Below are 55,468 nucleotides of genomic sequence, written 5' to 3'. Positions count from 1 at the left end.
GGGTCGGATCGTCTCGCTGGAGCACTTCGGCGCGTCCGCGGACTACAAGAAGCTGTTCGCCGAGTTCGGGCTGACCCACGAGGCCGTCGTTTCGGCCGCTCGGGAATCCCTGGCGCACGCCGGTAGCTGAAGATCATGTGACCCGGTGGGCGGTGTCGGGTGGGAACACCCGCCCGACACCGCCCACGCCGGGCGTCGATCCGCCGCCCACGACGCGGCCGGATCCGGCCGCCCACTCGATAAGGAGCAAAGTGTCATGACGGAACCCCTGCGCCGCCTGTCCGCCGAGGGCGTGGCCGTGTGGCTCGACGACCTGAGCCGGGCGCGGCTGGAGTCCGGCAACCTCCAGGAACTGGTCCGCGACCGCGAGGTCGTGGGTGTCACCACGAACCCGGCGATCTTCCAGAAGGCGATCTCCGGCAACGACGTCTACGACCCGCAGTTGCGCGAGCTCGCCAAGCGTGGTGTGACGGTCGAAGAGGCCGTGCGCATGATCACCACGGCCGACGTGCGTCACGCGTGCGACGTGCTGCGACCGGTCTACGACGCCACCGACGGCCTCGACGGCCGGGTGTCCATCGAGGTGGACCCGCGCCTCGCGCACGACACCGAGACCACCAGCGCCGAGGCGCGCCAGCTGTGGTGGCTCGTGGACCGGCCGAACCTGTTCATCAAGATCCCCGCCACCAAGGCCGGGCTGCCCGCGATCTCGCAGGCGTTGGCCGAGGGCATCAGCGTCAACGTCACGCTGATCTTCTCGCTGGCCCGCTACCGCGAGGTGATGGAGGCCTACATCGAGGGCATCGAGCGCGCCCGCGCCGCCGGTCTCGACATCTCCAAGATCGAGTCGGTCGCGTCGTTCTTCGTCTCCCGCGTGGACACCGAGATCGACAAGCGGCTGGCCGCGCTCGGCACCGACGAGGCCAAGGCCGCGGCGGGCAAGGCCGCGGTGGCCAACGCGCGACTGGCCTACCAGGCGTACGAAGAGGTCTTCGGCACCGAGCGCTGGCAGGCCCTCGCCGCCGCCGGGGCCCGGCCGCAGCGCCCGCTGTGGGCCTCGACCGGCGTCAAGGACCCGGCGTACCGCGACACGATGTACGTGGACGACCTGGTCGTCAAGGGCGTGGTGAACACCATGCCCGAGGCCACCTTGAACGCGGTCGCCGACCACGGCTCCATCACCGGCGACACCGTGCACGGCACCTACGAGTCGGCGCAGGCCGACCTCGACACGATCGCCAAGCTCGGCATCTCCTACGACGAGGTCGTCGACCTGCTGGAGGAGGAGGGCGTCGAGAAGTTCGAGACCTCCTGGAACGAGCTGCTCGCCTCCGTACAGGGCGAGCTGGACCGGCTCGCCAAGGGCTGACGCCCACCTCGTCGAACGGCCGTTGCACCCGGTCGGCCTCCCTCGCCGACCGGCGCAGTACCCGCTCGTCCCGCCACCGCCGCACGTGACCCGTTCGGCGGCGGCGGGACGGGTAATCCACGCAATCAGGGCATGATTTCAGCACACTCCCACCCCATTAATAGGAGGGCTGACCGCCCGTGGTACACGCAAACGACGAACGCGTGACCGCAGGCGGCGTGGACGTCACCGTTTCCGGTGACCTCGTTCACTCCGCCGCAGTCGCCGAAGTCATCACCGCCTGCGTCGTGGACAAGGTGCCCGCGCGCCTGGCCGCCTCCGACGCCACCCTGTGGGGCCCGGACGCCGAGTCGCTGGCCGCGATCCGCCTGGGATGGGTGGACCTGCCCGCCTCCTCGCGCGCGCTGCTGCCGCAACTCGCCGAACTGCGCGAGCGGCTGGCCGCCGAGGGCCTGGACCACGTGGTCCTGGCCGGCATGGGCGGCTCCTCGCTGGCCCCCGAGGTGATCACCGCCACCTACGGCAAGCCGCTCACCGTGCTCGACACCACCGACCCCGCCCAGGTCCGCCGCGCGCTCGGCGACGACCTGGAGCGCACCGTCGTGGTCGTCTCCAGCAAGAGCGGCGGCACCGTGGAGACCGACAGCCACCGCCGCGCGTTCGAACAGGCCTTCCTCGACGAGGGGTTGACCAACGACCAGCTCGCGGGGCGGATCGTGGTGGTGACCGACCCCGGCTCGCCGCTGGAGAACACCGCGCGCAACGCCGGCTACACCATCGTGCTCGCCGACCCCAACGTCGGCGGCCGCTACTCCGCGCTCACCGCGTTCGGCCTGGTGCCCAGCGCGCTGGCCGGCGTGGATGTGGAACGCCTGCTCGACGAGGCCGCGGCGCTGGCCCCGACGCTGGCCGGCGATCGGGACAACCCCGGCCTGCTGCTCGGCGCGGTGCTCGGGGCCGCCGCCAACCACGGCCGGGACAAGCTGGTCCTGGCCAACAGCGGCGACATCGTCGGATTCGGCGACTGGGCCGAGCAGTTGATCGCCGAATCCACCGGCAAGCAGGGTCGGGGCATCCTGCCCGTCGTGGTCGAGGGCCCGACCGCGCCCGGGTTCGACCACGCGAGCGGCCCCGACGCGGTGCGCGTGGTCATCGGCGCCGAGGACATCGAGCGCCTCGCCGCCGACCTGCGCGTGTCCGGCCCGCTGGGCGCGCAGTTGCTGCTGTGGGAGTACGCGACCGCGGTGGCCGGCCGGGTGCTCGGCATCGACCCGTTCGACCAGCCCAATGTGCAGGAGTCCAAGGACAACACCGGCGCGCTGCTCGAGCGCGCGGGCGACGACGGACCGCTGCCGGTGGGCACACCAGCCTTCGTCGACGGCGCGGTCGAAGTACACGGCGACGCCGAGCTGTTGGCCGGCGCGAGCGATGTGACCGGGGCGCTGCGCGCGCTGCTGGCCGCGGTGCCCGACAACGGCTACCTCGCGGTGATGGCCTACCTGGACCGGCTCGGCGACACCGACGCGCCCAAGCTGCGCCCGCTGCTCGCCGAGGCGCTGGACGGGCAGCAGGTCACCTTCGGCTGGGCACCTCGATTCCTGCACTCCACCGGCCAGTTCCACAAGGGGGGCCCCGCCGTCGGCGCCTTCCTCCAGATCACCGGCGCCAACACCGAGGACCTGGACGTCCCGGCCAAGCCGTACAGCTTCGGCCGCCTGCAACTGGCCCAGGCCCTCGGCGACCTCGGCGCGATCACCTCGCGCGAGCGCCCGGTCCTGCGCCTGCACCTGACCGACCGCGCGGCCGGACTCGGGCAACTGCTCGACGCCGCCCGCGCCCTCGCGGACGGAGCGGCTCGATGAGCCCCAAAGCCGGCAAGAGCAAGCCGGCCGTCTGGCCGGAGAACCCGCTGCGCGACCCCCAGGACCGCCGACTCCCGCGCATCGCGGGCCCGTCGGGCCTGGTCATCTTCGGCGTCACCGGCGACCTGTCCCGCAAGAAGCTGATGCCGGCGATCTACGACCTGGCCAACCGCGGCCTGTTGCCGCCGGGCTTCGCGCTGACCGGGTTCGCCCGGCGCGACTGGGAGAACCAGGACTTCGCGCAGGTGGTCTACGAGGCGGTCAAGGAACACGCCCGGACCCCCTTCCGGGAAGAGGTCTGGCAGCAGCTGTCCGAGGGATTCCGGTTCGTCCAGGGCGAGTTCGACGACGGCAAGGCGTTCGACCAGCTGCGCCAGACGATCGACGAGCTGGACGAGCAGCAGGGCACCCAGGGCAACCACGCGTTCTACCTGTCGGTGCCGCCGAAGGCCTTCCCCGAGGTGGTCCGCCAGCTCAAGGAGCACGGACTCGCCGACCCCAGGGCCGACTCGTGGCGCCGCGTGGTGATCGAGAAGCCGTTCGGGCACGACCTCAAGAGCGCGCGCGAGCTGAACAAGGTCGTCGACGAGGTCTTCCCGCCCGAGTCGGTCTTCCGCATCGACCACTACCTGGGCAAGGAGACCGTCCAGAACATTTTGGCGTTGCGCTTCGCCAACACCATGTTCGAGCCGCTGTGGAACCGCTCCTACGTGGACCACGTACAGATCACCATGGCCGAGGACATCGGCATCGGCGGCCGGGCCGGCTACTACGACGGCATCGGCGCCGCGCGCGACGTGATCCAGAACCACCTGCTGCAACTGCTCGCGCTGACCGCGATGGAGGAGCCGGTGTCCTTCGACGCCGACGCGCTGGTGGCCGAGAAGCTGAAGGTGCTCGGCTCGGTCAAGCTGCCCGACGACCTCTCCCGCGGCACGGTGCGGGCCCAGTACACCCGCGGCTGGCAGGGCGGCGAGCTGGCCAAGGGCTACCTCGAAGAGGACGGCATCCCGCCGGACTCGCGCACCGACACCTACGCCGCGATCAAGTTGGAGATCGCCAACCGCCGCTGGGCGGGCGTGCCGTTCTACCTGCGCGCGGGCAAGCGCCTCGGCCGTCGGGTCACCGAGATCGCCGTGGTCTTCCAGCGCGCTCCGCACCTGCCGTTCGACGCCACCGCGACCGAGGAGCTGGGGCAGAACGCCCTGGTCATCCGGGTGCAGCCGGACGAGGGCATGACGGTGCGCTTCGGCTCCAAGGTGCCGGGCACCGCGATGGAGGTGCGCGACGTCAACATGGACTTCGCGTACGGCGAGTCGTTCACCGAGTCGAGCCCGGAGGCGTACGAGCGCCTGCTGCTCGACGTGCTGCTCGGCGACGCCCCGTTGTTCCCCCGGCACGAGGAGGTCGAGCTGTCCTGGAAGATCCTCGACCCGATCGAGGAGCACTGGGCACAGCACGGCAAGCCCGAGCCCTACGTGTCCGGGACCTGGGGTCCGGACGCGGCCGACGAGATGCTCGCACGTGACGGACGGAGCTGGCGCCGCCCATGATGATCGATCTGACGGACACCAAATCGAGCAAGATCAATGCCGCGCTGGTCGAGGCTCGCCGAGGAATGGGCAGCCCCACCCTCGGCATGGTGCTCACCCTGGTCATCGTCACCGACGAGGCCAACCAGTACGACGCGATGAAGGCCGCGAGCACCGCCGCCCGTGAGCACCCCTCGCGGATCCTGGTGGTGATCGGCCGTCCGGGAGCGGAGATCGCGCCGCGCCTGGACGCCGAGGTCCGGGTCGGCGACTCGGGCGTGGGCGAGACCGTACTGCTGCGCATGCATGGCGAGTTGGCCAACCACGCCGAGTCGGTCGTGCTGCCGCTGCTGCTGCCGGACGCGCCGGTCGTGGTGTGGTGGCCGGGGCGTGCGCCGGAGGTGCCGAGCAAGGACCTGCTCGGCGCGCTGGCCACCCGCCGGGTGACCGACGCCGCCGCGCCGCCGCGCCGGGCCGATGTACTGCGGTTGCGGGCGAGCGCGTACACGCCGGGGGACACCGACCTGGCCTGGACCCGCACCACGCCGTGGCGCAGCCTGCTGGCCGCGGCGCTCGACCAGAAGTACAGCCGGATCCTGAGCGCGAAGGTCGGCGCCAAGGCGGGCAACCCGAGCGCGGAACTGCTCGCGCTGTGGTTGACCGACCGCCTGGAGGTCGACGTGGAGCGGGTGGAGACCAACGGCCCCGGGATCACCGCGGTCACGCTGGTGACCGAGGACGGCGAGATCGTGATCGACCGCCCCGACGGGATGATGGCGTCGCTGTCCTCGCCCGGTCAGCCGGACCGGGTGGTCGCGCTCAAGCGGCGCGAGGCCTCCGACCTGGTCGCCGAGGAGCTGCGCCGGCTGGACCCGGACGACGTGTACGCGGCGACGTTGGCGCGGGCCGCGTTGGAGGCGGCGCGGGAGCCGTCGGCGGCGTCGTTCACCGAGTCGCCCGTGTCGCAGACGCCGGTGAGCGACGTGGAGAAGGCCGAGGAGGGCGAGGCGCCGCTCCGGAAGGCGAAGAAGGAGGTCGGTACGGCTCCGCCGGTCAAGCGCACGTCGAGCGCGGCGGGGGCGAAGCGGCCCTCCGCGCGGGGGCGGGTGGCGGACGAGGGCGCGCCCGCCGCCGCGCCGAAGAACACGGCCGATCGGGCGCCTCGGAAGAAGAAGGGCGACGGCGCGTGAGCCCGCACGGCCCGGTTCGGGTGCACGCCGACACGGCGCTGCTCGCCAAGGCGGCGGCGACCGGGTTGATCCAGCGAGTCGCCGACGCGCAGGCCGAGTTCGACGTGGCGCACATCGTGCTCACCGGTGGCCGCAACGGCAACGCGTTGTTGCACGAGTTGTCGCTCACGCCCACGCTGGGCGCGATCGACTTCGACCGGCTGCACGTGTGGTGGGGCGACGAGCGGTTCCTGCCGGCGGGCCACGCCGACCGGAACGAGACGCAGGCGCGTGAGGCGTTGTTGGACACCGTCCCGGTGCTGCCGGAGCTGGTGCACCCGATGCCGGCCAGTGACGGTCCGGACGGGGACGACGTGGAGGCGGCGGCGGCGCGGTACGCCGCCGAACTGGCCGCCGCCGCGCCCGAGGGTGCGCCGGTGCCGGCGTTCACCCTGGCCATGTTCGGGGTGGGCCCCGACACACACGTCGCGTCGCTGTTCCCGGGCTTCGCGGCGACGGAGGAGACGGGGCGCACGGTGGTCGCGGTCCGCGAGGCCCCCAAGCCTCCGCCGACCCGGATCACCCTGACCTTCCCGGCGATCCGAGCCGCCCACGAGGTGTGGCTGCTCGCGGCGGGCGAGGACAAGGCCGACGCGGTGGCGGCGGCGCGGACCTCCACCGACCCCACGAAGACCCCGGCGGCCGGCGCCTACGGCACCGGCGCGACGCTGTGGCTGCTCGACCGGGCCGCGGCGGCGCGACTGCCGGAGCACTAGCCGTACCCGAAGGGCGGGGTGGAGGCCGGGATCGGCTTCCGCCCCGCCCTTTCGCATGCCGCCGGCCCGGTGCGCGGACGGCCGTCGACGGCGGCCCGTTTCCTGCCACACCGTTACATTTCGCGCACCATAATCGGGCGAATGCGGCAACCCGACGGTCTCGCTCCCGGAGGTACGGGTGTTCGGGTCGCGATTGCCGGGTACAGCAGACCGGGAAGTGATGGGAGGGCCACACTGGGGGCCACGAGTGGGCCCGGAAGCGGGACCACGCGAGGGATCGAAGGAGTGCGTGCGCGATGGCTGCCACTCTGCGGGAGGACGACGCACAGGCCCATGTACACGGGGTGTGCTTCAAGACCGGCCCGCCCGCGCGGGTCGGGATCGAACTGGAATGGATCGTGCGCGACGGCGCCGACGCCCACCGGGAGGTGGCGCCAAAGCGCTTGGACGAGGCCCTGGCCCCTTTGGAGGCGCAGGGGCTGCCGTTCGGCAGCAGATTGACCCGCGAGCCGGGTGGGCAGGTCGAACTGAGTTCACCGCCCGCCGACACGCTCGCCGGATGCGCCCGAGACCTCCGCGCCGACATGACGGCCCTGGAGCAGGCGCTGGCCACCCGCGGACTCGTACTCGCGGGCCACGGCCTGGAGCCGTATCGAAACCCGGCACGCGTGCTGGACCATCCGCGCTATCGGGCGATGGAGGCGTACTTCGACCGGGACGGCTCCTGGGGCCGGATGATGATGCGCGGCACCGCGTCCGTGCAGGTCAACCTGGACGCGGGCGACGAGAGCGCGGGGCTTCGCGGCTATCGATCGCGCTGGGAGTTGACCCACCGGCTGGGCCCGGTACTGGTCGCCGCGTTCGCCAACTCACCGCTGTGGCAGGGCAAGCCGACCGGTTGGCGGTCCACCCGGCAACTGGTCTGGGCCCGGATGGACCCCGGCCGTACCCGGCCGCCCGGCCCGCCGCCGGGCATCGACGGCGACCCGCGCGCCGCGTGGGCGCGCTACGCGCTGGACGCGCCGCTGTTGTGCCTGCGCGGCGCCACGGCTGACGGCTGGAACGCCCCGGAGGGGTTGACCTTCCGCTCCTGGCTGCGCGGTGTACCCGGGATGCGGCCACCCACCCTCGACGACCTCGACTACCACCTGACCACCCTCTTCCCGCCGGTGCGCCCTCGTGGCTGGCTGGAGTTGCGGATGATCGACGCGCAGTGCGGCCGGGACTGGATTGTGCCCGCCGCGATGGCCGCCACCCTGCTGGACGACCCGGTCGCGGCCGAGGCGGCCTGGGCGGCGACCGAGCCGCTGTGCGCCGACGGCGAGACCGTACCGACCGAGGCGGTCTGGCGGCGCGCCGCCCGGATCGGACCCGCCGACCCGGTGCTCGGCAAGGTGATCCTCGCCTGTTTCGCCGCCACCGAGAATGCGCTGGCCGACGCCGACGCGCCCGGCCCGGTCCGTGCGGCCGTCGCCGAATTCACCCGGCGCTACGCCGAACGGGGCCGATGTCCCGCCGACGATCTGCTCGAAAGGACCTGTCGATGACGTCGCTGAAGCAGTCGGAAACCTCGACGTCCGCGAAATCGATAGCCGAGGCCGCGCTGGCGCGGGCCCGGCGCCGGACGCTGGCCCTGACCGAGTGTCTGACCGACGAGGAACTGACCGCCCAGCACTCCCCGTTGATGTCGCCGCTGGTCTGGGACCTGGCGCACATCGGAAACCAGGAGGAGTTGTGGCTGGTCCGCCGGGCCGGCGGGCGCCCGGCGCTGCGCCCGGATCTGGACGCGCTGTACGACGCGTTCCGCCACCCTCGCGCGAACCGGCCGGCCCTGCCGCTGCTCGCGCCCGATCCGGCCCGGGACTACGTCCGCGAGGTGCGGGTCCGGGCGCTGGAGGTGCTGGAGGGCGCCGACTTCGACCCCGACGGTGATCCGCTCCTGGCGCACGGGTTCGTGTTCGGCATGCTCGCCCAGCACGAGCAGCAGCACGACGAGACCATGCTCGCCACCCACCAGCTGCGCGCCGGACCGGCCGTCCTGGACGCCCCCGAACCGCCCGCGGCGCCGCCGGACGCGGCCGGGTTGCCGCGTGAAGTGCTGGTCGCGGCCGGGCCGTTCGAGATGGGCACCGACACCGACGGGTGGGCCCTGGACAACGAGCGGCCCGCGCATACCGTCGAGGTGGCGGCGTATTGGCTGGACACCGTGCCGGTGACGAACGCGGCCTATCTGGAGTTCATCGCCGACGGCGGATACGACCGGGACGAGTGCTGGACCCCGGAGGGGCGCCGGCATCGGGACGAAGCCGGGCTGCGCGCACCGCTGTTCTGGTGGCGCGACGGTGACACGTGGCTGCGCCGGCGGTTCGGCCGGACCGAGCCGGTGCCGCCGGACGAGCCGGTCGTGCACGTGTGCTGGTACGAGGCCGACGCCTACGCGCGCTGGGCCGGGCGGCGGTTGCCGAGCGAGGCCGAGTGGGAGAAGGCGGCGCGGCACGATCCGGCCGAGGGGCGGTCGCGGCGGTATCCATGGGGCGACGCCGAACCCACGCCCGAGCACGCCAACCTCGGCCAGCGGCATCTGCGGCCGGCGCCGGCCGGGGCGTATCCGGCGGGCGCCGCGCCTTCCGGGGCACGGCAGTTGCTCGGCGACGTCTGGGAGTGGACCGACTCCGACTTCACCGCCTACCCCGGGTTCGCGGCGTTTCCCTATCGGGAGTATTCCGAGGTGTTCTTCGGGCCCGGGCACAAGGTGCTGCGCGGCGGCGCGTTCGGGGTGGACGAGGTGGTTGCCCGGGGCACGTTCCGCAACTGGGACCTGCCGATCCGGCGGCAGATCTTCGCCGGATTCCGCACCGCGCGCGACGCGGCGCCCGGGGAGGCGGGCTGATGTGCCGTCACCTGGCCTATCTGGGGCCGGAGATCCCGCTGGCGTCGGTGCTGCTGGAGCCGACGCGCGGGTTGTACGAGCAGTCCTGGGCGCCGCGCCGGCAGCGGTACGGGACGGTCAACGTCGACGGGTTCGGCTTCGGCTGGTATCCCGACGCGGGCCCGGACGCGGATCCGGCGGACGTCGAACCCGCCCGCTATCGGCGCGCGTTGCCGATCTGGGCCGATCCGAACCTGCCCGACCTGGCCCGGACCGTGCGCAGCGGGGCGTTCCTGGCCGCCGTGCGCAGCGCCACCGCCGGCACCAGTCAGGAGGAGGCGGCGGCCGCGCCGTACCGGGACGGCGCGTGGTTGTTCAGCCACAACGGCGCCGTCCCGGACTGGACCCGGCTGCCGGTCGGGCCCGCGCTCGATCAGGCCGCCCTGCTGGAGATGGAGGCGCGCTGCGACTCGGCGCTGATCTGGGCCCTGCTCGCGCGCCGGCTGCGGCAGCGCGAGCCGGTCGGCGGCGCGCTGGTCGACGTGGTCCGGCGGATCGCCGAAGTGCGTCCGACGGCCCGGCTCAACCTCTTGCTCACCGACGGCCGGACCGTGTTCGCCACCCGCTACGCGGACACCCTCTGGTACCGCACCGGCCCCGGCCGGGTCCTGGTCGCCTCCGAGCCCGACGAGCACCCGGACGCGACCTGGGGCCCGTGGCAGGAGGTACCCGACCACTCCCTCCTCGTCGCCACCCGCGACGGCGTCCGCATCGCCCCGATCCGTCCCGTGCGACCCGTCGCCGCACGTCCGTCATCCGCACCACAGGAACGGCGTCCCATGAACAGCCGATTCACCCTCGACCACCGGCTGCCGGCCGACTACTTCGACACCACCCTGCGCGCCGACGTGCGCCACGGACTGACCGCGCCGAGCAAGTCGTTGCCGCCCAAGTGGTTTTACGACGCGCGCGGCAGCGAGTTGTTCGAGGAGATCACCCGGCTGCCCGAGTACTACCCGACCCGCGCCGAGCAGGAGATCCTGACCCGGCGCGCCCCCGAGATCGCCGCGGCGACGCGGGCCCACTCGCTGATCGAATTGGGCTCGGGCTCGTCCCGCAAGACCCGGCTGCTCTTGGACGCGCTCACCGCGGCGGGCACGCTGGAGCGCTATGTGCCGCTGGACGTGAGCGATTCGGCGCTGGTCCAGGCCGGTGAGGCGCTGTGCCGCGACTACCCGGCACTGCGGGTCGCGGCCACGGTCACCGACTTCGAACATGAACTCGCCCTGGCGGACGAGCCGGGTCCACGCCTGCTCAGCTTCCTGGGCAGCACGCTCGGCAACCTCGACCCCGCCCAGCGCACGGCCTTCTACCGCATCCTGCGCCGCGCGCTGAGCGCCGACGACACCCTGCTGCTCGGGGTCGACCTGGTCAAGGACCCGGCCGTGCTGGTCGCCGCCTACGACGACGCCCAGGGTGTCACGGCCGAGTTCAACAAGAACGTCCTGCACGTGCTCAACCGCGAACTCGACGCCGACTTCGACCCCGACGCCTACGACCACGTGGCGCTGTGGAACGCGGCCGAGGAGCGCATCGAGATGCACCTGCGCTCCAGGATCGACCAGACGGTCAAGATCCCGCCCCTGGACCTGTCCGTCGACTTCGCCCGGGGTGAACACCTGCGCACCGAGATCTCCACCAAATTCCGCCGCGAGCCACTGGAAGCCGAACTCGCCGGGGCCGGCTTCACGATCCGCCAGTGGTGGACCGACGCCCAACTCCGCTTCGCCCTCCTCCTGGCCGTCCCGAGCAGCTGACCCGGGCGACGCCGCCCGAGAACACCGAGACGGACCGGACCCGCCGGGGTCCGGTCCGTCTCCACGGGTGCGGCGCTCAGTAGCTGGTGGCGACCGGTTCGCGGGCTTCGGTTTCGGGCTCGGCGGCGGCCTCCCGGGGCTCGTCGCCTCGGGTGCGGAGGGCGAAGAGGGTTCTTGTTGCGGTGACCGCGGTGAGGGCGGCGCCGAGCATGTGGGTGAGGACCATCCACTCGGGGAGGCCGTTGAAGTATTGGATGTAGCCGATCAGGCCCTGGGGGATCAGGACGGCGAGCAGCCACCACACGCGCGTTTGGGCGGCCTGGGGGGCGTCGGTGACGCGCAGGGCCAGGGCCAGGGCGACGGCCGCGCCCAGGAGGAGGAAGGCCAGGTCGGCGTGCAGCCACGCGATCTGGTCGATGTCCACGTCGAAACGCTTGGCCTTGAGGTCGCCCGCGTGCGGGCCGGAGCCGGTGACCACGGTGCCGATCACGATCAGGGCACCCGCCAGGCCGAGGGTGCCGTAGCCGAACCAGCGGATCTCGGGGCGGACCAGGAATCGGGCCGGCGCGTCGCCCTCGCCGGAGCGTTCGTACAGCGCCACCGCCGACGCGATCAGCAACATCGACAGGAGCAGGTGGCTCGCCACCGCCATCGGGTGCAGGTCGGTGAGCACGGTGATGCCGCCGAGCAGCGCCTGGCCGACCACCGTGCCGATCTGGATCCAGGCCAGCGTGGTGATGTCCTTGCGGCGCGCGGTCATCCGGTACGCCGCCACCACGCACGCCACCGCGATCGCGCCGACCACGTAGGTCAGCATGCGGTTGCCGAACTCGATGTACGCGTGGTGGCCGACCGCCTCGTGCGGCGTCCAGTTGCTCGTGTCGCTGTCGCATCGGGGCCAGGTGTCGCACCCCAGGCCCGAGTCGGTGAGTCGGACGAGACCGCCCGTGACGACGATGCCGATCTGCGCCACCAGGTTCGCGAGGAACACGCGGCGCGCGACGAGTGGGGAGACGGCCTGCAGACTCATGCGCGACATGCTACGTCGTGAACGAATTCACAAGCGCACCAGGGGTGTCGGTCTGCGCCCGCCCCGACCCCGCTCCGGCCTCACTCCCAGCGGAAGAAGCGCGCCGCCGCGCCGAGGCCCAAAACCGCCCAGACCGCCAGGATGGCCAGATCGCCCAGCGGCAGACCCGATCCGTCCCGGAGCACGTCGCGCAGCCCGTCCGACAGCGCCGAGATGGGCAGCAGCGCTAGCGTGTGCTCGACCCCGGAGGGGAACTTGTCCAGCGGCACGATCACCCCGCCGCCGAGCAGCAGCAGGATGAACACCAGATTCGCGCCCGCCAGGGTCGCCTCCGCCCGCAGCGTGCCGGCCATCAGCAGGCCGAGCCCGGAGAACGCCGCCGTGCCCAGGAGCAGCAGCAGGATCACCCACACGGGGTTCCCGTGCGGCGACCATCCCAGTCCGAACGCGATCGCCGTGAGCAGCGCCACCTGGAGGATCTCCACCACCAGGACACACGCGGTCTTGGCCACCATCAGCCCCCACCGGGGCAGCGGGGTCGAGCCCAGCAGCTTGAGCACGCCGTAGCGCCGTTCGAACCCGGTCGCGATCGCCTGCCCGGTGAACGCGGTCGACAACACCGCCAGCGCGAGCAGCCCCGGTGCCAGAAAGTCGACCCGGTCGCCGTCCCCGGTGTCCACGAGGTCGGCCGAGCTGAACACCACCAGCAGCAGCGTCGGAATGATCACCGTCAGCAACAGCTGCTCGCCGTTGCGCAGCAACATCCGGGTCTCCAGGGCGCTCTGCGCCAGGATCATCCGCCCCAGTGGCGCCGCCCCCGGCGCGGGCGTGAACGTACCGCGCGTCTCGTCCTGCGTCGTCGCAGCCTTCGCCACCGCGCTCAACTCCGCAGCTCCCGTCCGGTCAGCTCCATGAACACGTCCTCCAAGCTGCGCCGCTCCACCGTCAGCCGCTCCGGCATCACCCCGTGCTGCGCGCACCAGGAGGTGACCGTGGCGAGCAGTTGCGGGTCTATCTCGCCCTCGATCCGGTACGCGCCGCGCGAGACCTCGAACGCCTTGGCGCCTTCGGGCAGCGCGTTCAGCAGCGAGCCCATGTCCAGATTGGGCGGGCCGGAAAAGCGCAACGAGTTCTCCGCGCCGTCGTGGCACAGCGCCTCGGGCGAGCCGGACGCGATCACCCGGCCGCGGTCCACGATCGCCACCTCGTCGGCCAGCTTCTCGGCCTCGTCCATCAGGTGTGTGGTGAGCACCACGCTCACCCCGTCGGCGCGCAGCTCGCGCACCAGGTCCCAGGTGGCGTGCCGGGCGTGCGGGTCCAGGCCGGCGGTCGGCTCGTCCAGGAACACCAGTTCGGGGCGGCCGACCACGGCGAGCGCGAGCGCCAGGCGCTGCTGCTGGCCGCCGGACAGCCGGCGGTAGGTGGTGCGCCCGCACGAGCCCAGGCCCAGGCGTTCGATCAGCATCGCCACGTCCAGGGGGTGTGCGTGCAGTTTGGCGACGTGGCGCAACATCTCCTCGGCGCGCGCTCCCGAGTACACGCCCCCCGACTGCAACATCACCCCGATCCGGGGCCGCAGCGCGGCGGCGTCGCGCACCGGGTCCAGGTCGAGTACCCGGACCTCGCCCGCGTCGGCACGCCGGTAGCCCTCGCAGATCTCGATCGTGCTGGTCTTGCCGGCGCCGTTGGGGCCGAGCACGGCGGTGACCCGGCCGCGTTCGACGGTGAGCGAGAGCCCGTCCACGGCGGTCTTGTCGCCGTAGCGCTTGACCAGGCCCGTGAGCGCGACTGCCGGCGACGAGGAGTCCATGACGAGTCAGTCTAGAAAGCCCCGGGCACCCCTCGTGCCGGGGCCGGCGAGAACGGCCGGAACACCTCGGGACTGACGGGGCGTCAGATGAATCCGCAGGTCGAACGCCATGCCGAGAGGAGTGTGATGTTAGGTACACCTAAGTGATGGACTCCACGCGGACGCCGTTTGGCCTGGCGCACTATTAACGCAACAATGGTGTTGTGGAAAACGCGCGGACGAGCGAGGAGGCACCGAGGCGGGCGACCGTCCCGGGTGCCGGCACGCCCGAACACGACGGCCACGAGGGCACCCGGCACCGGGTCACCCGGTCGATCGTCGAACACGGCCCGTCCACCGCGGCGGACCTGGCCGAGCGGCTGGAGCTGACCCCGGCGGGGGTGCGTCGCCACCTCGACGCACTGCTCGCCGAAGGTGTGCTGGTGGCCGGCGAGCAGCGCGTCTACGGGCGCCGGGGCCGGGGTCGTCCGGCCAAGCTGTTCGCGCTGACCGACGCCGGCCGCTCCGGTTTCCACCAGGAATACGACGAGCTTGCGGCCGAGGCGCTGAGCTTCGTGGCCGAACGGCTCGGCACCGAGGCGGTGGCAACTTTTGCCCGCGAGCGGCTTACCGCCCGCGAGGAGAGGTATCGTCCCTCGGTCGAGTCCGCGCCCACCGGGGAGCGGGCCCGAGCGCTGGCCGAGGCGCTGTCCGCCGACGGGTATGCCGCGAGTGCGCGGCCCGCACCCGGCGGAGAGCAGCTTTGCCAGCACCACTGTCCGGTGGCGCACGTCGCCGAGCGGTTCCCACAGCTCTGCGAGGCCGAGGCCGAGGTGTTCGCACGCCTTCTCGGCACGCACGTGCAACGGCTGGCGACCATCGCCCACGGCGACGGCGTCTGCACCACGCACGTTCCTGCTGTACAGGCTGAAACGGCCGGTCCGACCGGTCGCAGGACCGGCTCGTCCGGTCCGCCGGCCGCACCCCCCGTTTCGAAAACCAGCGAAGACCAGAATCCGCCGCGCCGGGGCCCCTCCCGTTCGCGGGAATCGACCGCCGCCGACCCGGCTTCCGGGAGGACTACTTCATGACCACCGACGCTCGCCCCGAGCTCGAGGGCCTGGGCACCTACGAGTACGGCTGGGCCGACTCGGACACCGCCGGCGCCTCCGCGCGCCGGGGCATCTCCGAGGAGGTCGTCGCCGACATCTCGGCGAAGAAGTCCGAGCCCGAGTGGATGTTGAAGCAGCGCATGAAGGGCCTTCGGCTCTTCGGCAAGAAGCCCATGCCGACCTGGGGCTCCGACCTCTCCGGCATCGACTTCGACAACATCAAGTACTTCGTCCGCTCCACGGAGAAGCAGGCCGCCTCGTGGGAGGACCTGCCCGAGGACATCAAGAACACCTACGACCGGCTCGGCATCCCGGAGGCGGAGAAGCAGCGCCTGGTCGCGGGCGTCGCCGCCCAGTACGAGTCCGAGGTCGTCTACCACCAGATCCGCGAGGACCTGGAGGAGCAGGGCGTCATCTTCCTGGACACCGACACCGGGCTGCGCGAGCACCCGGAGCTGTTCAAGGAATACTTCGGCTCGGTCATCCCGACCGGCGACAACAAGTTCTCCGCGCTGAACACCGCGGTGTGGTCGGGCGGCTCGTTCATCTACGTCCCGCCGGGCGTGCACGTGGAGATCCCGCTCCAGGCCTACTTCCGGATCAACACCGAGAACATGGGCCAGTTCGAGCGCACGCTGATCATCGCCGACGAGGGCTCCTACGTGCACTACGTCGAGGGCTGTACGGCGCCGATCTACAAGTCGGACTCGCTGCACTCGGCCGTGGTCGAGATCGTGGTCAAGAAGAACGCCCGGGTGCGCTACACGACCATCCAGAACTGGTCGAACAACGTGTACAACCTGGTGACCAAGCGCGCGGTGGCCCACGAGGGCGCCACGATGGAGTGGATCGACGGCAACATCGGTTCCAAGGTCACCATGAAGTACCCGGCCGTGTGGCTGCTCGGCGAGCACGCCAAGGGCGAGACGTTGTCGATCGCCTTCGCGGGCGAGGGCCAGCACCAGGACGCGGGTTCGAAGATGGTGCACTGCGCCCCGAACACCTCGTCCAACATCGTGTCCAAGTCGGTGGCGCGCGGCGGTGGCCGCACCTCCTACCGCGGCCTCGTGCAGATCGAGGAGGGCGCGCACGGCTCGACCTCGTCGGTCAAGTGCGACGCGCTGCTCGTGGACACGATCAGCCGCTCGGACACCTACCCGTACGTCGACGTCCGCGAGGACGACGTGTCGATGGGTCACGAGGCGACCGTCTCGAAGATCTCCGACGACCAGCTGTTCTACCTCATGAGCCGCGGCATGACCGAGGACGAGGCCATGGCGATGATCGTGCGCGGGTTCGTCGAGCCCATCGCGCGCGAACTGCCCATGGAGTACGCCCTCGAGTTGAACCGCCTGATCGAGCTTCAGATGGAAGGGGCTGTGGGCTAGTCCATGGCTGCGAACACCAACACTCCCGGTAGCACCACCGCCGGATCGATCGCCGTGCGCGAGGCCGGGGCCGAGAACGTGCTCGCCGGCCCCGGCACCGGCCGCTCGGTCGCCCAGCCCGCCGACGCCCGCCAGGTCGCCGCCGCCTCCTACGATGTGGCCGACTTCGCCGTGCCGACCGGCCGCGAGGAGGACTGGCGGTTCACCCCGCTGGCCCGCCTGCGTGGTCTGCACGACGGCACCGCGGCCGCGGCCGAGCGCGGCGAGGTCACCGTCTCGGTGACCGCACCCGAGGGCGTCACCGTCGAGACCGTCGACCGCTCCGACGCGCGCATCGGTCGGGCCGGCAAACCCGTCGACCGGGTCGCGGCCCAGGCGTACAGCTCGTTCGAGAAGGCCACCCTCGTCGTGGTCGGCAAGGACACCCAGCTCGCCGAGCCGATCGTGATCGACCTGCGCGGCGCCGGCGGCACCGCCTTCGGGCACGTCGCGATCGAGGTCCAGCGGTTCGCCGAGGCGACCGTGGTGCTCGACCACGCGGGCTCCACCACCTACGCGCAAAACGTCGAGTTCATCGTCGGCGACGGCGCGAAGCTCAAGGTCGTCTCGATCCAGGACTGGGACGCCGACTCGGTGCACGTGGGCGCGCACCTGGCCCGGGTGGGCCGCGACGCGTCCTTCACCTCCGTGGTGGTCACCCTCGGCGGCGACCTGGTCCGGCTCTTCCCGCGCGTGGTCTACGACGCCCCGGGCGGCGACGCCGAGCTGTACGGCGTGTACTTCGCCGACGCCGGCCAGCACCTCGAACACCGCCTGTTCGTCGACCACGACGTGCCGCAGTGCCGCAGCCTGGTCACCTACAAGGGAGCCCTGCAGGGCGCCGACGCGCACACCGTGTGGATCGGCGACGTGCTCATCCGCGCCGCGGCCGAGGGCACCGACACCTACGAGCTGAACCGCAACCTGGTGCTCACCGACGGCGCCCGCGCCGACTCGGTGCCCAACCTGGAGATCGAGACCGGCGAGATCGCCGGCGCCGGACACGCCAGCGCGACCGGCCGCTTCGACGACGAGCAGCTGTTCTACCTCCAGTCGCGCGGCATCCCGGCCGACGAGGCCCGCCGCCTGGTGGTGCGCGGCTTCTTCGCCGAGGTGATCGCCCGGGTCGGCATCGCCGACCTCCAGGAGCGGCTGATGAAGCAGATCGAGGCTCGCCTCGAGGGCGGCGCCCGATGAGCTACCTGAAGGCCTGTGCCGAGGGCGACCTGCACGAGGACACACCGCTGCGCGTCGTGCTCGACGACGTCCCGGTGACCCTCGTGCGCACCGAGGGCGACGTGTACGCGATCAACGACGTGTGCTCGCACGCCAACGTCTCGCTGTCCGAGGGCGAGGTCGAGGACTGCGCGATCGAGTGCTGGCTGCACGGCTCGCGCTTCGACCTGCGCACCGGTCGCCCCTCGGGCCCCCCGGCGAACCTGCCGGTCCCCGTATACCCCGTGAAGATCGACGGCGGCGCCGTCTACGTCGAAGTGAACCAGGAGTCCTGAGTCCGTTATGGCAACGCTTGAGATCCGCGACCTGCACGTCAGTGTGGACGCCGAGAACGGTCCGCGCGAGATCCTGCGCGGCGTCGACCTGACCGTGAAGCAGGGCGAGACCCACGCCATCATGGGCCCCAACGGCTCCGGCAAGTCGACGCTGGCGTACTCGGTCGCGGGACACCCGAAGTACCGGGTCACCGGCGGCAGTGTGCTGCTCGACGGCGCCGACGTGCTGTCCATGACCGTCGACGAGCGGGCCCGCGCCGGCCTGTTCCTGGCCATGCAGTACCCCGTCGAGGTCGCCGGCGTCTCGGTGTCCAACTTCCTGCGCACCGCCGCCACCGCCACCCGCGGCGAGGCCCCCAAGCTGCGGCTGTGGATCAAGGAGGTCAAGGAGGCCATGGAGCGCCTCCAGATGGACCCCTCCTTCGCCGAGCGCAACGTCAACGAGGGCTTCTCCGGCGGCGAGAAGAAGCGTCACGAGATCCTGCAGCTGGAACTGCTGCGGCCGAAGATCGCGATCCTCGACGAGACCGACTCCGGTCTGGACGTCGACGCGCTGCGCGTGGTCTCCGAGGGCGTCAACCGCGTGCAGGCCACCGGGCAGATCGGCACCCTGCTGATCACCCACTACACCCGCATCCTGAAGTACATCAAGCCCGACCACGTGCACGTCTTCGCGGGCGGCCGGATCGTCGAGTCCGGCGGTGCCGAGCTTGCCGACAAGCTGGAGGACGAGGGCTACGAGGCGTACACCGGCAAGGGGGAGTCTGCATGACACTGCACCTGCCGGGGCTGCTCGACACGGACACGATCCGCAAGGATTTCCCGATCCTCGAACGGCTCCTGCACGACGACCGACCGCTCGTCTACCTCGACAACGCGGCGACGTCGCAGACCCCGCGTCAGGTGATCGACGCCATGACGCACTACTACGCGAGCAGCAACGCGAACGTGCACCGCGGCGTGCACGTGCTGGCCGAGGAGGCCACCGCGCTGTACGAGGGCGCGCGGGACAAGGTCGCGGCGTTCATCAACGCGCCCAGCCGGGACGAGATCGTCTTCACCAAGAACTCCTCCGAGGCGATCAACCTCGTCGCGAACATGCTGACCTGGGCGGACGAGCCGTTCAAGGTCGGCGTGGGCGCCGACGTGGTGATCACCGAGATGGAGCACCACTCGAACATCGTGCCGTGGCAGCTGCTCGCGCAGCGCACCGGCGCCCAGCTCAAGTGGTTCGGGCTCACCGACGACGGCCGGCTCGACCTGTCGAACATCGAGCAGGTGATCACCGAGGAGACCAAGGTCGTCTCGGTGGTGCACACCTCGAACATCCTCGGCACGGTCAACGACCTGGACCCGATCGTGCGCCGCGCGCACGACGTCGGCGCCCTGGTCGTGGTCGACGCGTCGCAGGCCGCGCCGCACATGGTGCTCGACGTACAGGCGCTCGGCGCCGACTTCGTCGCGTTCACCGGCCACAAGATGTGCGGCCCGACCGGGATCGGCGTGTTGTGGGGCCGGCTCGGTCTGCTGGAGGAGCTGCCGCCGTTCCTGGGCGGCGGCGAGATGATCGAGACCGTGACGATGAGCGCGTCCACGTACGCGCCCGCGCCGCACAAGTTCGAGGCTGGCACACCGCCGATCGCGGAGGCGGTCGGGCTCGGTGCGGCCATCGACTACCTGTCGGCGATCGGCATGGACCGGATCGCCGCGCACGAGCACGCGCTCACGGGATACGCGGTCGACGCGCTGAACAGCGTCGAGGGGCTGAAGATCATCGGCCCGGCCGACAACGTGGCACGCGCGGCGGCGATCTCCTTCACCTTCGGCGACATCCACCCGCACGACGTGGGCCAGGTGCTCGACGAACAGGGCATCGCGGTTCGGGTGGGGCACCACTGCGCCCGTCCGGTCTGCCTGCGCTACGGCGTGCCGGCGACCACCCGCGCCTCGTTCTACCTGTACTCCACGCCGGCCGAGGTCGACGCGCTCGTGGCCGGGCTGGAACATGTCCGACGGTTTTTCGGTTAGTACGGGTTCGGCGGAGCAGGGGCGGGAGGCGAAGAGATGAAGCTCGACGGGATGTATCAGGAAATCATCCTGGATCACTACCGGCACCCCCACAACAAGGGGTTGCGGGATCCGTTCGACACCCAGGTCCACCACGTCAACCCGACCTGTGGGGACGAGGTCACGCTGCGCGTGAAGCTGGACGGCGAGAAGGTGCTCGACGTCAGCTACGAGGGCCAGGGCTGTTCGATCAGCCAGGCCAGCGCGTCGGTGATGACCGACCTGGTGATCGGGCACACGATCGAGGACGCGATGCACGCCGGGGACGAGTTCCTGGCGCTGATGCAGTCCAAGGGCCAGGGCGAGCCGGACGAGGACGTGCTGGAGGACGCCGTGGCGTTCGTCGGCGTCAGCAAGTATCCGGCGCGGGTGAAGTGCGCGCTCCTGGGGTGGATGGCCTTCAAGGACGCCACGGCGCAGGCGCTGAACACGGCGCAGACCGCGCAGACGACGGAAGGGCAGAAATGACCGAGGCTCAGGCGGCCGGTGTGGCCACGCCGGAGGACGTCACCGAGGCGATGTACGACGTCGTCGACCCCGAGCTCGGGATCAACGTGGTCGATCTGGGGCTGGTGTACGGCGTGCATGTCGACGACGCGAACATCGCGACCATCGACATGACCCTCACCAGTGCGGCGTGTCCGCTCACGGACGTGATCGAGGACCAGACGCGGACCGCGACCGAGGGGATCGTCGCGGACATGCGGATCAACTGGGTCTGGATGCCGCCGTGGGGGCCGGACAAGATCACCGATGACGGGCGTGAGCAGCTGCGCGCGTTGGGGTTCAACCTGTAGCTCCTGGGCCGCTGGGCCCTTTTGGCCTCAAACGCCGGCCGGGCTGGTTTGGCCCGGCCTGCTTGGCCTCAAGCGCCGGCCGGGCTGGGGGTTCGGGCTTGGGTTTTTGGCCGGCGTTGGGTGTTGGTTGGCTGGGGTGGCCTCAAGCGCCGGCCGGGCTGAGGTTGCGTGACGGGCTGTGCCCTCCGGTGGAGCGCAGCGGAGGAGAATCACTTCGCCGAACGGCCCGGCGGCGGCTTTGCCCGGACGCCGGGCCAGTCCCGACACGGCTCACTACCTGCCTCCACGATCATGGCCGAGTCTCGGTGGCCTGCCTGATCCGTGGCGCCCTTGCGGAGTGGTTTCTCCTCCGCTGCGCTCCGTCGGGGGCGGAAGGGGCGCGGGGGCGTTGCCGCTGCGCGGCGCCGGGTTTCCGGTTCCGCTGCGCTCCACCGGTGGCGCAGTGGGTTGCGGTTCCGCTGCGCTCCACCGCTTGGGCCCGGTTCCGCTTCGGTTATGGGCGGGGTTGGGAGACGCCCAGGAGTTCGAGGATGTCTGTGTCGCCTCGTTGTTGTAGGTGGTGCAGGACGGCCTTGAGGTCGATGGCTGGGTCGAGGCCGATTCTGGCTCCCAGGAGTTCGGGGAGGTTCACCTGCTCCGGGACCGGGTCTACACCGGTGTGGCGTAGGGCTCTTGCCCAGCGGGGGAGGCGGACCGTGGCGTCGCCGCGGACCAGGCGGGCCTCCAGGCGGCCCTGGTGGATCGACGAGATGAAGACCATGTCGCCCTCGTGTGCGGACAGGCCGGCCAGGATCGCGCGCAGGGACACCAGGTAGGGCGTGTCGGCCCAGCGCAGTGCGGCGGGGCCGTGGCCGTGGTGCAGCCGGACCTGGCCGCCCGGGGTGACGCCGAGGGATTGGGCGAACGCCGCCGGTACCTTGACCGGCTCGCCTTCGAGCATCGCGGTGGACACGTCCACCCGGAACGCCCACGCGCCGGTGTCCTCGCGGAAGCAGCCTGCGGTTCGGGACGGATCGCCGATCGGCGCCGACCGCCCCTTCTGGGCCGGCCGCTCCAGGGTGTCCGCCGAGCGGGACAACACCTGGCCGTTCTCCACCTGGAAGCCCTCCAGGCGGGCGATCCAGGCGGCCTGCAGCGGCGGGCGGATGCCCATCGCGGTCAGGTCCCGCTCCAGCGCGGCCAGCGGCACCGGGCCTCGGGCGCAGGCCGCGTCCAGGGTGGCCTGAGTGCGGTCGGACAACTCGCCCAGCGGCGCGCTCGACAACCAGCCGTCGACCGAGGTGTGCAGGCCGAGCAGGCCGCGCAGCACCTGCCAGACCTGGATCTCCAGACCCGGCACCGTCTCGGTGTGCTTGGGGTGCAGCGTGCGCAGTTCGGACACCGTGGTCAGGACGCCGAGCCGGTCCCGCACGAAGCTCAGGTGCACCCGGACCGGCGCGCCGTCGGAGCGGCCGATGCGCTCGTCCAGGTTGCGCCGCAGGTCCCGCTCCAGGATCTTGACCTCGGCCGGCGAGGTGCCGAACTCGGCGGCCAGCGAATCCAGTTCGCGGGGTTCGTCGGTGAACAGCCGGTCCCGGGCGAGTACCCGGCGGCGCGGTTCGCTCGCCGGGAACCAGGTCGCCAGGACGATGACGAGGTCGCCGCCGCCGGGCTCGCCGGCGCGCGACTGCGGCCGGTCGACGAGCATCGTGACGTCCTCGGCGGGCGCGGCCGGCAGCGTGCCGGGCACCATCTCGACGGTGGCCTCGGGGTCGGCCGCCTTCGCCTTCGTCCCCCGGTTGGTGGGCGGCACGGCGGACGGGTCCGGCGGCGCGGGCACGGACGGAACCTCCGCCGCGGTCGCGGCGGCCGGCGCGGGCGTCGGCGCGGAACGCGGCGGGTGACTCGGTCGGGGCGGGATGCGCAGGCCCTCGGGGGTGCGCGGCACGGCGGCCTCGCCGACCGTGGGCACCGCGCCGGCGGTGGGCGGCGGGATCTCGCCGAACGCGTCCCGGCCGCCCTCCTCGTTCGGGTCGGCGCTCTCGGCGCTCTCGGCGCGCGACTCGGATCGGGCCGGCGGGGCCGTGCGCTTGCCCTTGCGGGTGAGTGCGGGGATCGGGACGTCGGCGACGGTCATCGGCGGCGTCTCGCCGAACGCGTCCACGCCGGGCGCCTCGTCGATCGTGGGCTCCTCCGCCGGCGGGACCGGGTGCGGCCGGCGGTCCTCGGAGGTGTCCGTGGTGCGGATCTTCGGCACCGGCCTGGCGCCGGTCCGGGCGGCCGGCTCGGCGGCAGGCGCGTCGAGGTGGTGGGCGGCCACCTCGGGGAGGGGTTCCGTGCGGGCCTCGGCGGCCGACGGGCGCTCGGGGCGGGGCGCCGCGACGGAGGGCAGGCTCGCCCGGGTGGTCGGCGGGACCTCCCCGTAGGCGTCCCGGCCCGAGTCGGACGCATCGTCGTCGTCGGAGTCGGAGTCGGCGACATCGGCTTCGGACGCCCCGGCGACGGCCGGCTCCGGCTCGGTCGCGACGGGGGCCGGCGGCAGTGCCAGCGACGCGCGCAGCCCGGACGGCACCTGGGTGAGCAGCGCGGTCAACGCGCTCCGCACCTCGTTTGTGGCGTCCTCCAGGCCGACCACGGCCGCGGTCTCCAGGGTGACCTGTGCGAGCTGCGCCATCAGCGGTACGTCCGGCGCCTGTTCGGCCAGCCAGCGCACCACGGTGCCCAGTTCGGCGGTCAACGGCTCGGGCAGCTTGACCGGACGCAGTTCCTCGTCGTCCAGGTCGCCCCACTCATCCGGGTTGTCCCAGTCGCCGTCCTCCGGGGCGGGCGGGATCACGGTCGCCGCGGCGGGCTCCGGCTCGGGTTCCGGCTCGGCCTCGGGCTCCGGGTCGACGGCCTGCTCGGGCATCGCCGCCGGGCTCGCCGCCATGCCGGACGCGTCGAACAGCGCGTCTACGTCGACCGATTCGTCGTCCTGCGGCAGCAGTCCCAGGACCTCCTCGAACAACCGGGCCACCAGCGGCCGCACGGTCGAGGTGCCGATCTGGGTCCAGTCGCCGACCTCGCGCACCGTCGTGGTGAGCAGGTCCGCCCAGTCGGGGGTGCGCACCATCACGTTGGTCCGCGCGCCGTCGGGCCACTGGGACAGCCGAAAGCCGTTACGTGCCAACCAGGCCCCGGGCAGCAGGTCGCCCAGGCGCAGGTGCCGCAGCTCGGTGTAGGCGAGATCGGCGAGCCGTCCCGGCAGTTCGTCCCGGCCGAAGGTGTCGGCGGCACGCACCACCGGCACGCTCATCCACCACGCCGCGGGCAGATCGTCGTGCTCGAGGTAGTCGGCGACGAGTTCGGGCGCGACGAAGCGCAGGGCGGGTACGAAATCGGCCAGAGTGGCCTGGAGCCGGGGCTGCATGCAGGTCCTCCGTGACGCGGTCGGTAACCCCGACGTTAGTACCCCGGCCGGAAAGGTTCACCGGCTCCGGTGTGGTGCGTGATGCGGCGCCTCGCCGCATCACGCACCGGGAGCCGGTGGAACTCTCCGGTCGCGATCCCGACGGTCGGGTGGCGAGCCGGCACCGGGGGGTCCCGGGTCGTTGCCGTCTGTTTGCGGGACGAAACGGCGGTTCGGTTGGTTCCCCGAGCCGGGGTTCGAGCCGTGCGACGAGGGTCACGCGACGAGTTCGAGCCGGTGGCCCGGGGCGGCTGTCGTCGGGGATCGCTACCCCGCCGGCCCGGCCGGGAACCGCCCCTCGGGCATCGGGCGACGCTTTCCACCACCATGCGCGCCGATCGAGCGCCGCCCGTGCGTCCATCGCCGGCCCGCGCCACGTTTCACCAGGGGGAAAGAAGTCGATCTCACCAACAGCGGAGACAAGGACGGCTAGTTTGGACAAAGGTCGCCGATGCCTCCGGCCGCCTCATCCGCGCCACCAGGGGAGACAGGGGGAGACGTGGGCGAAATCGCATCATCGCCGCGATTCGGGGAGTCTCCGGCCGGCCCGCTGTTGTTGTCGCTGCGTCTGTCGGCCACCGTCGAGGCCGTACCTCGCGCCCGACACGCGCTACGCGCGGTGCTGGCGCAGCGGGTTCCGGGCGCGCCCGTGGACACCCTTGAACTGCTGCTCTCCGAACTGGTGACCAACGCGGTCCAGCACTCGACGCGGGGGCGTACGGTCGCGGTCGCCGTGCTGCGCCGGGAGAACTCGATCCGGCTCGCGGTGGTGGACGACGACACGGCGCTTCCCGAAGCGGGGGGCGCGGTGGACCTGCTGGACGAGCATGGTCGTGGGTTGTTGCTCGTGGAGGCGATGGCCGAGGAGTGGGGGAGCTATCCGGTGCCGGATGGCAAGGTCGTGTGGTGTGACGTGAAGACGGTGGAGTGAGTCGGCTTCGGGTCTGGCGGTCTGGCGGTCTGGCGGTTGGTCGGGCAGTCGGTTTGTCGGCTGGGTGGTTGGGCGGTTGGGCGGTTGGGCGGTTGGGCGAAGGTGGGCGAGGGCGTACCCGGGTGTGGGTGGGTCGAACCAATAAGTGCAAAAAATGGCGCAATTGGCGTCTGCCGTGCACCCTGGCAGGAACGATTTCGATCGCCTGTACACGTGTGCAAGGAGGATCCGTTGCGCGAACAGACCATCGGGGAACACCTCGACCGACTGGCCAGTCCCGACGTCCGGGTACGGGGGGCTGCCGCCGCGCTCCAGGCCGCGCAGGCCGCCGCGCTCGTCGAGCGGGCCGCGGCACTTGCCCTGCACACGACCGACGCCGAGGAGACGATGCGGGCGGCGCGGGCCGAGGCGGGGCGGATGCGGGAGCGGGCCATGCGCACGGGCCACGCGGCGCGGGAGGTTTCGGATCGGTCTGGGTCGGGGGTGGATTCCGCCGAAGTGCCTTTGCGGGTCGCGGCGTTGGCGGCGGATGTGATCGGGCTCGCGGGCACGGTGCGAGATGGGGCGGACGACGATGTGCTTCCGTATCTGGCTGCGGCTGCGGCCAGTGCGCGGGCCGCGCTCGAGGCTTCCGCCGCTTGGGTTTCGTTGCTTGTTGCCGATGGCGGGGGGCGGGATGTGCGGGTTCGGATGGAGCGGCATCTTTCGGCTGTCGCCGATGCGGAGGAGATCGTGGATCGGGCTCGGGCTGCGGCCTGAGTTTGGCCTCAAACGCCGGCCGGGCTGAAGTGCGTTGAACGCCGGCCGGGCTGAGGTGTGTTCGGCCGGCGTCGGGCTTCGGTGGGGTTGGGTTGGCCTCAAACGCCGGCCGGGCTGAGGTGGTTTGGTCCTCGTTGGGTGTTGGTTGGGGTGGCTTCGAGTGCCGGCCGGGTTGAGGTGGGTTTGGGGTGGGGGGCTTGGGGGTTTGGCTTGGTCAGATGCGGCTGGTGAAGGTGTCGCATTTGGCTGGGTCGCCTGTGGTGTAGCCGGTTTGGAACCACTGTTGGCGTTGGGCTGCCGAGCCGTGGGTCCAGGTTTCCGGGGTTACTCGGCCCTGGAATTGCCGTTGGATGCGGTCGTCGCCTACCGCTGCCGCCGCGTCGAGGCCGTCGGCGATGTCCTGGGGGGTGAGGTTGGTGATCAGGGCTCCCGGGGGTGTGGTCGCGTGTTGGGCCCAGACGCCGGCGTAGCAGTCGGCCTGGAGTTCGAGGCGGACCGAGCCGCTCTGCGGGCCCTGGCGGTCGTTGCCGACCCTGGCCATCTGGCCGGTGAGGTCCTGAATGTGGTGGCCGTACTCGTGGGCCAGCACGTACGCCTCGGCGAACGGCCCGCCCCTGGCGCCGAATTTGGTGCGCAGCTCGTTGAAGAAGCCCAGGTCGATGTAGACCCTGCGGTCGCCGGGACAGTAGAAGGGGCCCACCGCCGAGGTGGCGCCGCCGCACGCGGTCGAGGTGCTGCCGGTGAAGAACCGGGTCAGCGCCGGCTTGTACGTCGCGCCCCGACGCCGGTACTCGTCCGTCCAGTACGCCTGCACGCTGTTCACCACCCCGACGATCCGGCAGTCGTCGCGCGCGTTGGCGTCGGTGCCCTTGCGGCACGAGTCCTGGAGCGCGCGATTGTCCGCCGGGACGGCGTTGCCCCCGCCTCCGCCGCCGTCGCTCAGGCCGAGCTGGTTCGGGCTCAGGCCGAAGATCAGGCCGAGGACCACGGCGATCAGGCCCGCCGCGCCGCCGCCCACCGCGAGGCCGGGACGACGCAGCCCGCCGCCCCCCGAGCCGCGCTCGTCCTCGATCTGGGACGTGTCCAGATCCGCATCGTCGTCGAACTGCATCGGGCGACCGCCAAGGCAACAGGGAATAGACGTCGGGTGACGGATATCCCATTTCGCGGGTTTTATCGCGCCCGCCGTCTTCGCGCCGGGAGGATGCCCGGAAATTCGTTCCGACGGCTCCCGTAGACTCGTGGGCATGGTCGGTTTCCCTGGATATCCCCGCGAGCGGCCTTAGCGCGGTGCGGCTTCCCAGCGAGCCCCGCACGATCGTCCGTCTTCGTCAGTCCCCGACCGGGAGCCCAGTCCTTCATGATCAACGCAACCAACGTCGAACTGCGGGCCGGCGCCCGCATCCTCCTCGAGCCGGCCTCCTTCCGGGTCGCGGCCGGCGACCGGATCGGCCTGGTCGGCCGCAACGGCGCCGGCAAGACCACGCTCACCAAGACGCTGGCCGGGGAGACCCAGCCCGCGGCCGGGACCATCACCCGCACCGGCGAGGTCGGCTACCTGCCGCAGGACCCGCGCACCGGCGACCTGGACGTGCTCGCACGGGACCGGATCCTGTCCGCGCGCGGCCTGGACGTCGCGCTCTCCGGGATGCGCGAGGCCGAGGGCCTGATGGCCAGCGCCAGCGGCGAGACCGCGGCCAAGGCGATGCGCCGGTATTCGCGCCTGGAGACCGAGTTCCTGACCAAGGGCGGCTACGCGGCCGAGGCCGAGGCGGCCACCATCGCGGCCAGCCTCGGGCTGCCGGACCGGATCCTGGGCCAGGAACTGCACACGCTCTCCGGTGGCCAGCGGCGCCGGGTCGAACTGGCCCGGATCCTGTTCTCCGACGCCGACACGCTGCTCCTCGACGAGCCCACCAACCACCTCGACGCCGACTCGATCGGTTGGCTGCGCGACTTCCTCAAGACGTACAAGGGCGGCTTCATCGTGATCAGCCACGATGTCGGCCTGATGGAGGCGTGCGTCAACAAGGTGTTCTACCTGGACGCCAACCGCACCACGATCGACATCTACAACGTCGGCTGGAACGCCTACAAGCTCCAGCGCGAGACCGACGAGCGCCGCCGCAAGCGCGAGCGGGCCAACGCCGAGAAGAAGGCCGACCAACTCTTCTCGCAGGCCGACAAGATGCGCGCCAAGGCGACCAAGACGGTGGCCGCGCAGAACATGGCCCGCCGGGCCGAGAAGCTGCTCTCCGGCCTGGAGAGCGAACGCAAGTCGGACAAGGTCGCCAAGCTGCGCTTCCCCAAGCCCGCCCCCTGCGGCAAGACCCCGCTGATGGCGACCGGGCTGTCCAAGTCGTACGGCTCGCTGGAGATCTTCACCGACGTCGACCTGGCCATCGACAAGGGCTCGCGCGTGGTGATCCTGGGTCTCAACGGCGCGGGCAAGACCACGCTCCTTCGGCTGCTCGGCGGCGTCGAGGACCCGGACACCGGCAAGGTCGAGCCGGGCCACGGCCTGCAACTCGGTTACTACGCACAGGAACACGAGACGCTGGACCCGGAGCGCACGGTCCTGGAGAACATGCGCTCGTCCTCGCCCGACCTCGATCTGGTCGAGGTGCGCAAGGTGCTCGGTTCCTTCCTGTTCTCCGGCGACGACGTGGACAAGCCGGCCGGTGTGCTCTCCGGCGGCGAGAAGACCCGGCTCGCGCTCGCGACGCTCGTGGTCTCCAAGGCCAATGTGCTGCTCCTGGACGAGCCGACCAACAACCTCGACCCCGCCAGCCGCGCCGAGGTGCTGGACGCGCTGCGCACGTACGAGGGCGCCGTGGTGCTCGTCACCCACGACGAGGGCGCGGTGGAGGCGTTGCAGCCGGAGCGGATCATCCTGCTCCCGGACGGCGTCGAGGATCTGTGGAGCGAGGACTACGCCGACCTGGTCGCGCTCGCCTGACCACCCGGGCGCTGCGCCCCAGCTTCCGGGCGACGCGGCCCGGGAGCCCCGAACGACCGACACCCCGTCGGGTTGCCTTCCTCGGCAACCCGGCGGGGTGATCGCTTTCGTCCCCCCGACAGGTTTTCCCCACGAAACCCTCACAAGGGGAAGCCATCCTTCCGGTCCGTACGTGACGCCGGTCACGAGGCTCGACGGCGACACAGAGCAAGGTCGCGAATCTCATGGGTGACCAGCGCCTTTGTCGGCGGACACAGGATTCGGTCAAGCATTCGGCAAAGGAAGGCGTGATTCCGCTCGGGTGATCTTTGTGTGCAAGAGGCCACGCGCCGCGATGATCAAGCCATCGGGCCTGGTGGAATCACTGGCCTTGCCATGCCCCAGGGGTGATCATGGGATTCCAGAGCGCACTTCCTATGAGGAGGCACGTGTGGCCGAGACTCTGAAGAAGGGCAGCCGGGTGACCGGTGCCGCGCGCGAGCAGCTCGCGGCTGACCTCAAGAAGAAGTACGACTCCGGTGCCAGCATCCGCGCCCTCGCGGAGGAGACGGGCCGTTCCTACGGCTTCGTGCACCGGATGCTCAGCGAGTCGGGAGTGACCCTCCGCGGCAGGGGTGGGGCAACACGGGGCAAGGCCAAGAGCGCCGCGTCGTCCTCGGCCTGAGACCGAGTCCCGGGGCAGTACGGCACCATCCGTCGAACGACCATGTGACCGACCGGTAACGTCGGACACGTGGTCGTTTGCCGGAAGCGACCCGAACACGGGAGGGACCGTGGACGTGGGCGCGAATCAGCTCGGCTCGAACGACGACACGAGTGGCAACACGAGTGACAACAGGGGCGGCACGGACAACAGCGGTCGCGGGGTCGGCGGTGCCGACAGCGCGGCAGGGCAGGGCCTTTCGGTCGTGATCGAAGGTGCGTTCGCGGTGGTGAGCCTCACCAACCCCGATCGGCGCAACGCGCAGACTCCCGCGCTCTGGCGCGCGCTCGCCGCGGTCGGCCGCGACCTGCCCGGTGATGTCCGGGCCGTGCTGTTGCGCGCGGAGGGCGTCTCGTTCTCCGCGGGCCTGGATCGACGGATGTTCCCGGGTGGTGGGGGCATCCCGGGGGAATCGGACCTCGTCACGTTGGCCGGGGCGAGCGACGACGAACTCGACGCCACCATCGCCTCGTTCCAGGAGGCGTTCACCTGGTGGCGACGCCCGGACCTGATCACGGTAGCCGCTGTGCAGGGGCATGCCGTGGGGGCCGGGTTCCAACTGGCGCTGGCCTGCGACCTGCGGGTGTGCGCCGACGACGCGCGGTTCTCGATGCGCGAGACCGCGCTCGGTTTGGTCCCGGACCTGGCCGGGACGAAGCCGCTGACCGACCTGGTCGGCTATGCCCGGGCCCTGGAGATCTGCGTCACGGGCCGCTGGGTGGGGGCCGATGAGGCGGTCTCGATGGGACTGGCCACCCTCGCGGTGCCGCGCGAGGAGTTGGACGGTGCCGCACGCGACCTGATCGCGGCACTCCTCGCCGCACCGCGCGACGCGGTGATCGAGACGAAGGCCCTGCTCGCGGGCGCCGCGACGCGTGGCTACGACGAACAGCGCGCCGCCGAACGCGCCGCACAGGCCCGCCGCCTGCGCGACCTCGCGGGGATGGGCGAGTAGGCCCCGCCCGGCGGATCCCGACGCGACCCGCTTCATCGGGATCCGCCGGGCGCGATTCGGTGAGACATGCGCCACATGTATGCCCGCCGGCGGTCGACGCGCCGGGCGTGGGTCCGGGACTAAGCGGGCCCGCGTCGGTGTTCCCGTGTACGAAGTACTGAGGTTGACTCAGGAATTTGTTCGGGCATTCGGCTCGGGCAGGCGACACGTACGGGATGTACGGGGAACGAGGCGGGATGAGTGGCGGCGGCCCGATGGGGATGAACCTGCGCTCCTACACGCGCGACGCGTCCGTGGTGGAGCGAAAACTCGCGCCAGGCACGGTGCGCCGGGTGGGCGAGTTCGCGAAACCGTTCGCGCGGCAGATCACCGCGTACCTGGTCCTGGTGGTGATCGGCGCGGTGCTGACCATCGTGCCGCCGCTGCTCGCGCAGCGGATTGTGGACGAGGGTGTACTGAAGGGCGACGGTCACCTGGTGACCGTGCTCGCGATCGTGGTGGCGGGCGTCGCGCTGCTCGCCGCCGGGTTCGGCCTGGCCGAGCGGTGGTACTCGGCGCGGATCGGCGAGGGTTCGATCTACGCGCTGCGCAGCAAGGTGTTCGCGCACGTGCAGCGCCAGCCGATCGCGTTCTTCACCCGAACCCAGACCGGCGCGCTGATCTCGCGCCTGAACAACGACGTGCTGTCCGCGCAGCGCGCGTTCACCTCGACCCTGGCGGGCGTGGTGTCCAATCTGGTCAGCCTGGTCCTGGTGGCCGGAACGATGTTCTACCTCGCCTGGCAGATCACCCTGGTCTCGCTGGTGCTGCTGCCGCTGTTCCTGCTGCCGGCCAAGTGGATCGGCCGCCGGTTGCAGGCGATGACCCGCGAACAGATGCAGTTGAACGCGGAGATGTCGACGGTGATGACCGAGCGGTTCAACGTCTCCGGCGCGACACTGGCCAAGATCTTCGGCCGGCCCGAGGAGGAGGACGCGCTGTTCTCCGGGCGGGCCGCGCGGGTGCGCGACATCGGCATCCGGATCGCGTTGGTGAACCGGGTGTTCGCCACCGCGCTCACCCTGGTCGCCTCGCTCGCGACCGCGCTGGTGTACCTGATCGGGGGGCATCTCGCGGTGGACGGTCGGCTCACGGTGGGCACCCTGGTCGCGCTCACCGTGCTGCTCGGCCGGCTGTACGGGCCGCTGACCGCGCTGGCCAACGTGCGGGTGGACGTGATGACCGCGCTGGTCAGCTTCGAGCGGGTCTTCGAAGTCCTCGACCTGCCCGCGATGATCGCCGACAAGCCGGACGCGAAGCCGCTGCCGGCGGACGCGGCCACGGTGGAGTTCGACGCGGTCGGCTTCGCCTACCCGGGGGCCGACGAGGTCTCGCTGGCTTCGCTGGAGAGTGTCGCGGTGCTCGATCGGCGGCGCTCCGAACCGGTGTTGCACGACGTGTCGTTCCGGGCGGAGCCGGGTCAGCTGGTGGCCCTGGTCGGACCGTCGGGCGCGGGCAAGACCACGATCACCTCGTTGGTCGGCCGGCTCTACGACGCGACCGAGGGGACGGTACGCATCGGCGGACACGACGTGCGCGACGTCACCCTGGCCTCGGTGCGCGACACGGTCGGCGTGGTGACCCAGGACTCGCACATGTTCCACGACACGATCCGCGGCAACCTGCGCTACGCAAAGCCGGACGCGAGCGACGAGGAACTGTGGGCGGCGCTGCACGCGGCGAACATCGGCGACCTGGTCGAGGGGCTGCCGGACCGCCTGGAGACGGTGGTCGGCGAGCGCGGACACCGGTTGTCCGGCGGGGAGAAGCAGCGCCTGGCGATCGCCCGACTGCTGCTCAAGTCGCCGCGTGTGGTGGTGCTCGACGAGGCCACCGCGCACCTGGACTCGGAGTCGGAGGCCGCCGTGCAGCGCGCGTTGGCCACCGCCCTGGTCGGCCGTACCGCGCTGGTGATCGCCCACCGCCTGTCCACCGTGCGCGACGCGGACCTGATCCTGGTGGTGGACGACGGCCGGATCGCCGAACGCGGCACGCACGCCGAGCTGTTGGCCCGGGACGGTCTGTACGCGGATCTGTATCACCGGCAGTTCCGGGACCGGGAAGAGGATTCGGAACGGGACTCGGAAGACGATCCGATCGACACCGCGGTGCTCGCGGGGTGACCGAGCGGCGGCGGCGGTATTCGCGCGAGTCTCGTGATCGAAGCGGTCTCGCGGCGAGCCCGCCCATCGGCTCGGGTGCCCCGCCGGCGCCTTGGACGCACTCGGACGACTTCGGGGGGAAGATTCGTTCCGATTGCGCGGTGCTCGCGAGTTGGCCGACCGCAGCTCGGGGCGCCGGGTAGTGTGGTGATATTCCAAATGGTTGGCAAGAGGGGCTTTCCGGGTGCGTGTTCTCGTCGCCGGCGGCGGCATAGGTGGTCTTGCTGTGGCACTCAGCCTGCATGACGCGGGCATCACCGAGGTGACGGTGATCGACGCGGCACTGAGAATCCGGCCCCTGGGGCTCGGGATCAGCCTCCTGCCCCACGCGGTGCGCGAACTCGCCGAACTCGACCTCTACCATCCGATCGCCAACCTGGGCGTGCCGCTGTCCGGGGTGGCCTTCCCCGACCGCCGCGCGACCCGGGTGGTACTGGCCCCGCGCGGACAGCGGGCGGGTTTCCTGTGGCCGCATCTGTCCGTGCACCGGGGCGAGTTGCAGGTCGCGCTGCTGCGCGCGGTGTATCAGCGACTCGGCCGCGCGGCGGTGCGTACCGGGTCCCGGCTGACCGGGTTCGACCAGGACGACGACGGGGTGACCGCGTACTTCGTGGACGGCGAGGGCCGGCCCTGGCAGGAGCGGGCCGACGTGCTGGTCGGCGCGGACGGGATCAACTCGGCGACGCGCGCGACGTTGTTGCCGGACGAGAGCGCGCCGGTCGCCCAGCCGCGCATCCTGATGCGCGGCACCACGCGCTGCGCGCCGTTCGCCGACGGGCACACCATGATCATGACCGCGCACGGCGAGGCGCGGTTCATGGCGCACCCGATCAAGCCGATCGATCCGCGCGACGGGTACACGCTCACCAACTGGCTCGCGGAGCTGCCCGATCGGCAGTCGGCGGGCGAACTCGGCGACACCGGCTGGAACGGCCCGGCGGACCTGCGCCGGCTGGCCCGGGTCTTCCGCGGCTGGAGCATAGCCGGGGCCGACATCGGGGCCATGGTCAGGTCGCCCACCGAGGCGTCCGGCTATCCACTGGTGACCCGACCGCCGCTGGACCAGTGGTCGTTCGGCCGGGTCACCCTGCTGGGCGACGCGGCCCACCCGATGTATCCGTATGTGCTCGGCGGCGCGTCCGAGTCGATCGTCGACGCGCGGGTGCTGGCCCGCTCGCTGGGCTCGTACCGGGACCCGGTCGAGGCGCTGGAGATGTACGAGCGGGCCCGGCTGCCGCTGAACAAGTGGCTGCAACTGATCGGCCACGGCCGGGTACCGCGCGCCGAGGACGCGACCGGGCCGCTGACCGCCGCCGAGGAGATCGGCGGCATCATCGGCGCCTACGGCCACCTGCCCGGACACGACCCGGCATCACTGAACGAGCGGCCGTCGTACGGCCTGGCGAAGGTCTGAGCGAGGGGCCGCGGCTTCACACCCCCGCGTCGGTGACCAGGACGTGTACCACCACACGTTGCCGGCCCGTGCGCTCGCGTACCTCCGCGGTGACCGCCGTGCGCACCGCGCGGGCCACGTCCAGGACGCGGTGGTCGGCCGCGGCGCGGAACTGCACGTCCACGTGCAGGACTCCGTCGAGCACGCGCGTGGTCACCCCCGGGACCCGCCCCGGGAGCAGGCCGCCCGAGACCTGGGCGACCGCGTCGAGCAGACCCGGTTGCAGGTCCACCACGCCGGGGACGGCCAGCGCCGCGCCGCCGGCGGTGGTTCGGGCCAGTACGGACATCTCGCGGGACGCGCGCTGCGCCGGCTGTCTCATCGGTTCCCCTCCCGAGCGTCGGCGGCCGGTTCCAGGCCCACCACGTCCACGTCCACCCTGGCCACTTCCAGCCCCAGTCGCTCCATCGCGGCCCGGCGCACCCGCTCGCGCAGCCGATCGGCCAGCGCGTGGATCGGCTCGCCGTACGGCACGCCGACCGACAACCGCACCGTCACCGGACCCGGCACCGCCGCCCCCGCCCGATTCTCGAACGGCCGGATCCGGCAACTGCGGGCCTGCACGCCGGGCTCGGCGTCGGCCGCCGCGCGCAGCGTGCGCGCCGCGGCGGTCTCGGTCAGCGTCAACTGCTCGTCCGGCTCACCCAACGGGAGTAGCCGTCCGGTGTGCAACTCGGCCCGGACCAGACGCATCACCCGAGTGCCCAGATCATCCGGCACCGGGACCGGCAACTCGGCCCACTCGCGGGTGACCTGGTCGAGCACCGAATGGTCGCGCAACACCGCCCGGCACTCCGGACACGAGCGCTCGTGCTCGTCCAGCGCGTCCGCGGCGGCGTGTTCGAGCACCGACTCCGGTTCGCGCCCGCAGGGCAGCAGCTCCTCGTCCGGGTCGAAATCCGCCGGCTCGCCGAAGCCCGGGATCGACCCCGAGTCCGAGTGCGGGGTCGAGCCCGAGCCCGATCCCGGGTCGGCGTCGAGGCTCGCGCCCGGCAACGCCTCGCGGGTCCCCGCGAGCAGTTCCGCCGCGGACGGCAGCCGCCGCGCGTCCGGGGCGTCGCCCGTCTCGTCGGTCACGTCCACGGTCGCATCGCCTCCGCCAGGGTCTGTCGTGCTCGGAAGATCCTGCCCCGCACCGCGTTCGTCCCGATCCCCACGGCCGCCGCGATCTCGTCGTAGCTCTGCCCGTGCACCTCGCGCAGTACCCAGCAGGCCCGCTGCTCCTCGGTCAGTGTGGTCATCGCGTCCTGCAGCGCCTTCAGTGCCGCCGATCCCTCCGCTCGTCGCTCCGGATTGTCCGCCATCTGCTCTATCGCCCGATCGGGTACCTGGTCCAGGCCGACCGTGGGCCGCCGGGTCCGGGCGATGTTCAGGGCGCGGTTCGTGACGATGCGATACATCCAGGTCAGGAACGACGAGTCGGCGCGGAAGCCGGGCAATCGGCGCCACGCGCTGATGAACGCCTCCTGTACCGCGTCCTCCGCGTCGCCGGCGCTGCCCAGGATGCGCAGCGCGAGCGTGTACAGGGATCGCCCGTGCCGACGCATCAGCACCTCGAATGCCTCGGCGTCACCCTCTCGAGCGCGCACCACCAGGGTGCCCTCGTCGAGCTCGGCCTCGTCGGCCATCGGCTTCCCTCCTCGTCCCAACCCGGCGAACGGTACTGCGCTCGGGGGCGCAAGACGAGAACCGCCACCCGAACGGAGGCCGCGCGTTGCGTACGTGCCGGCGACCGCCCCGGCGGGATAGCGTCGGATTCCGCGAAACATCCTCCGATCGACGCGTGACGTTCGCCCGGTGTGTGTGTCGTACAGGTGTGGTGAACCCGGCAAGGGGCACCGATGACAGGCGGGACCGAGTGGGGTTCCGGTCGCAGGGTTTCGGGCATTCGCAGCCAGTCGAGGAAGGAAGTGCGCCGATGGCGGACACAACGACCCAGGGCAAGACCGGCACGCAGGCGCTCCAGAAGGACGAAGAGCGTTCGGTGGGCAACGGCGCTCGTTCCACGGAGGTCGTCAAGCTGGCCACCGACAAGGGACGCACGTCGATCGCGGACGGCGTGGTGGCCAAGATCGCGGGCATCGCGGCCCGGCAGATCCCGGGCGTGTACGCGCTCGGCGGCGGCGCGGCCCGGGCATTCGGCGCGGTGCGTCAGCGCATTCCGGGGGGCAAGCCCAACGTGGCCCAGGGCGTCAGCGTCGAGGTGGGCGAGCGGCAGTGCGCCGTGGATCTCAACATCGTCGTGGATTACGGCGTGCCCATCGCCGAATTGGCACAGGCCGTCCGGGAGAATGTCATCGACTCCGTCGAGCGGATGACCGCGCTCGAGGTGGTCGAGGTCAACATCGCGGTGGACGACATCCACATCGACTACGACGGCGACGACTCCAAGGAGCGCCAGCTTCAGTGACGCGTGCGCCCGGCGACGACGAGCGGCGACAACTGCTGCGCGAATACCGGGAATTCATCCGGGCGAGTCACCCCGATCGTGGGGGCGACCCGGCGGAGTTCGTCGCCGGGCTCGAACGTTTCAGGGCGCTGATCGACGCGGCGGGACCACCCGCGCCGATCCGTTCGGGGGCCGCGGCGGAGACTACGGTCTACCGCCGCGGCCGCTTGCCGGGCCGGCTCTGGCGGCAGTTGACGGAGCGCCATAGGCGGCGCAACAACCCGCGTGTCGAGTAGCGGGCGGGTGCGGCACCGATGGATTCCGGACAGCTCCGCGGCAGGAGACCTCCGCGGCATTCGGCCCGACAGGGGTCGGCAACTCGGCAACAACCAATGGTCGGTTCAGTGAGGAGTCGTTCGCCAATGACTACACCCATGGTCGGCCTGTTGGTCGGCATGGCCCTCGGCCTGGCCGCCGCGCTGGGCGGGTTCGGGGCCTTTCTCCTGGTCGCCGCCCTCGGGGTGGTCGGCTTCCTCGTCGGCCGCTTCCTGGACGGCGACCTGGATCTCGGCGAGCTGTTCAGCTCGCGCAATCGGCGCCGCTGATGCGCGCGGTACCGGCGGAGGGCCTGGCGCCGGCCGCGCACCGCGGAGTACTGCAGATCGGCGGACGGGTGGTGGAGAAGATCGCCGCGCGCGCGGCGCGTGAGGCCACCACCGAGGCCGCCCCGGACACCGTGCTGCGTGCCCCCAGGGCGGGCGCCACGATGCACCACGACCACGCGACGGTGAACCTCGACGTGGACGTGCCCTATCCCGGCCCGGTGGTCGAGATCGCCCGGACCATCCGGCAACGGGTGCGCGCCGACGTGGAGTATCTGACCGGGATGCCCGTGGTGCGGGTGGACGTGACGGTGGCCCGGTTGACCCGTGGGGGGCACGGCAAGAGGAGAGTGCAGTGAGCCTGGAGGCTTCGCCGGAGGCGCCGGCCGACGGCTCGACGGCCCTGGCGGCCGCCGACGACTGGGGCGACGGCGCGAAGGTGCGCCGGGCCTGGTCGACGCGGGGGCTGCCGGCCGCGCTGGTGGCGCTGCTCGTGTGCGGCATCGCGGGCACCGCGCTGTACATCGGCGTGACGGCCCGGATCGATCGGGCGCCGCGCTGGTCGCGCGACCTGTTGGAGCGGGCCCAGACGCATGTGTGGCGCGACGGCTGGACCATCGCCGCCGGGGCGATCGCCGCCGCGGTGGGCCTGTGGCTGATCGTGCTCGCGCTCACTCCCGGCCGGCGTGCGCTGCTGCGACTGCGCTCGCCCGGCGGCGGGATGACCGTCTACATGACCCGGCGTACCGCCGCCTCGTTCCTGCGGCACACCGCGCTGGCCTCCTCGGGCGTGTTGGACGCGCGGGTGCGGATGGGGCGGCGCAAGGCGGTACTGCGGGTGGACTACCACTTCCGTGATCCGGACGATCTGCACGACGAGTTGATCGAACGCCTGGAGGAACGCGCGAACGCCCTCACGCTGGCCCGGGTGCCGCGCGTGGACCTGCGCCTTCAGCCCGTGAGCGGGAGGTGAGGCGATGATGCGCACGGTCTGCAACCGGATCCTGCTGTTCCTGGCCGGGCTGGTCCTGATCGTCGGCGGGCTCGCGGTCGCCGCGCGCGGGCGGGGCTGGTACCCCGACCTGCTGCACACCGCGGACAAGCCGTTCATCACCGCGAGTCAGGCCGAGCGGCTCACCGACCACGGCTGGTGGTGGTGGGTCGCCTTCGGCGTGCCGGGGTTGATCCTGGTGCTCGCGCTGTGGTGGCTGCTGGCCCAGGTGGGCCGGCGTCCGGTGCGGTCGGTGCGGGTGCACGACACGAGCGACCACGCCGGGGAGGGTCCGTCGGGGCTCGGCACCGGGTTCGGCATGGTCGGCGACGAGGCGGACACGCTGACCGTCTCGGGCAACGCGCTGGCCGACGCGATCGAGGACGACCTGGCCTACGTGGCGGGCGTGGAGCATGTCACCGCGCATCTGGTGCGCAGGCGGCACGGGCCCACGCTGCAGGTGCTGGTCCGGGCCGAGCCGGGGGCCGAACCGCGCGAACTGCTGGGCGCGGTGCGCGATCGGGTGTTGCCCAACGCGCGCGAGGCGGTGGGCCTGGAGACGCTGCCCACGGTGCTCACGCTGCGGACGAGCCGAGGGCTGCCGAAGCGACACCTGGACTGACCGGGGCACGGGCCGGGAACGCCACCCCCGGCCCGCACCTCGGCCGGCGGGCGCCCGCCGACTCGCCGGCTGTGTCCGGCAGATGCGGTTGCCTCCGGCTGAGGCGGGCTGCCTCTGGCCGATGTGCCATCTTCGGCTCGTGTGCCGTGTTCGGCTGCGTGGCTCGGATTTGCGTGCGGGGTCGGTTTCGGGTGTCGGCTTGGGGCCGCGTGCGGCGTTGGGTCGGTGTGCTGTTTTCGGCCGGCGTGACTCGGTTGGCTTGTGCGCGGCCTTCGGGGCATGTGTCTCGTTCGGCTTGCGGGCCGCTTGGGCCCGGGCGCCGGGTCGGCTCGTGCGTTGTTTTCGGACCGCGAGGCTTGCCCGGGTTGCGGCGCCGCCTCCGGGGCAGCGCCGCCGTCGGTCCGCGGGCTGCCTCCGGGCGGCGAGCCGCAGGCCCGTGTGTACGCCGGGGCGCCGGCTCGGGGTCAGAGGGAGCGGGCCAGTCCGCCGTCGATCGGGATCAGCAGGCCGCTCAGGTAGGACGCCGCCGGGGAGAGGGCGAAGGCGGCCACTCGGCCGAACTCCTCCGGGGCGCCGTAGCGGCCCAGCGGGATGGCCTCGCTCTGCCGGGCCCGGGTGGCCTCCGCGTCGCCGCTGAGGTCGTCCAGCTCGCGCACCCGGTCGGTGTCGATCCGGCCCGGCAGCAGGCCGAACACCCGGATGCCGCGCGGGCCCAGCTCGTCGGCGAGGGACTTGGCCACCCCGGCCAGGCCGGGCCGCAGGCCGTTGGAGATGCCGAGGCCGGGAACCGGCTGACGCGCCGACGAGGAGAGCACGAAGCCGATCGCGCCGCCCGCGTGCAGCGCCGCCGAGGTGGCCCGGGCCAGCCGTACCGCGCCCAGGAAGACCGACTCGAACGACTCCCGCCACTGATCGTCGTCGACCGCGTCGATCGTGCCGGCCGGCGGCCCGCCCACGCTCACCAGCGCGCCGTCCAGCCGCTCGAAGCGAGCCAGCGCGGCGGCGACGAGGCGCTCGGCCGTGCCGCTGTCGCCGTTGTCGGCGGCGATGCCCAGCGCCCGCTCGGGACCGCCCAGCGCGGCGACGGCCTCCGCCGCGCGCTTTTCGTCCCGCCCGGAGACCACCACCCGGGCGCCGTCGTCCACCAGCGCTCGGGCGGTGGCGAAGCCGAGGCCGCGGGTGCCGCCGGTGACCAGATACACACGATCGCGAAGTCCAAGATCCATGCCACCCATCCTGCCCGCTACCGGCCCCGGAGCCGGGTAAATGACAGGCCGTCGGCTCGGCGGGGTCGCTACCCTCGGTGCCATGACCGAACAGATCGACCTCGTGCGGAAGTGGATCGCGGCGGCCGAGGACGGCGTCACCGTGCTGACCGGGGCGGGCATCTCGACCGACTCCGGGATCCCCGACTACCGGGGGCCGCAGGGCGTGTGGACCAAGGATCCCGACGCCGAGAAGTTGGTCACCTACAGCTACTACATGGCCGACGAGGACATCCGCCGCCGCTCGTGGCTGCTGCGCCGGGACAACCCCGCGCGACTGGCCGGGCCGAACGCGGGACACGCCGCGCTGGTCGCGCTGGAACGGGCCGGTCGGCTCAACGCGTTGATCACACAGAACGTGGACGGGCTGCACCGGCGGGCCGGGACCTCCCCGGAGAAGATCATCGAGCTGCACGGCACGATGTTCTACGTCCTGTGTACCGACTGCGACACGCGCACCACGCTGGACGCCGCCCTGGAGCGGGTCGAGATGGGCGAGGACGACCCGCGCTGCCTGCAGTGCGGCGGGATCCAGAAGACCGCGACGATCATGTTCGGCCAGGGTCTCGACCACGGGGTGCTGGAGCGGGCCGCGATCGCCGCGCAGATCGGTGATCTGTTCCTGGCCGTCGGCACCTCGCTCCAGGTGGAGCCGGCCGCGTCGTTGTGCCGCGTGGCGCGGGATTCGGGAGCCCGCCTGGTGATCGTCAACGCGGGGGAGACGCCCTACGACTCGATCGCCGACGCGGTGATCCGGGAGCCGATCGGCGAGGTGTTGCCGGAGCTGGTCGAAGGGTTGTGAGCGGCGGGGGAGCCGGGGTCAGACCTTCGCGGCTTCCTCGTGCTCGTCTGCCGGATCGGCCTCGTCGAGCGCGGCCAGTTCGGCCTCCAGCTCCCGGGCCTCGCTCCGGATCAGCTTGACGAACATCGCGAGCAGCGCGAACGCGAAGATCCACCACTGCACCGCGTAGGCCAGGTGCGGGCCCAGGTCCTCGTCGTCCGGCTCCGGGATCAGCGCGGGGGCCCTGGCCGGCATCGGGGTCTGCTCGGTGAGTTCGACGTAGCCGCCGAACAGCGGGTGCGGCACCTTCGGGCCCAGTTCGAAGCCGGAGATCCGCAACACCTGGCCCTCGATCGCCGTCTGGCCGCGGATGCCGGAGTCCTTGCGGGTCTCGTCCGGGCGCAGCCGGCCGGTCACCGTGACCTGGCCGGTCGGCGCCGGCGGTACGTCGGGTCGGTCGGCCGCCTGCGGCGGGTTCTTCACCCAGCCGCGGTCGACCAGGAGGGTGCGGCCGTCGGCGCCGACCAGCGGGGTGAGCACGTAGTAGCCGGGCACGCCGTCCTGGGACCGGTTGCGCACGAGCAGTTCGTGGTCGGTGTCGTACCTGCCGGTCAGCGTGACCCGGCGCCACTGGAGATCGCCCGGCAGCTTGCGGCCCACCGCGAGGATCTCCTCGGCGGGCGCCGGCTTGCGGTCGATGTTGGCACTGATCAGGTCGTTGTGCGCGACCTTGTTCTCGTGCCGGTGGAACTGCCAGAAGCCGAGCTCGACCATGATGGGGATCAGCACGGCGACGAGCAGCGCCATCGCGATCCAGCGCGGGGTCAGCAGGAAGCGGTACACACCGGCACGGTACCCCTCGTCGTGCGCGCCGCGTTTCGCCGGGGTCGGGGTGGGGCCGCGGTTTCCGCCTCGTTCGGGGCGCGTCGGCGCGTCGTGTGATCTCGGTGCGTCGTGCCGGGGCCTCGTGCGCGTCGCCCGGCGCGGGGTCGGCGACTAAAGGGGTGGGGTGTCCGGGTTGGCCGCCGGCCGGGGGTCCCCGCCGATAGGCTGCCCGCACGCCGTCTCCGGAAGCCTCGCCCGCAGGCCCCGACGGGCCACGGTGCGGACGCGGCATCGCGCCGCCGGCTCGGGAGACATCCAGCCTCGGGAGTCACACAGCATGGAAGGTCCCTCGCGCGATCCCGTGCCCGGGCGACGCGGCACCGCCGGTCACTGGGTCGGACTCATCGGGATCGCCGTCGTCGCGTTCGCCTCGATCGGCATGCTGGGGTGGATCGCCCCGCTGGTGGCGGGAGTTCGCACTCGTCGGCGCTGGGACTGGGTGGTCCTCACGCTCAGCGTGGTGTTCCTGGTCCTGGCCTTCGTCTGTGTGATCGTGGGCAGCGAGACCGAGGACGAGAAGGCCGCGCGCGAGGCGGTGGGCGGACCCGCGCCGCAGACGATCCTGGACGACGTCGGGGCGATCATGCTGATCGTGCTGATGGTGGCCATGCCGGTCTGGTGGTGTGTGCGGTCGGCCCGGTGGGCGCGGGCGATGCGGGGGCAACTGCCGCCGCGGCAGGCCGGGTACGCGCCCTGGGCGGGGGCGCACGCGGGGGTGGGCCTTCCGCCGCAACCGGTGTCGCAGCCGTTGCCGCGACCGGTGGTGCCGGGCTACCCCCACCCCGGGCCGGCGATACGCCCGCACATCGCGCCGGTCGCGCCGCCCGCGGCCGGGCCGCCGCCCGCCGTCGACGATCCCGCCGCCCGGGCCCGGGCCCGGCTCCAGGGGCTCAGCGAGCGGCTGCGCGAACAGGACGGCGGCAACTCCGGCGGGCCTCGATGAGTGCGCCGGGCCGGGTGATCGCGGACCGCTACGAACTGTCCGCGGCGATCGGCCGAGGCGGCATGGGTCAGGTCTGGAAGGCGTACGACCGCACCCTCCAGCGCCGGGTCGCGGTCAAACTCCTGCGCACGGACCTCGTGGACACCGGCGGCGAGCGCGGCGCGATGGAACGCCGCTTCCTGCGCGAGTGCCGGGTCACCGCCGGCATCGACCACCCCGGTCTGGTCACCGTGTTCGACGGCGGCGCGGACGCGGGCGAGTTGTACCTGGTGATGCAACTGCTCGACGGCTGCGACCTGGCCGACCTGATCGCCGAGCACCGGCCGCTGCCGTGGGAGTGGGCGGTCGCGGTGGCCGCGCAGATCTGCTCGGTGCTGGCCGCCGTGCACGCGGTGCCGGTGGTGCACCGCGACCTGAAGCCGCGCAACGTGATGGTGCGGCGTGACGGCACGGTCAAGGTGCTCGACCTGGGTGTGGCCGCGGTGCTCGACCCGGAGTCGACCAAGCTCACCACGACCGGCGCGACGCCGGGTTCGCCCGCGTACATGGCGCCCGAACAGATGAACGGCATCGTCGAGCCGCGCACCGACCTGTACGCGCTGGGTTGCCTGCTGTACGAAATGCTGGTCGGTCGCGCGCCGTTCGCCGGGCCGACGATGGCCTCGGTGATGCTGGGGCACCTGAACACCGCACCCGAGCCGCCGAGCGCACGGCGGCCGGGATTGCCCGCCGGCCTGGATCGGCTGGTCCTGGACCTGCTCGGCAAGCAGCCCGACCAGCGGCCGGCGAACGCGCAGGAGGTGTATCGGCGGCTGGCCCCGCTGCTGCCCGCGCCCACGGGCGACGCGAGCGCGGCGCTGGCCCCGACCGCGCCGATGGACCCGACCCGGCCGCTGCGCTTCCCGGCGGCGCCGCAACCGTTGCCGGGGGTGCCCGCGCCGGTGCACGCGCCGATCCCGGCCGCGCCGGCGGCGTCGTGGGGGATGAGCGCCGGACCGGCCGCGTACGCGCCCAGGACGGATCCGGACTGGGCCGCGGTGCCCTCGGCGGCGCCGCCCACGCCGGATGTGGGCAGTGCGCTCGACGAGGCCAACCGGCTGCTGGGCGAGGGCGCGCTGACCCAGGCGGTAGACGTGCTCGGCGCCGCGCTGCCGGTGGCCGTCGCCCGGCACGGTGAGCACGATCCGCTCGTCCTGGGCCTGCGCCAGGCGCTCGCCGACACGCTGCTCGCGGACCGGCAGTTCCGCCGTGCGCTGCCGGAACTGCGGTACATCGCAAGCGTGTTCGCGGCCACGGGCGGGCCGGCCGACGCGGAGGCGATGGAGTACGGCAGGCAGGTCGCCGCGTGCCTGGAGGAGTTGGGCGAACTGCCCGCCGCGCTCGGCGAGTACCGGCGCCTGCTCGACCTGCACCGTCGGATCCCGGACGCCGACGTGTACCAGGGCTTCGACCTGCGTGAGCGCATCGGCCTGCTGCTCGCCGCGCTGGGCGACGCGTACCAGTCGGAGAGCGTGCTGGTCCCGCTGCTCGCCGAACTGGAGCACCGGTTGGGCCCGCAACACCCGCGTGTGGCCACGTTGCGGCAACACCTGGCCCGGATCCACGGCGCTTCGGGGTATCGCCGCCGCTGAGCCGTTGTCGAGCCGCCGCCGAGTCGCCGCGACGGGTCAGGCGGCGGCCGGCTCCACGTCGAGGACCACCTTGCCCGCGACGTGCCGGTCGAGGAGGGCCCGGGCGGCTTCGGCGACCCGCTCCCAGGAATCGCGCCGGTCCACCTCCGGGGCGAGCCGGCCGGCCGCCACGAAGTCCAGGAGGGTGGCCAGATCCGGGCCGACGTCGTGCACGTCGCCGAATGTGCTCATGGTCTTGGCCGGCCCGATGGAGAACAGCGAGTACGGCGCGAACACCGCCGGTTCGTCGGAGGCCCAGCCGATGTTCTGCACGCTTGCGCCCGGCGCGAGCAGGCCCCAGGCCGCGACCAGTTGCGGGCCGCCGACGGTGTCGAGGACGAGGTCCACCGGGCGGTCGATGCCGGCGAGGCCGACCACGACCTGGTGCGCGCCCAGTTCGGCCAGGCCGGCGGCGCGGGCCGGCGAGCCGACCGAGGCGATCACGTGGGCGCCGCCCAGGGCCGCGAGCTGGACCGCGTAGCGGCCGACGCCGCCGGCCGCGCCGGTGACCAGTACCCGTCGGCCCAGGACGGAGCGGGTGCGCAGAGTGCGCAGCGCGGTGATGCCGGCCATCGGCAGCGCGGCGGCGTCGGCGAGGTCGACCCCGGCGGGCACCTCGGCCACAGCGGTGACGTCCACGACCATGCGCTCGGCCCAGGCGCCGGCGCCGAACGCGGCGACCTCGGCGCCCACGGCCGGCCCGGTGCCGTCCGCGGCGGCCTGTACGACGACACCGGCGGCGTCGTAGCCGTGCACGGTTCCGGCCGGAAGGCGTCCGGCGAACGCCACCTCGCCGCGGTTGAGCGAGATGTGCCGGACGGCGATCACCAGTTGATGCGGTGCGGGGTCGGGCTCCGGGGCCGTCCCGAGACGCAGTGATCCCGAAGCGGCGGGATCGACGACGAGCGCGCGCATGACCATGAGTCCCCCTGAAGGCGTGGTGCGGCCGTGGATTACACGGACCGTCGGTCCGCTTAGCCCCACGCTAATATGCGGACCGACGGTCCGTCCAGTCGGGAGATGCCGATGAGCGAACAGCGCGCCGAGCGCGCCGACGCGGCGCGTAACCGCCGTGCCGTGCTGCGCGCGACCGAGCAACTCCTGGCCGAGGGCGGCGGGGACCACGTGTCGCTCGACCGGGTCGCCACGCTGGCCGGAGTCGGGAAGGGCACCGTGTTCCGGCGCTTCGGCAACCGCGCCGGGTTGTTGCAGGCGCTGCTGGAGGAGCGGTCCCGGGCGTTGCGCGACGCGGTCGGGAACGGCCCCCCGCCGCTGGGACCGGGCGCGCCCGCGCCGGAGCGCATGCTCGCCTTCCTCGAGGCCCTCGGCGCGATCGCGGAGGGCAACGCCACCCTGCTGTCGGCGCACGGACAGGCCTGCGCCGAGGACCGGTACGGCGATCCCAGCTACCGCTTCTGGCACCACCACCTCGCCGCCCTGTTCACCGACGGCCGCCCGGACCTCGATGCCGACTTCCTCGCCCACGCCGTACTCGCGCTCTTCGACGGCGACCTGATCCGCCACACCACCCCACCCGACGACCCCCGCCACTTCACCCGCTCCGTCCAGGCACTGGCCATGGCACTGCTGCGCCGAGGCTGAGGGGCGCCACACCCCCGATCGCGCTCAACACCCCACCGCGGTAGGGCGGTTCAGGAGCCGGTCCACTCCGGCGGCACGCCGGCTCGTGCGCGATCGGACGGCATCGCCCTCATCACGTCGTGGGGTCGCTGCGCGGCCGAGGTCGGTGCACGTGGCGGGTGCGGGGGCATATTTTCTGCCGCTTGTCCGACATCGTGGTCTTCCGTAGCGGGCCGTCATGGGCGACCGTGGAGACATCGACGCGCGGAGGGGTGACGTGGCGATGGAGCTTCACGATGTGTCCCTGCCCTGGTTTGTGGTCGGTGTGGCCGGCGCGGTGTCGTCTCTGGCGCTGCCCTGGTTCCAGACCCGGACCTATCGTCGGGCGCGCGCGCTCGACTTCGACGAGTCGCGCTACGGCACCACGCCCGACACGGTTTTCCGGGTCCCGATCACGCCGCTGAAGGTCTACGCGGAGCCGGTCGCGGCGCGGGCGGTGGGCCTGCCGCTGGGTGTGGCCGGTGCGGTGTTGTTCCTGGTCTTCGGACTTTGGCCGTCGATGCTCACCTGGTCGGTGTGCGGTGGTGTGACGATCCTGCTCACCCCGGTGCGCCGCGCGCTGGGCCTGCGGGTGACCCATCGCATCGCGCGGGACGTGCAGTTCCGCAACGGGCCGCTGCGTGATCGGGACGGCGCGGTGATCGCCGAGCAGAGCTGGGCGCAGGTGGTGCGCACGTGGTATCGGCACGAGTACCGCGATCGGCCGCCGGGCGAGGACGACCTCTCGGTGGCGGTGCTCGGCAAGTTCTGGTGGCTGGCCGGACACCTGCTGTGCTGGCCGATCACCCTGCCGGGCACCCAGATCGTGCAGACCGCGATGTGCCAGAACCCGGCCTGGTCCCTCGGCCACGTGGGCGACGACGCGGGTGCTCCCTGGCTCGCCGACCTCGGCGAAGCGCGAACCCCTGTACAACGCGACGCGTCCGGAAAGGCTCGCCTGACCGCGCCGGATGGGTGACCCCCCCGGGTGCGGCCCGGCCCCGGCTTCGCCGCGCCTACCGCTCACCCCAGCAGCGATTCCACCAGCGCTCGGACCGACAGTACGAACAGCCGGTCGCCGTCGGTGACGTTGTTCAGGCTGTCCGCCAGTTCCGGGTCGTCGAGGGCCAGCTCGGCTCGCCACTCGTCCACCGCCGGCGGCTCGGCCGCGCTGTTCTCCAGGGCGCGCTCCAGCATCACGAAGCCGGCGACCTGGTACTGCACCGCCTGGACCGCCTCGCCCGCCCGTGCGCCCCGCAGGCCGGCCGCCGTCATCTCGTGCACCAGCGCCTTGCGGGCGGGCAGCATCATCAGCGACTCCAGGCCGCGCTCGCGGACCAGGCCGACCAGGTGCGGGCGCTCCAGGATCATCCGCCGGGTCGATCGCGCGATCGACACCACCCGCTCGACCGGCGTGCTCCCGTCCACCGAGATCGCGCCCATCTCCGCGATCACCCGATCCACCAGTTGGTCGACCAGCACATCGCGGTTGCCCACGTGCCAGTAGATCGAGGTGACCGCCACGCCCAACTCGGCGGCCAGTTTGCGCATGCTGAGGTTCTCGATACCGGATTCCATGACGAGACGCATGGCGGTGTCGAGCACGGTGTCTCGCGTGATCCTGTCCATCACGTCCCATTCTCGCGCCCCGGGCCGGTGGCCCGATACACGGTCAACCGGGCCGCAGGTCTTTACCTCGCCGACCCACCGGTGTAACAGTGTTACAGAGCAACCGGCACCACTGCGCACGAGATCGCGACAACGGGGGTCGACGACCCGCGCGCAGCCCTCGCACGAGCACCCGAGCACCCGAGCACAGGCGCCGGCACAGGCGCAGGCACGAGCACACGCACGAGCACGGCACGAGCGGAAGAGGTGAGGTACGTGGCACGCATTCGGTACGGCGCCCGGCCGGCGGAGGCGCTGAAGAAGTCCTCCCGGGAACGGTCCAGCCTTCCGGAGATCTGGTCCACGGGCGTGATGGCGATCTGGGAGACGGACCCCGAGGTGATCGCGGCCGTACTGCCGCCGCCGCTGGTGCCCGCCGACCGGCCGCTGGTCCGGGCGAACATCTCCGGCTGCGACATCAACGGCTACCCGCTCGGCGCGGGCGCGATCGCGGTGCGCTGCAAGCACGGCGACATCGAGGGCGACTACACGCTGACCATGCCGATGACCACCGAGCGTGCCGTGATCGGCGGCCGGGAGGTGTTCGGCGAGCCGAAGAAGCTGGCCGACGTCAAGGTCGAGCGCGACGGCGACTCCGTCGTGGCCACCGTGAACCGGATGGGCGTCACCTACATCGAGGTCCGCGGCACGGTCGGCGAGGAACTGCCGCTGCCCGAGCCCCGGCAGACGCTGAGCTTCTACTACAAGTTCCTGCCCGCCGTGGACGGCGACGGCTTCGACGCCGACCCGCTCCTGGTCCACGTCACGCGCAACGAACGCACCCGCAGCGCACACGCCGTGACCGGCGAAGTGATCCTGCGCGACTCGGACTTCGACCCCGTCGCCGACCTCCCGGTCCGCGGGCTGATCTCGATCACCCTCAGCGAGCGCACCTCCGACCAGCAGGGCTTCGTCGCCGAGCGGGTCAAGGCCGACCTGGTGCTGCCGTACATCCACCAGCGCTACGACGACGTGCAGCAGATCACCGACGACCCGCCGCCCGCCGCGACGTAGCACCCCGCAGGCACGGCAACGGCAGCGACGACAACAGGCGACAACAGACGACAAGGGAACGGGACACATGCTGCAGGAATTCGACGGCAGAGTCGCCGTCGTCACCGGCGCCGCGAGCGGCATCGGGCTCGCGATGGCCGAACGGTTCGCCGCCGAGGGCATGAAGGTCGTGCTCGGCGACATCGAACAGGGCGCGCTGGACAAAGCCGTCGCGCGGATCACCGACGCCGGCGGACAGGCGTACGGACACGTGGTGGACGTGTCGGTGCGCGAATCCGTATTCGCGCTGGCCGACGCCGCGTTCGAACACTTCGGCGCGGTGGACGTGTTGTGCAACAACGCGGGGATCGGGTCCGGCTCCGAGGGCAAGATGTGGGAGCACGACCCCAAGGACTGGGACTGGTGCTTCGCCGTCAACGTGTTCGGCGTCTTCAACGGCATCCAGGCGTTCGTCCCGAGGATGCTCGCGCAGGACACCCCCGGGCACATCGTCAACACCTCCTCCGGCGACGGCGGCATCGCCCCGCTGCCGAACGCGTCGGTGTACGCCACGACCAAGGCCGCCGTGGTCACCATGACCGAGGCGTTGTACGCGCAACTGGGCCAGGTACAGGCGAGGTTGGGCGCGTCCGTGCTGTTCCCGGGACCGAAGATGTTGCGTACCGGCCTGTGGGAGTCGTACCGCAACCGGCCCGAGCGCTTCGCCAAGTCGGTGCCGCGCAAGACGCCCTACAACACGCTCGACGCGTGGGAGAAGGCGATGCGCGACGCGGGGCGGGAGATCGAGTTCACCCCGGTCGAGTCGGTCGCCGCCGACGTGCTCGACGGCATCCGGGAGAACCGGTTCTGGATCCTGCCCGCGAGCGAGCACAGCGACGCCCAGATCACCGCACGGTCGCGCAGCATGCTCGACCGCAGCAACCCCTCGTACCTCGAGACCTTCGTCCTGGACAAGTGAGCGACGATGACTGAGCAAGCGACGACCGAACTCACCACCCCCTACACGATCATCTCCTCGGACACCCACGCCGGGCTGCCCACCGAGCTGTATCGCGACTACCTCGCCACGAAACACCACGCGGCGTTCGACCAGTTCATGTCCGAGCGCGAGGCGCAGCTCAAGGCGATCACCGATCTGGGCGTGCGCAACGAGGACTTCGCGGCGAACTGGTTCGAGACCAACGAGGAGGTGCTGCGCAGCGGTTGGGAAGTGGACCGGCGCGACCTGGAGTTGGACAAGGACGGCGTGGTCGGCGAGGTGATCTTCCCGGACGCCGACGCGGTCGAGTCGCGTACGTGTGTGCCGTTCGGCGCGGGCCTGGGCCTGTCCGGTGACCTGGATCCCGAACTGGGCCTGGCCGGCGCGCAGGCGCACAACCGCTGGCTGGCCGAGTTGTGCAAGACCAGCCCGGAGCGGCGGCGCGGGGTCGCGCTGATCCCGATCACCGCGGCGTTGGACGACGTGCTCAAGGAGATCCGCCGGATCAAGGCCGACGGCCTGGGCGCGGTGATGATCCCGGCGATGTGGATGAACCAGACGCCGTACCACGACCGCAGGTACGACCCGGTGTGGGCGCTGTGCGAGGAGCTGGAGCTACCGGTGGTCACCCACTCGGGTCCGGCCGACCGCGAGGCGTACGGGAACCACCTGGGCATCTACGTCACCGAGGTCACCTGGTGGCCGTCCCGGCCGCTGTGGTTCCTGCTGTGGTCCGGCGTGTTCGAGCGGTTCCCGAGGTTGCGGTTCGGGGTGACCGAGGCGGGCTGCTGGTGGGTGGGCAACCTGCTGTGGTTCACCGACCGGCTGCTGCTCGGCTCGCGCGGCGCGGCCAAGCTGGCCGGGTTCGAGGAGATCAAGCTGCTCCCGAGCGAGTACTTCGACCGCAACTGCTTCATCGGCGCCTCGAACACCAAGCGCCGCGAGATCGGCATGCGCTACGAGATCGGCATCGGCAACATCTGCTGGGGTAACGATTTCCCGCATCCGGAAGGCACCTGGCCGGAGACGCTGAACATCCTGCGCAAGACGTTCTCCGACGTGCCGATCGCCGAAACGCGCGTGATGCTCGGCGAGGCGGTCGCGGATGTGTACGGCTTCGACCTGGCCGCGCTCAAGCCGCACGCCGAGCGCGTCGGGGTCACCCCCGCGACACTCGGCCAGGTGAACGCGGACGGTTCGGCGAAGGACCTGACGACCAAGTGGGCCGCCGCCGCCGAGATCGGCCGGCACTGGCTCACCGGACACGACACGGGCGCCGCGATCAACCCGAACGCGCCGGCCCAGGAGGTCTGATCCCCGATGACCGAGCGCACCACCCCGCCCGCCGTCCCGGGCGGCCCCCCGTTCACCGACCTGCCCGAGCGATACACGGTGATCTCGGCCGACTGCCACGGCGGCGGCGAGATCCACGGCTATCGCGACTACCTGCCGGCCCGCCTGCACGCCGAGTTCGACGCGTGGGTGGCCGGCTACGAGATTCCGTACCCGGACCTGAAGGGCGATCTGGGTCCGCGCAACTGGGACTCCGATCGACGGCTGCGCGACCTGGAGGCGGACGGGGTGGTCGCGGAGGTGATCTTCCCGAACACCGTGCCGCCGTTCTTCCCCAAGCCGTCGCTGACCGACCAGCCGCCCGCCGCGAACGCCGGTGACCTGGCGCTGCGTTGGGAGGGGCTGAAGGCGCACAACCGCTGGATGGTCGACTTCTGCGCGGCGGCTCCCGGACGCCGCGCGGGCATCGTCCAGATCATGCTGCACGACATCCCGGCGGCGGTGGAGGAGATCCGCTGGGCCAAGGAGGCGGGGCTCACCGGCGGCGTGCTGCTGCCCGGTACCCCGCCCGGCTCCGGCCTGGTGCCGATGTTCGACTACGCGCACTACGAGCCGCTGTGGCGGGTGTGCGAGGAGTTGGGCATGCCGCTCAACCACCACACCGGCTCGGCGGCGCCGCCGGCCGGGGACACCGACGTGGACAAGGTGGTGTTCCTGACCGAGGTGTCCTGGTGGGCGCACCGCGCGTTCACCCACCTGGTGGTCTCCGGCGCGATGGACCGCCACCCCGATCTCCAGTTCGTGTTCACCGAGCAGGGCACCGCCTGGATCCCGGAGGAGACCCGGCGGCTGGACTACTACTGGCATCGGATGAGTACCGCGGTCGGCTCCCAGGAGTACGAGTGGGGCAGCGAACTGGTCGGCCGGATGGCGCTCAAGCCCAGCGAGTACTGGGCCCGGCAGTGCCACGTCGGGGCCAGCTTCCAGCGTCCCGCCGAGGCCAAGCTGCGCTACCAGGTGGGCGTGGACCGGGTCATGTGGGGCAGCGACTACCCGCACAAGGAGGCCAGCCACCCGTTCAGTCGCGAGGCGCTCCAGCTCACCTACAACGGCATCGACCCGGTCGAGGTCGCGGCCATGGTCGGCGGCAACGCGGCGAAGCTGTACGGCTTCGACCTCGACGCGCTGGCCCCGATCGCGGCCCGGGTGGGCCCGAGGGTCGAACAGGTGTGGGCACCGCTCGCGCCGGAGGACATCCCGGTCGGCGCGGACAAGTGCCCGGCGTTCGTGGGGGTGACGGGCGTCAAGCCGTAAGAGCCGGGTGGCCTCGGTCGAGCCTGCCTGCGGCGGGAGTGGAACCCTCGTTCCGCTCCCGCCGCCGGGGGTGTGACGCCTTGCACAGGGCTTCGTACCGGCGGGCGGGCGATTTTTCCGGTGAATCGTGTCGGCACGGCTTAGAGTCCGAGCCATGACTCGACCGGACTGGGCTCCAGAGCACATCGACATCACGCGCGCCAGCGTCGCCCGCGTCTACGACTACGCGCTCGGCGGCGCGCACAACTTCGCGGTCGACCGCGAGGCCGCGGAGCTGGTCACCCAGGCGATGCCCGAGTTGCGCGACGTGCTGCGCGGGAACCGGGTCTTCCTCACCCGCGCCGTCCACCACCTGTTGGACCTGGGCATCCGGCAGTTCCTCGATCTGGGCTCGGGCATCCCGACCGTGGGCAACGTGCACGAGATCGCGCACAAGGCCGACCCGGACGCGCGTGTGGTGTACGTGGACAACGACCCGGTCGCGGTCGCGCACAGCCAGCTGCTGCTCGCGGACAACCCGAACGCGACCGTGGTGGGCGCCGACCTGACCGATCCGGCCAAGGTGATCGACTCGCCCGAGGTGCGCAAGCTGATCGACTTCTCCCAGCCGGTCGGCGTGCTGATCGTGTCGGTGCTGCACTTCCTGCCGGACGAGGCCGACCCCGTCGGCGTGGTGCGCCAGTACATGGACGCCACCGTCCCCGGCAGCCACCTGGCCCTGTCCCACGCGCACCGCAGCGAGGAGCGCCCGGCCGGGATGGACCGCGCGCTCAGCGAGTACTCGTCCAACGTGCAGCAGATGCACGCCCGTTCGCACGACGAGATCCTGGCCGTCTTCGGCGGCCTGGAACTGCTGCCCGCCCGCCTGGTCCCGGTCGACGTGTGGGGTCCCGAGGGCCCGCTCGGCGACCCGGCGGTGAAGCTGCCTCAGCTGGCGGGCGTCGCGGTCAAGGCCTGAGCGGCCGGCACCGGGTTGTAGAACTCGCGCTGTCCGACCACCAGACCGTCCCGGAAGGTCAACACCGCGATGTAGGTGTTGGCGTAGGGCCGGTCCGTGGTCCGGGCCCGGCCCGTCCCGGTGAACTCGACGATCACGGTGTCCGGGTCCACGCAGTCGTGGACCCGGGTCACCGTCAGGCTCAGCTCGAAGACGCCGAGCGCGATGGCGAGGTAGGTCTCCACCGCGGCCCGGCCCTCGATCCGCACCGGCGGCGCGGCGTAGGGAAATTCGAGCACGACGTCCGGGTGGTAGCAGGCCACCTGGGCGGCGCGATCGCCGGCGCCGACGGCGGCGAGCAGCCGTTGGGCGACGCGGGTGTGGTGCGCGCGGCGTGCCTCGGCCGATTCGGTCGCATGCGTGGTCATGGCCGCACCCTGGCGCAGATCGGCCCGGGATGGAAGATCACGCCGCGGCGGGTTCACCGTCCGCGACGGGCACCGTGTTCGTCTCGGGCAGCAGGAGCAGGCAGGTCGCGCTGACCGTCGCCGCGCCCGCCAGATAGGCGGCGACGCCCCACGGTGTGCCGTCGCCGCGGGCCAGTTCGGTGGCCACCATCGGGGTCAGCGCGCCGCCGAGCACGCCGCCCAGGTTGTACGCGGTGGACGCGCCGGTACATCGCACCCGCGGCTCGAACAGCTCGGACAGGTACGCCCCGACCACCGAGAACATCGCCATGAACGCGACCAACGTGCCCAGGCATCCCAGGGTCATCCACATCGGCTCGCCGGTGGCCAGCAGGCCGAGCATCGGGAACGCCCACAGGCCCATCCCCGCACAGCCCACCAGGCACATCGGCTTGCGCCCGTACCGGTCGCCCACCACGGCGAACAGCGGGGTGACCAGGGCCATCCCGGTCACCGCGATCATGATGCAGGCCAGCATCGTGGTGCGGCCGACCGTCGGCCGGTCGTCGGCGTACTGCAGGGACCACGTGGTGGTCAGGTAGAAGCCCACATAGCCGCAGGCCAGCGCCCCCGCGGCGAGCAGGACCAGGCGCCAGTGTCCGCGCAGGACCTCGGCGACCGGACTCGCCGAGGTCTCGTTGCCGGCCACCAGTGCCCGAAACGCGGGCGTCTCCTCGACCGAGGCGCGCAGCAGCAGCCCGCCGGCCGCAAGCACCCCGGCGAACAGGAACGGCACCCGCCAACCCCACGCGTGGAACTGCGCGTCGGTCAACGACCCGGACAGGATCAGCATCAGCCCGTTGGCGAGCAGGAACCCGATCGAGGGGCCGGCCTGGGGAATCCCGGCCCACAACGCCCGCCGCCCCGGCGGTGCGTGCTCGGCGGCCAGCAACACCGCGCCGCCCCACTCGCCGCCCACGCCGAAGCCCTGGCAGAACCGCAACACCACCAGCAGGATCGGCGCGGCCACGCCGATCCGGTCGTAGGTCGGCAGCAGCCCGACCAGCACGGTGGCCACACCGGTCAGGACGAGCGACACCACCAGGACCGGCCGTCGCCCGCGCCGATCGCCCAGGCGTCCGAACACCACCGCACCCAGCGGGCGCGCGACGAACCCGACCGCGTAGGTCGCGAACGCCGCGAGGGTGCCGGCGATCGGCGAGAAGCCGGGAAAGAAGAGCGGCCCGAGCACCAGGGCGGCGGCGGTGCCGTAGACGAAGAAGTCGTAAAACTCGATCGCGGTACCGACGAAGGACGCCGCCGCGATCCGGACCATGGAGACATTTCGAGTCACACCCCGCCCAACGACCGGGTGGGGACGTGGTCACCCACGCGGCGGTCACCCGTCCGGCGCGGTCAGGCGAGCCTTTCCGGACGCGTCGCGTTGTACAGGGGTTCGCGCTTCGCCGAGGTCGGTGCCGCTCACTCGATCCCCTCCAGTTGGCGGGCAGCCACCGCGGCGGGGTCCGGGGGTTTGCTGTGGTGGTGACTCCGGAAGGCACGACGTCGATGT

Annotated in this window: 54 protein-coding genes and 1 pseudogene (1 of these 55 only partly in view); 41 read left to right on the top strand and 14 right to left on the bottom strand. The window is 71.7% G+C overall.

The features are described from left to right. The 10 genes and pseudogenes from tkt to egtD all read left to right on the top strand — a co-directional run. A protein-coding gene (gene tkt, locus ACH4XV_RS11980; RefSeq protein WP_395788863.1) for a transketolase crosses the window boundary here: on the top strand, nt 1–130 show its end. 1,961 nt of this gene lie to the left of the window's left edge; only the last 130 of its 2,091 coding nucleotides appear in the window; its start codon lies beyond the left edge, outside the window; it ends in the stop codon at nt 128–130. Between the two features lie 126 nt (nt 131–256). Next, complete coding sequence (gene tal, locus ACH4XV_RS11975) at nt 257–1,369, top strand: transaldolase (RefSeq protein ID WP_395788861.1); 1,113 nt, start codon at nt 257–259, stop codon at nt 1,367–1,369. A gap of 179 nt (nt 1,370–1,548) precedes the next feature. Beyond that, nucleotides 1,549–3,231 (top strand): glucose-6-phosphate isomerase, encoded by a 1,683-nt coding sequence (locus tag ACH4XV_RS11970; RefSeq protein WP_395788859.1) that lies wholly within the window; start codon nt 1,549–1,551, stop codon nt 3,229–3,231. Beyond that, nucleotides 3,228–4,784, top strand: coding sequence for a glucose-6-phosphate dehydrogenase (gene zwf / locus ACH4XV_RS11965; RefSeq protein ID WP_395788857.1), 1,557 nt, complete (start codon nt 3,228–3,230; stop codon nt 4,782–4,784). Before ACH4XV_RS11970 ends, zwf begins: the two co-directional genes overlap by 4 nt. After that, nucleotides 4,781–5,953 (top strand): glucose-6-phosphate dehydrogenase assembly protein OpcA, encoded by a 1,173-nt coding sequence (gene opcA / locus ACH4XV_RS11960; RefSeq protein WP_395788855.1) that lies wholly within the window; start codon nt 4,781–4,783, stop codon nt 5,951–5,953. Before zwf ends, opcA begins: the two co-directional genes overlap by 4 nt. Beyond that, entirely contained in the window at nt 5,950–6,708 is a 759-nt protein-coding gene (gene pgl, locus ACH4XV_RS11955; RefSeq protein WP_395788853.1) for a 6-phosphogluconolactonase, read from the top strand. Before opcA ends, pgl begins: the two co-directional genes overlap by 4 nt. Before the next feature lie 296 nt (nt 6,709–7,004). Beyond that, nucleotides 7,005–8,255: an ergothioneine biosynthesis glutamate--cysteine ligase EgtA gene (egtA, locus tag ACH4XV_RS11950; protein WP_395788851.1), complete on the top strand. Its 1,251-nt coding sequence runs from the start codon at nt 7,005–7,007 to the stop codon at nt 8,253–8,255. Then, on the top strand, nt 8,252–9,598 hold the full coding sequence (egtB, locus tag ACH4XV_RS11945) for an ergothioneine biosynthesis protein EgtB (protein ID WP_395788849.1): 1,347 nt from the start codon (nt 8,252–8,254) through the stop codon (nt 9,596–9,598). Before egtA ends, egtB begins: the two co-directional genes overlap by 4 nt. Continuing rightward, nucleotides 9,598–10,299: pseudogene (gene egtC / locus ACH4XV_RS11940) on the top strand (ergothioneine biosynthesis protein EgtC); the annotation flags it as partial. The gene egtB and the pseudogene egtC, both read left to right, overlap by 1 nt. A 117-nt stretch (nt 10,300–10,416) precedes the next feature. Then, a complete protein-coding gene (gene egtD / locus ACH4XV_RS11935; protein WP_395789964.1) occupies nt 10,417–11,394 on the top strand; it encodes an L-histidine N(alpha)-methyltransferase in 978 nt (325 codons plus the stop codon). Nucleotides 11,395–11,470: 76 nt separating this feature from the next. Here the strand turns inward: egtD and ACH4XV_RS11930 are convergent, their stop codons facing one another. The 3 genes from ACH4XV_RS11930 to ACH4XV_RS11920 form a co-directional block, all read right to left on the bottom strand. Continuing rightward, nucleotides 11,471–12,424: a heme A synthase gene (locus tag ACH4XV_RS11930; protein WP_395788847.1), complete on the bottom strand. Its 954-nt coding sequence runs from the start codon at nt 12,422–12,424 to the stop codon at nt 11,471–11,473. Between the two features lie 80 nt (nt 12,425–12,504). Further along, the gene (locus ACH4XV_RS11925; protein ID WP_126641407.1) at nt 12,505–13,221 is read right to left on the bottom strand and encodes an ABC transporter permease; all 717 of its coding nucleotides are present in this window, start codon (nt 13,219–13,221) and stop codon (nt 12,505–12,507) included. Between the two features lie 83 nt (nt 13,222–13,304). Further along, nucleotides 13,305–14,234, bottom strand: coding sequence for an ABC transporter ATP-binding protein (locus ACH4XV_RS11920; RefSeq protein WP_395788845.1), 930 nt, complete (start codon nt 14,232–14,234; stop codon nt 13,305–13,307). Nucleotides 14,235–14,437: 203 nt separating this feature from the next. On the opposite strand from ACH4XV_RS11920, the gene ACH4XV_RS11915 reads away from it, so the two are divergent. From ACH4XV_RS11915 to ACH4XV_RS11880, 8 genes are read left to right on the top strand one after another with little or no spacing between them, the layout of a single operon-like run. Next, a complete protein-coding gene (locus tag ACH4XV_RS11915) occupies nt 14,438–15,304 on the top strand; it encodes a helix-turn-helix transcriptional regulator (protein WP_395788843.1) in 867 nt (288 codons plus the stop codon). Then, nucleotides 15,301–16,713 (top strand): Fe-S cluster assembly protein SufB, encoded by a 1,413-nt coding sequence (gene sufB / locus ACH4XV_RS11910; RefSeq protein ID WP_078977698.1) that lies wholly within the window; start codon nt 15,301–15,303, stop codon nt 16,711–16,713. The genes ACH4XV_RS11915 and sufB overlap by 4 nt, the downstream gene beginning before the upstream one ends. A gap of 3 nt (nt 16,714–16,716) precedes the next feature. Continuing rightward, nucleotides 16,717–17,949 carry a Fe-S cluster assembly protein SufD gene (sufD, locus tag ACH4XV_RS11905; RefSeq protein WP_395788841.1) on the top strand — a complete coding sequence of 411 codons (1,233 nt, stop codon included), beginning with the start codon at nt 16,717–16,719 and terminating at the stop codon, nt 17,947–17,949. Beyond that, nucleotides 17,946–18,263 (top strand): non-heme iron oxygenase ferredoxin subunit, encoded by a 318-nt coding sequence (locus tag ACH4XV_RS11900; protein ID WP_078977699.1) that lies wholly within the window; start codon nt 17,946–17,948, stop codon nt 18,261–18,263. The genes sufD and ACH4XV_RS11900 overlap by 4 nt, the downstream gene beginning before the upstream one ends. Before the next feature lie 7 nt (nt 18,264–18,270). After that, complete coding sequence (sufC, locus tag ACH4XV_RS11895) at nt 18,271–19,035, top strand: Fe-S cluster assembly ATPase SufC (protein WP_395788838.1); 765 nt, start codon at nt 18,271–18,273, stop codon at nt 19,033–19,035. Further along, nucleotides 19,032–20,291 (top strand): cysteine desulfurase, encoded by a 1,260-nt coding sequence (locus ACH4XV_RS11890; RefSeq protein WP_380011231.1) that lies wholly within the window; start codon nt 19,032–19,034, stop codon nt 20,289–20,291. The genes sufC and ACH4XV_RS11890 overlap by 4 nt, the downstream gene beginning before the upstream one ends. 36 nt (nt 20,292–20,327) lie before the next feature. Next, nucleotides 20,328–20,798, top strand: a complete 471-nt coding sequence (gene sufU / locus ACH4XV_RS11885) for a Fe-S cluster assembly sulfur transfer protein SufU (protein WP_395788836.1) — start codon at nt 20,328–20,330, stop codon at nt 20,796–20,798. Next, the gene (locus tag ACH4XV_RS11880) at nt 20,795–21,127 is read left to right on the top strand and encodes a metal-sulfur cluster assembly factor (protein WP_395788834.1); all 333 of its coding nucleotides are present in this window, start codon (nt 20,795–20,797) and stop codon (nt 21,125–21,127) included. The genes sufU and ACH4XV_RS11880 overlap by 4 nt, the downstream gene beginning before the upstream one ends. 493 nt (nt 21,128–21,620) lie before the next feature. Here ACH4XV_RS11880 and ACH4XV_RS11875 read toward each other — a convergent pair whose 3' ends face one another. After that, complete coding sequence (locus ACH4XV_RS11875; RefSeq protein ID WP_395788832.1) at nt 21,621–24,515, bottom strand: hypothetical protein; 2,895 nt, start codon at nt 24,513–24,515, stop codon at nt 21,621–21,623. A gap of 538 nt (nt 24,516–25,053) precedes the next feature. Here ACH4XV_RS11875 and ACH4XV_RS11870 point away from each other — a divergent pair. Both ACH4XV_RS11870 and ACH4XV_RS11865 read left to right on the top strand, forming a co-directional pair. Beyond that, nucleotides 25,054–25,485 (top strand): ATP-binding protein, encoded by a 432-nt coding sequence (locus tag ACH4XV_RS11870; RefSeq protein ID WP_395788830.1) that lies wholly within the window; start codon nt 25,054–25,056, stop codon nt 25,483–25,485. A gap of 231 nt (nt 25,486–25,716) precedes the next feature. Beyond that, nucleotides 25,717–26,244: a hypothetical protein gene (locus ACH4XV_RS11865; protein ID WP_395788828.1), complete on the top strand. Its 528-nt coding sequence runs from the start codon at nt 25,717–25,719 to the stop codon at nt 26,242–26,244. A gap of 214 nt (nt 26,245–26,458) precedes the next feature. On the opposite strand, the gene ACH4XV_RS11860 is transcribed toward ACH4XV_RS11865, so the two are convergent. Continuing rightward, nucleotides 26,459–27,355, bottom strand: coding sequence for a neutral zinc metallopeptidase (locus ACH4XV_RS11860; RefSeq protein WP_395788826.1), 897 nt, complete (start codon nt 27,353–27,355; stop codon nt 26,459–26,461). 249 nt (nt 27,356–27,604) lie between these two features. On the opposite strand from ACH4XV_RS11860, the gene ACH4XV_RS11855 reads away from it, so the two are divergent. The 5 genes from ACH4XV_RS11855 to ACH4XV_RS11835 all read left to right on the top strand — a co-directional run bounded on the left by ACH4XV_RS11855 (nt 27,605) and on the right by ACH4XV_RS11835 (nt 34,476). Next, entirely contained in the window at nt 27,605–29,203 is a 1,599-nt protein-coding gene (locus tag ACH4XV_RS11855; RefSeq protein WP_380011213.1) for an ABC-F family ATP-binding cassette domain-containing protein, read from the top strand. 430 nt (nt 29,204–29,633) lie between these two features. Further along, nucleotides 29,634–29,867, top strand: a complete 234-nt coding sequence (locus ACH4XV_RS11850) for a helix-turn-helix domain-containing protein (protein WP_395788824.1) — start codon at nt 29,634–29,636, stop codon at nt 29,865–29,867. 244 nt (nt 29,868–30,111) lie between these two features. Further along, nucleotides 30,112–30,861, top strand: a complete 750-nt coding sequence (locus ACH4XV_RS11845; RefSeq protein ID WP_395789962.1) for an enoyl-CoA hydratase/isomerase family protein — start codon at nt 30,112–30,114, stop codon at nt 30,859–30,861. Between the two features lie 236 nt (nt 30,862–31,097). After that, nucleotides 31,098–33,023: an ABC transporter ATP-binding protein gene (locus tag ACH4XV_RS11840; RefSeq protein ID WP_395788822.1), complete on the top strand. Its 1,926-nt coding sequence runs from the start codon at nt 31,098–31,100 to the stop codon at nt 33,021–33,023. A 223-nt stretch (nt 33,024–33,246) separates the two neighbouring features. Then, entirely contained in the window at nt 33,247–34,476 is a 1,230-nt protein-coding gene (locus ACH4XV_RS11835; protein WP_395788820.1) for an FAD-dependent monooxygenase, read from the top strand. 16 nt (nt 34,477–34,492) lie between these two features. Here ACH4XV_RS11835 and ACH4XV_RS11830 read toward each other — a convergent pair whose 3' ends face one another. The 3 genes from ACH4XV_RS11830 to ACH4XV_RS11820 are packed head-to-tail and all read right to left on the bottom strand — an operon-like array spanning nt 34,493 to nt 36,143. Next, nucleotides 34,493–34,837, bottom strand: a complete 345-nt coding sequence (locus ACH4XV_RS11830; protein ID WP_395788818.1) for an Asp23/Gls24 family envelope stress response protein — start codon at nt 34,835–34,837, stop codon at nt 34,493–34,495. Next, on the bottom strand, nt 34,834–35,598 hold the full coding sequence (locus ACH4XV_RS11825; protein WP_395788816.1) for an Asp23/Gls24 family envelope stress response protein: 765 nt from the start codon (nt 35,596–35,598) through the stop codon (nt 34,834–34,836). Before ACH4XV_RS11825 ends, ACH4XV_RS11830 begins: the two co-directional genes overlap by 4 nt. Then, nucleotides 35,589–36,143 carry an RNA polymerase sigma factor gene (locus tag ACH4XV_RS11820; RefSeq protein WP_395788814.1) on the bottom strand — a complete coding sequence of 185 codons (555 nt, stop codon included), beginning with the start codon at nt 36,141–36,143 and terminating at the stop codon, nt 35,589–35,591. Before ACH4XV_RS11820 ends, ACH4XV_RS11825 begins: the two co-directional genes overlap by 10 nt. 290 nt (nt 36,144–36,433) lie before the next feature. Here ACH4XV_RS11820 and ACH4XV_RS11815 point away from each other — a divergent pair, with 290 nt between their 5' ends. From ACH4XV_RS11815 to ACH4XV_RS11790, 6 genes are all read left to right on the top strand, one after another. Then, nucleotides 36,434–36,925 (top strand): Asp23/Gls24 family envelope stress response protein, encoded by a 492-nt coding sequence (locus ACH4XV_RS11815; protein ID WP_380011195.1) that lies wholly within the window; start codon nt 36,434–36,436, stop codon nt 36,923–36,925. Beyond that, a complete protein-coding gene (locus tag ACH4XV_RS11810; protein WP_126641335.1) occupies nt 36,922–37,200 on the top strand; it encodes a hypothetical protein in 279 nt (92 codons plus the stop codon). The genes ACH4XV_RS11815 and ACH4XV_RS11810 overlap by 4 nt, the downstream gene beginning before the upstream one ends. Before the next feature lie 126 nt (nt 37,201–37,326). Continuing rightward, nucleotides 37,327–37,509: a hypothetical protein gene (locus ACH4XV_RS11805; protein WP_078977717.1), complete on the top strand. Its 183-nt coding sequence runs from the start codon at nt 37,327–37,329 to the stop codon at nt 37,507–37,509. Continuing rightward, nucleotides 37,509–37,865, top strand: coding sequence for an Asp23/Gls24 family envelope stress response protein (locus ACH4XV_RS11800; protein ID WP_126641336.1), 357 nt, complete (start codon nt 37,509–37,511; stop codon nt 37,863–37,865). The genes ACH4XV_RS11805 and ACH4XV_RS11800 overlap by 1 nt, the downstream gene beginning before the upstream one ends. Continuing rightward, entirely contained in the window at nt 37,862–38,479 is a 618-nt protein-coding gene (locus ACH4XV_RS11795) for a DUF6286 domain-containing protein (protein WP_395788812.1), read from the top strand. The genes ACH4XV_RS11800 and ACH4XV_RS11795 overlap by 4 nt, the downstream gene beginning before the upstream one ends. A 4-nt stretch (nt 38,480–38,483) precedes the next feature. After that, on the top strand, nt 38,484–39,119 hold the full coding sequence (locus ACH4XV_RS11790) for a hypothetical protein (RefSeq protein ID WP_395788810.1): 636 nt from the start codon (nt 38,484–38,486) through the stop codon (nt 39,117–39,119). 464 nt (nt 39,120–39,583) lie between these two features. On the opposite strand, the gene ACH4XV_RS11785 is transcribed toward ACH4XV_RS11790, so the two are convergent. Next, nucleotides 39,584–40,345, bottom strand: a complete 762-nt coding sequence (locus ACH4XV_RS11785) for an SDR family oxidoreductase (RefSeq protein WP_395788808.1) — start codon at nt 40,343–40,345, stop codon at nt 39,584–39,586. A gap of 82 nt (nt 40,346–40,427) precedes the next feature. Here ACH4XV_RS11785 and ACH4XV_RS11780 point away from each other — a divergent pair, with 82 nt between their 5' ends. Further along, nucleotides 40,428–41,186 (top strand): SIR2 family NAD-dependent protein deacylase, encoded by a 759-nt coding sequence (locus ACH4XV_RS11780; protein WP_395788806.1) that lies wholly within the window; start codon nt 40,428–40,430, stop codon nt 41,184–41,186. An 18-nt stretch (nt 41,187–41,204) separates the two neighbouring features. On the opposite strand, the gene ACH4XV_RS11775 is transcribed toward ACH4XV_RS11780, so the two are convergent. After that, nucleotides 41,205–42,008, bottom strand: coding sequence for an SURF1 family protein (locus ACH4XV_RS11775; RefSeq protein ID WP_380011176.1), 804 nt, complete (start codon nt 42,006–42,008; stop codon nt 41,205–41,207). A gap of 319 nt (nt 42,009–42,327) precedes the next feature. Here ACH4XV_RS11775 and ACH4XV_RS11770 point away from each other — a divergent pair, with 319 nt between their 5' ends. Both ACH4XV_RS11770 and ACH4XV_RS11765 read left to right on the top strand, forming a co-directional pair. Then, nucleotides 42,328–42,993: a hypothetical protein gene (locus tag ACH4XV_RS11770; protein WP_395788804.1), complete on the top strand. Its 666-nt coding sequence runs from the start codon at nt 42,328–42,330 to the stop codon at nt 42,991–42,993. Beyond that, nucleotides 42,990–44,624: a protein kinase gene (locus ACH4XV_RS11765; protein WP_395788802.1), complete on the top strand. Its 1,635-nt coding sequence runs from the start codon at nt 42,990–42,992 to the stop codon at nt 44,622–44,624. The genes ACH4XV_RS11770 and ACH4XV_RS11765 overlap by 4 nt, the downstream gene beginning before the upstream one ends. Before the next feature lie 36 nt (nt 44,625–44,660). On the opposite strand, the gene ACH4XV_RS11760 is transcribed toward ACH4XV_RS11765, so the two are convergent. Beyond that, complete coding sequence (locus ACH4XV_RS11760; protein WP_395788800.1) at nt 44,661–45,578, bottom strand: zinc-binding dehydrogenase; 918 nt, start codon at nt 45,576–45,578, stop codon at nt 44,661–44,663. Between the two features lie 111 nt (nt 45,579–45,689). Here ACH4XV_RS11760 and ACH4XV_RS11755 point away from each other — a divergent pair, with 111 nt between their 5' ends. Continuing rightward, on the top strand, nt 45,690–46,265 hold the full coding sequence (locus ACH4XV_RS11755) for a TetR/AcrR family transcriptional regulator (protein ID WP_395788798.1): 576 nt from the start codon (nt 45,690–45,692) through the stop codon (nt 46,263–46,265). A 262-nt stretch (nt 46,266–46,527) separates the two neighbouring features. Next, nucleotides 46,528–47,262 (top strand): hypothetical protein, encoded by a 735-nt coding sequence (locus ACH4XV_RS11750; protein WP_395788796.1) that lies wholly within the window; start codon nt 46,528–46,530, stop codon nt 47,260–47,262. 44 nt (nt 47,263–47,306) lie between these two features. Here ACH4XV_RS11750 and ACH4XV_RS11745 read toward each other — a convergent pair whose 3' ends face one another. After that, nucleotides 47,307–47,912, bottom strand: a complete 606-nt coding sequence (locus tag ACH4XV_RS11745; RefSeq protein WP_395788794.1) for a TetR/AcrR family transcriptional regulator — start codon at nt 47,910–47,912, stop codon at nt 47,307–47,309. Nucleotides 47,913–48,167: 255 nt separating this feature from the next. Here ACH4XV_RS11745 and ACH4XV_RS11740 point away from each other — a divergent pair, with 255 nt between their 5' ends. The 5 genes from ACH4XV_RS11740 to ACH4XV_RS11720 all read left to right on the top strand — a co-directional run bounded on the left by ACH4XV_RS11740 (nt 48,168) and on the right by ACH4XV_RS11720 (nt 53,509). Continuing rightward, nucleotides 48,168–48,965, top strand: coding sequence for an acetoacetate decarboxylase family protein (locus ACH4XV_RS11740; RefSeq protein WP_395788792.1), 798 nt, complete (start codon nt 48,168–48,170; stop codon nt 48,963–48,965). A 67-nt stretch (nt 48,966–49,032) separates the two neighbouring features. Beyond that, nucleotides 49,033–49,923, top strand: a complete 891-nt coding sequence (locus tag ACH4XV_RS11735; RefSeq protein ID WP_395788790.1) for an SDR family NAD(P)-dependent oxidoreductase — start codon at nt 49,033–49,035, stop codon at nt 49,921–49,923. Nucleotides 49,924–49,929: 6 nt separating this feature from the next. Then, nucleotides 49,930–51,258: an amidohydrolase family protein gene (locus tag ACH4XV_RS11730; protein WP_380011146.1), complete on the top strand. Its 1,329-nt coding sequence runs from the start codon at nt 49,930–49,932 to the stop codon at nt 51,256–51,258. 6 nt (nt 51,259–51,264) lie between these two features. Further along, a complete protein-coding gene (locus ACH4XV_RS11725) occupies nt 51,265–52,551 on the top strand; it encodes an amidohydrolase family protein (protein ID WP_380011149.1) in 1,287 nt (428 codons plus the stop codon). 154 nt (nt 52,552–52,705) lie between these two features. Then, a complete protein-coding gene (locus ACH4XV_RS11720) occupies nt 52,706–53,509 on the top strand; it encodes an SAM-dependent methyltransferase (RefSeq protein WP_395788788.1) in 804 nt (267 codons plus the stop codon). Here ACH4XV_RS11720 and ACH4XV_RS11715 read toward each other — a convergent pair. Then, complete coding sequence (locus ACH4XV_RS11715; RefSeq protein ID WP_395788786.1) at nt 53,479–53,916, bottom strand: nuclear transport factor 2 family protein; 438 nt, start codon at nt 53,914–53,916, stop codon at nt 53,479–53,481. The genes ACH4XV_RS11720 and ACH4XV_RS11715 overlap by 31 nt on opposite strands. Nucleotides 53,917–53,953: 37 nt before the next feature. Beyond that, complete coding sequence (locus tag ACH4XV_RS11710) at nt 53,954–55,231, bottom strand: MFS transporter (RefSeq protein WP_395788784.1); 1,278 nt, start codon at nt 55,229–55,231, stop codon at nt 53,954–53,956. Nucleotides 55,232–55,468 lie beyond the last annotated feature (237 nt).

This window comes from Embleya sp. NPDC020630, assembly GCF_044334985.1.
In the GTDB taxonomy this organism is placed as follows: domain Bacteria; phylum Actinomycetota; class Actinomycetes; order Streptomycetales; family Streptomycetaceae; genus Embleya.
Note: the sequence above shows the minus strand (reverse complement) of the source record. Positions and strands in the feature narration are given on the sequence as shown.

What these genes read in the sequence shown, in the direction of transcription:
- ACH4XV_RS11770 (WP_395788804.1), top strand. Translation starts at nt 42,328, where the DNA reads ATGGAAGGTCCCTCGCGCGATCCCGTGCCCGGGCGACGCGGCACCGCC.
- ACH4XV_RS11840 (WP_395788822.1), top strand. Translation starts at nt 31,098, where the DNA reads ATGAGTGGCGGCGGCCCGATGGGGATGAACCTGCGCTCCTACACGCGC.
- ACH4XV_RS11745 (WP_395788794.1), bottom strand. Translation starts at nt 47,912, where the DNA reads ATGGACAGGATCACGCGAGACACCGTGCTCGACACCGCCATGCGTCTC.
- egtD (WP_395789964.1), top strand. Translation starts at nt 10,417, where the DNA reads ATGAACAGCCGATTCACCCTCGACCACCGGCTGCCGGCCGACTACTTC.
- ACH4XV_RS11830 (WP_395788818.1), bottom strand. Translation starts at nt 34,837, where the DNA reads ATGAGACAGCCGGCGCAGCGCGCGTCCCGCGAGATGTCCGTACTGGCC.
- ACH4XV_RS11735 (WP_395788790.1), top strand. Translation starts at nt 49,033, where the DNA reads ATGCTGCAGGAATTCGACGGCAGAGTCGCCGTCGTCACCGGCGCCGCG.
- ACH4XV_RS11855 (WP_380011213.1), top strand. Translation starts at nt 27,605, where the DNA reads ATGATCAACGCAACCAACGTCGAACTGCGGGCCGGCGCCCGCATCCTC.
- ACH4XV_RS11715 (WP_395788786.1), bottom strand. Translation starts at nt 53,916, where the DNA reads ATGACCACGCATGCGACCGAATCGGCCGAGGCACGCCGCGCGCACCAC.
- ACH4XV_RS11800 (WP_126641336.1), top strand. Translation starts at nt 37,509, where the DNA reads ATGCGCGCGGTACCGGCGGAGGGCCTGGCGCCGGCCGCGCACCGCGGA.
- zwf (WP_395788857.1), top strand. Translation starts at nt 3,228, where the DNA reads ATGAGCCCCAAAGCCGGCAAGAGCAAGCCGGCCGTCTGGCCGGAGAAC.
- ACH4XV_RS11920 (WP_395788845.1), bottom strand. Translation starts at nt 14,234, where the DNA reads ATGGACTCCTCGTCGCCGGCAGTCGCGCTCACGGGCCTGGTCAAGCGC.
- sufD (WP_395788841.1), top strand. Translation starts at nt 16,717, where the DNA reads ATGGCTGCGAACACCAACACTCCCGGTAGCACCACCGCCGGATCGATC.
- ACH4XV_RS11725 (WP_380011149.1), top strand. Translation starts at nt 51,265, where the DNA reads ATGACCGAGCGCACCACCCCGCCCGCCGTCCCGGGCGGCCCCCCGTTC.
- ACH4XV_RS11930 (WP_395788847.1), bottom strand. Translation starts at nt 12,424, where the DNA reads ATGAGTCTGCAGGCCGTCTCCCCACTCGTCGCGCGCCGCGTGTTCCTC.
- ACH4XV_RS11755 (WP_395788798.1), top strand. Translation starts at nt 45,690, where the DNA reads ATGAGCGAACAGCGCGCCGAGCGCGCCGACGCGGCGCGTAACCGCCGT.
- ACH4XV_RS11805 (WP_078977717.1), top strand. Translation starts at nt 37,327, where the DNA reads ATGACTACACCCATGGTCGGCCTGTTGGTCGGCATGGCCCTCGGCCTG.
- ACH4XV_RS11785 (WP_395788808.1), bottom strand. Translation starts at nt 40,345, where the DNA reads ATGGATCTTGGACTTCGCGATCGTGTGTATCTGGTCACCGGCGGCACC.
- opcA (WP_395788855.1), top strand. Translation starts at nt 4,781, where the DNA reads ATGATGATCGATCTGACGGACACCAAATCGAGCAAGATCAATGCCGCG.
- ACH4XV_RS11875 (WP_395788832.1), bottom strand. Translation starts at nt 24,515, where the DNA reads ATGCAGCCCCGGCTCCAGGCCACTCTGGCCGATTTCGTACCCGCCCTG.
- ACH4XV_RS11890 (WP_380011231.1), top strand. Translation starts at nt 19,032, where the DNA reads ATGACACTGCACCTGCCGGGGCTGCTCGACACGGACACGATCCGCAAG.
- ACH4XV_RS11790 (WP_395788810.1), top strand. Translation starts at nt 38,484, where the DNA reads ATGATGCGCACGGTCTGCAACCGGATCCTGCTGTTCCTGGCCGGGCTG.
- tal (WP_395788861.1), top strand. Translation starts at nt 257, where the DNA reads ATGACGGAACCCCTGCGCCGCCTGTCCGCCGAGGGCGTGGCCGTGTGG.
- ACH4XV_RS11880 (WP_395788834.1), top strand. Translation starts at nt 20,795, where the DNA reads ATGACCGAGGCTCAGGCGGCCGGTGTGGCCACGCCGGAGGACGTCACC.
- ACH4XV_RS11925 (WP_126641407.1), bottom strand. Translation starts at nt 13,221, where the DNA reads ATGATCCTGGCGCAGAGCGCCCTGGAGACCCGGATGTTGCTGCGCAAC.
- ACH4XV_RS11710 (WP_395788784.1), bottom strand. Translation starts at nt 55,231, where the DNA reads ATGGTCCGGATCGCGGCGGCGTCCTTCGTCGGTACCGCGATCGAGTTT.
- ACH4XV_RS11860 (WP_395788826.1), bottom strand. Translation starts at nt 27,355, where the DNA reads ATGCAGTTCGACGACGATGCGGATCTGGACACGTCCCAGATCGAGGAC.
- egtB (WP_395788849.1), top strand. Translation starts at nt 8,252, where the DNA reads ATGACGTCGCTGAAGCAGTCGGAAACCTCGACGTCCGCGAAATCGATA.
- ACH4XV_RS11720 (WP_395788788.1), top strand. Translation starts at nt 52,706, where the DNA reads ATGACTCGACCGGACTGGGCTCCAGAGCACATCGACATCACGCGCGCC.
- sufU (WP_395788836.1), top strand. Translation starts at nt 20,328, where the DNA reads ATGAAGCTCGACGGGATGTATCAGGAAATCATCCTGGATCACTACCGG.
- sufC (WP_395788838.1), top strand. Translation starts at nt 18,271, where the DNA reads ATGGCAACGCTTGAGATCCGCGACCTGCACGTCAGTGTGGACGCCGAG.
- ACH4XV_RS11765 (WP_395788802.1), top strand. Translation starts at nt 42,990, where the DNA reads ATGAGTGCGCCGGGCCGGGTGATCGCGGACCGCTACGAACTGTCCGCG.
- egtA (WP_395788851.1), top strand. Translation starts at nt 7,005, where the DNA reads ATGGCTGCCACTCTGCGGGAGGACGACGCACAGGCCCATGTACACGGG.
- ACH4XV_RS11750 (WP_395788796.1), top strand. Translation starts at nt 46,528, where the DNA reads ATGGAGCTTCACGATGTGTCCCTGCCCTGGTTTGTGGTCGGTGTGGCC.
- ACH4XV_RS11730 (WP_380011146.1), top strand. Translation starts at nt 49,930, where the DNA reads ATGACTGAGCAAGCGACGACCGAACTCACCACCCCCTACACGATCATC.
- ACH4XV_RS11760 (WP_395788800.1), bottom strand. Translation starts at nt 45,578, where the DNA reads ATGCGCGCGCTCGTCGTCGATCCCGCCGCTTCGGGATCACTGCGTCTC.
- ACH4XV_RS11900 (WP_078977699.1), top strand. Translation starts at nt 17,946, where the DNA reads ATGAGCTACCTGAAGGCCTGTGCCGAGGGCGACCTGCACGAGGACACA.
- ACH4XV_RS11815 (WP_380011195.1), top strand. Translation starts at nt 36,434, where the DNA reads ATGGCGGACACAACGACCCAGGGCAAGACCGGCACGCAGGCGCTCCAG.
- ACH4XV_RS11780 (WP_395788806.1), top strand. Translation starts at nt 40,428, where the DNA reads ATGACCGAACAGATCGACCTCGTGCGGAAGTGGATCGCGGCGGCCGAG.
- ACH4XV_RS11820 (WP_395788814.1), bottom strand. Translation starts at nt 36,143, where the DNA reads ATGGCCGACGAGGCCGAGCTCGACGAGGGCACCCTGGTGGTGCGCGCT.
- sufB (WP_078977698.1), top strand. Translation starts at nt 15,301, where the DNA reads ATGACCACCGACGCTCGCCCCGAGCTCGAGGGCCTGGGCACCTACGAG.